35 protein-coding genes (1 of these 35 running past the window's edge) are annotated in these 42,240 nt (G+C 64.2%); 18 read left to right on the top strand and 17 right to left on the bottom strand.

Translation table 11 applies throughout. From position 1 onward, the window contains the following. Window positions 1-170: 170 nt before the first annotated feature. Window positions 171-1,727, bottom strand: coding sequence for a phospholipase D family protein (locus ACIQYU_RS24565; protein ID WP_207837562.1), 1,557 nt, complete (start codon window positions 1,725-1,727; stop codon window positions 171-173). Window positions 1,728-1,787: 60 nt separating this feature from the next. After that, the gene (locus ACIQYU_RS24560) at window positions 1,788-3,218 is read right to left on the bottom strand and encodes a PLP-dependent aminotransferase family protein (protein WP_207837560.1); all 1,431 of its coding nucleotides are present in this window, start codon (window positions 3,216-3,218) and stop codon (window positions 1,788-1,790) included. 178 nt (window positions 3,219-3,396) lie between these two features. Between ACIQYU_RS24560 and ACIQYU_RS24555 the strand changes: the two genes are divergently transcribed. After that, window positions 3,397-3,627 (top strand): DUF1127 domain-containing protein, encoded by a 231-nt coding sequence (locus tag ACIQYU_RS24555; protein ID WP_063912221.1) that lies wholly within the window; start codon window positions 3,397-3,399, stop codon window positions 3,625-3,627. Between the two features lie 144 nt (window positions 3,628-3,771). On the opposite strand, the gene ACIQYU_RS24550 is transcribed toward ACIQYU_RS24555, so the two are convergent. Then, window positions 3,772-5,064 carry an NAD(P)/FAD-dependent oxidoreductase gene (locus ACIQYU_RS24550; protein ID WP_402802545.1) on the bottom strand — a complete coding sequence of 431 codons (1,293 nt, stop codon included), beginning with the start codon at window positions 5,062-5,064 and terminating at the stop codon, window positions 3,772-3,774. Window positions 5,065-5,274: 210 nt separating this feature from the next. Between ACIQYU_RS24550 and ACIQYU_RS24545 the strand changes: the two genes are divergently transcribed. Beyond that, a complete protein-coding gene (locus ACIQYU_RS24545) occupies window positions 5,275-5,628 on the top strand; it encodes a YkgJ family cysteine cluster protein (RefSeq protein WP_186684038.1) in 354 nt (117 codons plus the stop codon). A gap of 2 nt (window positions 5,629-5,630) precedes the next feature. Here the strand turns inward: ACIQYU_RS24545 and dadR are convergent, their stop codons facing one another. Continuing rightward, a complete protein-coding gene (gene dadR, locus ACIQYU_RS24540) occupies window positions 5,631-6,119 on the bottom strand; it encodes a transcriptional regulator DadR (protein ID WP_003258963.1) in 489 nt (162 codons plus the stop codon). A 156-nt stretch (window positions 6,120-6,275) separates the two neighbouring features. On the opposite strand from dadR, the gene dadA reads away from it, so the two are divergent. The 5 genes from dadA (at window position 6,276) to ACIQYU_RS24515 (ending at window position 12,061) form a co-directional block, all read left to right on the top strand. Then, window positions 6,276-7,580, top strand: a complete 1,305-nt coding sequence (gene dadA, locus ACIQYU_RS24535; protein WP_063912219.1) for a D-amino acid dehydrogenase — start codon at window positions 6,276-6,278, stop codon at window positions 7,578-7,580. A gap of 147 nt (window positions 7,581-7,727) precedes the next feature. Continuing rightward, entirely contained in the window at window positions 7,728-8,801 is a 1,074-nt protein-coding gene (gene alr, locus ACIQYU_RS24530; protein WP_063912218.1) for an alanine racemase, read from the top strand. Between the two features lie 109 nt (window positions 8,802-8,910). After that, entirely contained in the window at window positions 8,911-9,459 is a 549-nt protein-coding gene (locus ACIQYU_RS24525; RefSeq protein ID WP_013974777.1) for a cupin domain-containing protein, read from the top strand. A gap of 154 nt (window positions 9,460-9,613) precedes the next feature. Continuing rightward, window positions 9,614-10,018, top strand: coding sequence for a cytochrome c5 family protein (locus ACIQYU_RS24520; protein WP_038408395.1), 405 nt, complete (start codon window positions 9,614-9,616; stop codon window positions 10,016-10,018). A gap of 180 nt (window positions 10,019-10,198) precedes the next feature. Next, window positions 10,199-12,061, top strand: coding sequence for an acetyl-CoA hydrolase/transferase C-terminal domain-containing protein (locus ACIQYU_RS24515; protein WP_402802540.1), 1,863 nt, complete (start codon window positions 10,199-10,201; stop codon window positions 12,059-12,061). 110 nt (window positions 12,062-12,171) lie between these two features. Here the strand turns inward: ACIQYU_RS24515 and ACIQYU_RS24510 are convergent, their stop codons facing one another. Beyond that, a complete protein-coding gene (locus ACIQYU_RS24510) occupies window positions 12,172-12,744 on the bottom strand; it encodes a xanthine phosphoribosyltransferase (RefSeq protein WP_402802538.1) in 573 nt (190 codons plus the stop codon). A gap of 65 nt (window positions 12,745-12,809) precedes the next feature. Further along, window positions 12,810-14,819, bottom strand: coding sequence for a DNA helicase Rep (gene rep / locus ACIQYU_RS24505; RefSeq protein WP_063912216.1), 2,010 nt, complete (start codon window positions 14,817-14,819; stop codon window positions 12,810-12,812). 254 nt (window positions 14,820-15,073) lie between these two features. Here rep and ACIQYU_RS24500 point away from each other — a divergent pair, with 254 nt between their 5' ends. Further along, on the top strand, window positions 15,074-16,741 hold the full coding sequence (locus tag ACIQYU_RS24500; RefSeq protein WP_063912215.1) for a bifunctional diguanylate cyclase/phosphodiesterase: 1,668 nt from the start codon (window positions 15,074-15,076) through the stop codon (window positions 16,739-16,741). Window positions 16,742-16,841: 100 nt separating this feature from the next. On the opposite strand, the gene ACIQYU_RS24495 is transcribed toward ACIQYU_RS24500, so the two are convergent. Next, complete coding sequence (locus tag ACIQYU_RS24495) at window positions 16,842-18,230, bottom strand: NorM family multidrug efflux MATE transporter (protein ID WP_063912214.1); 1,389 nt, start codon at window positions 18,228-18,230, stop codon at window positions 16,842-16,844. 156 nt (window positions 18,231-18,386) lie between these two features. On the opposite strand from ACIQYU_RS24495, the gene ACIQYU_RS24490 reads away from it, so the two are divergent. Then, complete coding sequence (locus ACIQYU_RS24490) at window positions 18,387-19,313, top strand: LysR substrate-binding domain-containing protein (RefSeq protein WP_063912213.1); 927 nt, start codon at window positions 18,387-18,389, stop codon at window positions 19,311-19,313. Between the two features lie 94 nt (window positions 19,314-19,407). On the opposite strand, the gene ACIQYU_RS24485 is transcribed toward ACIQYU_RS24490, so the two are convergent. Further along, a complete protein-coding gene (locus tag ACIQYU_RS24485; protein WP_207837552.1) occupies window positions 19,408-20,802 on the bottom strand; it encodes a VOC family protein in 1,395 nt (464 codons plus the stop codon). Window positions 20,803-20,986: 184 nt separating this feature from the next. Beyond that, window positions 20,987-21,877, bottom strand: coding sequence for a LysR family transcriptional regulator (locus ACIQYU_RS24480; protein WP_063912211.1), 891 nt, complete (start codon window positions 21,875-21,877; stop codon window positions 20,987-20,989). A 136-nt stretch (window positions 21,878-22,013) separates the two neighbouring features. Here ACIQYU_RS24480 and ACIQYU_RS24475 point away from each other — a divergent pair, with 136 nt between their 5' ends. Next, window positions 22,014-23,504: an aldehyde dehydrogenase family protein gene (locus ACIQYU_RS24475; RefSeq protein ID WP_003253547.1), complete on the top strand. Its 1,491-nt coding sequence runs from the start codon at window positions 22,014-22,016 to the stop codon at window positions 23,502-23,504. 167 nt (window positions 23,505-23,671) lie between these two features. Next, window positions 23,672-24,958 (top strand): FAD-binding oxidoreductase, encoded by a 1,287-nt coding sequence (locus ACIQYU_RS24470; protein ID WP_207837551.1) that lies wholly within the window; start codon window positions 23,672-23,674, stop codon window positions 24,956-24,958. A 108-nt stretch (window positions 24,959-25,066) separates the two neighbouring features. On the opposite strand, the gene ACIQYU_RS24465 is transcribed toward ACIQYU_RS24470, so the two are convergent. Further along, window positions 25,067-26,494 (bottom strand): mechanosensitive ion channel family protein, encoded by a 1,428-nt coding sequence (locus tag ACIQYU_RS24465; protein ID WP_207837549.1) that lies wholly within the window; start codon window positions 26,492-26,494, stop codon window positions 25,067-25,069. Window positions 26,495-26,814: 320 nt separating this feature from the next. Between ACIQYU_RS24465 and ycaC (ACIQYU_RS24460) the strand changes: the two genes are divergently transcribed. The 4 genes from ycaC (ACIQYU_RS24460) (at window position 26,815) to ACIQYU_RS24445 (ending at window position 31,193) form a co-directional block, all read left to right on the top strand. After that, the gene (ycaC, locus tag ACIQYU_RS24460) at window positions 26,815-27,444 is read left to right on the top strand and encodes an isochorismate family cysteine hydrolase YcaC (RefSeq protein ID WP_085691498.1); all 630 of its coding nucleotides are present in this window, start codon (window positions 26,815-26,817) and stop codon (window positions 27,442-27,444) included. A gap of 114 nt (window positions 27,445-27,558) precedes the next feature. Then, window positions 27,559-28,125 carry an antibiotic biosynthesis monooxygenase gene (locus ACIQYU_RS24455; protein WP_082888279.1) on the top strand — a complete coding sequence of 189 codons (567 nt, stop codon included), beginning with the start codon at window positions 27,559-27,561 and terminating at the stop codon, window positions 28,123-28,125. Window positions 28,126-28,164: 39 nt separating this feature from the next. Further along, on the top strand, window positions 28,165-28,983 hold the full coding sequence (locus tag ACIQYU_RS24450) for an alpha/beta fold hydrolase (protein WP_063912206.1): 819 nt from the start codon (window positions 28,165-28,167) through the stop codon (window positions 28,981-28,983). Window positions 28,984-29,351: 368 nt separating this feature from the next. After that, window positions 29,352-31,193 carry an amidohydrolase gene (locus tag ACIQYU_RS24445; protein WP_170931059.1) on the top strand — a complete coding sequence of 614 codons (1,842 nt, stop codon included), beginning with the start codon at window positions 29,352-29,354 and terminating at the stop codon, window positions 31,191-31,193. A gap of 164 nt (window positions 31,194-31,357) precedes the next feature. Here ACIQYU_RS24445 and ACIQYU_RS24440 read toward each other — a convergent pair whose 3' ends face one another. The 3 genes from ACIQYU_RS24440 to ACIQYU_RS24430 all read right to left on the bottom strand — a co-directional run bounded on the left by ACIQYU_RS24440 (window position 31,358) and on the right by ACIQYU_RS24430 (window position 35,316). Then, window positions 31,358-32,956, bottom strand: coding sequence for an MFS transporter (locus ACIQYU_RS24440; protein WP_207837545.1), 1,599 nt, complete (start codon window positions 32,954-32,956; stop codon window positions 31,358-31,360). Between the two features lies 1 nt (window position 32,957). Beyond that, on the bottom strand, window positions 32,958-34,220 hold the full coding sequence (locus tag ACIQYU_RS24435; RefSeq protein WP_402802530.1) for an OprD family porin: 1,263 nt from the start codon (window positions 34,218-34,220) through the stop codon (window positions 32,958-32,960). 184 nt (window positions 34,221-34,404) lie between these two features. Further along, the gene (locus tag ACIQYU_RS24430) at window positions 34,405-35,316 is read right to left on the bottom strand and encodes a LysR substrate-binding domain-containing protein (protein ID WP_233687596.1); all 912 of its coding nucleotides are present in this window, start codon (window positions 35,314-35,316) and stop codon (window positions 34,405-34,407) included. A 280-nt stretch (window positions 35,317-35,596) separates the two neighbouring features. Here ACIQYU_RS24430 and ycaC (ACIQYU_RS24425) point away from each other — a divergent pair, with 280 nt between their 5' ends. Further along, on the top strand, window positions 35,597-36,226 hold the full coding sequence (ycaC, locus tag ACIQYU_RS24425) for an isochorismate family cysteine hydrolase YcaC (protein WP_013974760.1): 630 nt from the start codon (window positions 35,597-35,599) through the stop codon (window positions 36,224-36,226). 351 nt (window positions 36,227-36,577) lie between these two features. On the opposite strand, the gene ACIQYU_RS24420 is transcribed toward ycaC (ACIQYU_RS24425), so the two are convergent. The 3 genes from ACIQYU_RS24420 to ACIQYU_RS24410 all read right to left on the bottom strand — a co-directional run bounded on the left by ACIQYU_RS24420 (window position 36,578) and on the right by ACIQYU_RS24410 (window position 40,325). Continuing rightward, complete coding sequence (locus ACIQYU_RS24420) at window positions 36,578-36,871, bottom strand: hypothetical protein (RefSeq protein WP_015272306.1); 294 nt, start codon at window positions 36,869-36,871, stop codon at window positions 36,578-36,580. A 511-nt stretch (window positions 36,872-37,382) separates the two neighbouring features. Beyond that, on the bottom strand, window positions 37,383-39,170 hold the full coding sequence (locus ACIQYU_RS24415) for a monovalent cation:proton antiporter-2 (CPA2) family protein (RefSeq protein ID WP_402802525.1): 1,788 nt from the start codon (window positions 39,168-39,170) through the stop codon (window positions 37,383-37,385). A gap of 180 nt (window positions 39,171-39,350) precedes the next feature. Then, window positions 39,351-40,325, bottom strand: a complete 975-nt coding sequence (locus tag ACIQYU_RS24410; RefSeq protein WP_207837537.1) for a GlxA family transcriptional regulator — start codon at window positions 40,323-40,325, stop codon at window positions 39,351-39,353. Window positions 40,326-40,505: 180 nt separating this feature from the next. On the opposite strand from ACIQYU_RS24410, the gene ACIQYU_RS24405 reads away from it, so the two are divergent. Beyond that, the gene (locus ACIQYU_RS24405; RefSeq protein ID WP_207837534.1) at window positions 40,506-40,868 is read left to right on the top strand and encodes an AraC family transcriptional regulator; all 363 of its coding nucleotides are present in this window, start codon (window positions 40,506-40,508) and stop codon (window positions 40,866-40,868) included. Between the two features lie 73 nt (window positions 40,869-40,941). Continuing rightward, window positions 40,942-41,568 (top strand): isochorismate family cysteine hydrolase YcaC, encoded by a 627-nt coding sequence (gene ycaC, locus ACIQYU_RS24400; protein WP_004375560.1) that lies wholly within the window; start codon window positions 40,942-40,944, stop codon window positions 41,566-41,568. Between the two features lie 117 nt (window positions 41,569-41,685). Here ycaC (ACIQYU_RS24400) and ACIQYU_RS24395 read toward each other — a convergent pair whose 3' ends face one another. After that, window positions 41,686-42,240, bottom strand: the 3' end of a protein-coding gene (locus ACIQYU_RS24395) for an AAA family ATPase (protein ID WP_402802522.1). The gene runs 4,494 nt beyond the window's last position; the window shows 555 of its 5,049 coding nt (coding positions 4,495-5,049); the start codon falls outside the window, past its right edge; its stop codon occupies window positions 41,686-41,688.

The following is a 42,240-nucleotide window of genomic DNA, read 5'->3' as shown; positions in this document are numbered from 1 at the left end:
GATGGGGCTGGCCGGCCTGAGTCCCGTGGCATACAGGAATCAGGCCGCAGCAGCCTAATCAAAGATTGTCCAACAAATGGGGCGCACCTCATTTGATCGGCGTACGCTGCACCTTTGTGGGAGCGGCCTTGTGTCGCGAAAGGGGTGCAGAGCGCCCCCAGCAATCGCCGCTACAACATCTTCTCCAGGCCAACCGCCTTGCTGATCCAGGCATTGAACCGTCGCCACATCCCACCCGGTTCGGATGTCAGCATGCGCCGCCTGCCGTTTTCCTCGGTCACCCACACTATCTGGTTACCCACCAGCGTCGGCTGGTAGCTCAATGCCGGGGCCATGCCCTGTACCGCCAGCGCGCGGGTGTACTCGGCCAGTTCCGGGCTGTCCACCAGCACCCCGACCTCGGTATTCCACAACACCGAACGCGGGTCGAAGTTGAACGAGCCGATGAAGGTCTTGCGCCGGTCGAACACGATCGCCTTGCTGTGCAGGCTCGAGTCCGAGCTGCCATGGAAGCTCACCCGGTGCCGGGCGCTGGGGTCGCCGGGCTGGCGGCGCAGCTCGTACAACTGCACGCCGTGCTCCAGCAGCGCCCGCCGATACGGCGCATAGCCGCCATGCACGGCCGGCACGTCGGTGGCTTCCAGCGAGTTGGTCAGCAGCTTGATCGAGATGCCCGCGTCGGCACTGTGGGTCAGGTACAGCAGGCCGGATTCGCCGGGCACGAAGTACGCCGATACCAGGATCAGCTCGTGTTGCACCTTGCTCAAGTCAGGGGCCAGTTGCTGGGTCAGCAGCAGTTGCGGGTCTGGTTCGTCATCGGCCAGCACTTTACTCGGCGCATCCCACAGCGCCTGGGCATGGGCCCAGATCAGCTCGTTGCGCCACACATCCAGGCGCGGCTGCGACTGGTAGGCCATCAAGCGGTCATACAGGGCTTTGCGCTGGGTCCTGGCCTCGGCCAGCGACACTTCCAGGCGGTGGCGGCTGGCGCGCAGGTCACCGGCATCCGGGTCATGCCAGAGGAAGTCGGTAATCGGCCGGCTCAGGGCGCTGTTCCAGTATTGATCGAAACCGTGGCCGAGCTGTTCGGCCACCGGGCCGACGCCCAGCAAGTCGATGTCGGTGAAGTTGAGGTTGGGCTCGGCATCGAAATACTCATCGCCCAGGTTGCGCCCGCCGACGATGGCCATGCTGTTGTCCACCAGGAACAGCTTGTTGTGCATGCGCCGGTGCTGGCGCGACAGGTTGAACAGGCGGCCCACGGCGCGCGTCACGCCGGTGCTGCGGCCCAGGTGCAGCGGGTTGAATACGCGGATCTGGATGTTCGGGTGGGCATCGAGGGTGCCCATGATGACGTCCAGGCCGTCGCTGGTGGTGTCGTCGAGCAGGATGCGCACACGCACGCCACGGTCGGCGGCGCGCAGCAGTTCATGCACCAGGGCGCGGGTGCTGAGGCCATCGTGGACGATGTAGTACTGCAGGTCGATGCTCGCCTGGGCGTTGCGGATCAGTTCGGCGCGGGCGCGGAATGCCTCGTTGCTGTTGGGCAGCAGGCGAAAGCCCGAGCGGCCGCCGTAGGGCGCGGCCTGGCGCAGTACCGAGCGGCCGAAGGCTGAGTCGTTGGCGGGCAGCGCCTGGCTGGTTTCGCGGGGCGTGCCGACGCTGGCACAGCCGGCAAGGCCGAGCAGCAGCACCAGCAGCAGAGGCAGGGCTCGCTGGAGTCTCAAGGGTGGATCGTCCTGTGCAGCTAAGGCTTAAGGGGTTGGACCGTGGTGGGCGGCGCAAAGTTACGTGCCGGCGCTTTCTTCATCCAGTAGACGAAGGGCGGTTTCACCAACCTTGCGCACGGCGGCTTCGATCTGCGGTGTCGGCCGCGCGGCGAAGTTCATGCGCAGGCAGTGGCGGAACTTGCCCGAGGCCGAGAAGATGCTGCCCACGGCAACCTGCACGTCCTGCTCCAGTAAAGCCCGGTTCAGGCGCAGCGTATCGAAATTTTCCGGTAGTTCTACCCAAAGCATGAAGCCGCCCTGGGGCCGGCTGATCCGGGTGCCCGCCGGGAAATAGCGGGTCACCCAGTCACTCATCAGGTCGCGGCTACGCTGGTACTGGCTGCGCATGCGCCGCACGTGGGGCTGGTAGTGCCCGCCGGCGATGAAGTCGGCAATGGCCAACTGCGGCTGGCTGGCCGTGCTGCCGGTGCTGATGTACTTCATGTGCAGCACCCGCTCCAGATAACGCCCGGGCGCCACCCAGCCTATCCGCAGGCCGGGGGCGAGGGTCTTGGAGAATGAGCTGCAGAGCAGCACGCGGCCATCGTCGTCGAACGACTTGAGGGTGCGCGGGCGCGGGTAGGTGTAGGCCAGGTCGCCGTAGACATCATCTTCCAGGATGGCCACGTCGTAGCGCTGGGCCAGGCTCAGCAGGGCCTTCTTGCGGGCCTCGGGCATGATATAGCCGAGCGGGTTGTTGCAGCTGGGGGTGATCTGGATGAGCTTGATCGGCCACTGCTCCAAGGCCAGTTCCAACGCCTCCAGGCTGATACCGGTGACCGGGTCGGTGGGGATTTCCAGGGCTTTCATGCCCAGGCCTTTGAGAGTCTGCATGGCGCCGTGGAAGCTGGGGGAGTCGACCGCGACGATATCGCCCGGCTCGCACACCGCGCGGATGCTGCATGACAGCGCCTCATGGCAGCCGGTGGTTATCACCAGGTCCGCCGGGCCCAGGCGGCAGCCGGAGTCGAGCATCAGCCGGGCCACCTGTTCGCGCAGGGCCAGGTTGCCGTGGATGTTGTCGTAGTACAGGCCGGGCATGTCCTGCCGCCGGCTCAGCTGGGCGAGGCTGCGCAGCAGTGGCTTGAGGGTGGGGCTGTCGATGTCGGGCATGCCGCGGCCGAGCTGGATCACGCCCTGGCGTGGGGTGCTGCGCACCAGTTCCAGCACCTGCTCCCATTGCGAAATGTCCACTGGGCGCTGGGCCGGGCGGCTGACGGCGGGCAGGGCCGGCAGGTGGCGGTGGTCGTTGACGAAGTAGCCGGATTTGGGCCGGGGCGAGACCATGCCGCTGTCTTCCAGCATGCGGTAGGCCTGCTGCACGGTGCTCAGGCTGACCCCGTGCTCCACGCTCAGAGCGCGTACCGACGGCAGGCGCTGGCCGGGACGGTACAGGCCCTGTTCGATACGGGCGCCAAGCAGTTCGGCGAGGTTCAGGTAAAGGGTCACGGCATACTCCTGCGTTGCTTTGGCATAGCGACCGGTACAGTTGCGGTGAAAATACAGCATTCAGTCGGCCGACGGCCAATTCTGTATGGGAATAATAAGGCTGTATTGGATCTGTATTGCCGGTGCTGCCGACGCGCATGCTTTCTCCACGGTATCGACTGAACGAGAGGATGCGGTGATGGGTGGCATGAGCGATGTGCGCTTGCAACTGTTGGCCAAGGAGCTGGAAGCCGGGCAGCAAGCCAAGGTGTTCAACGCGCCGGAAGGGTTGGGGCGTTGGGGGCTGATGCTGCATCGCTGGCATACCCGCAGGGCGCTGCTGCAGTTGACCGATGACGAGTTGCGCGATGTCGGGCTGAGCTGGGAGCAGGCCCTGACCGAGGGGCGTAAGCCCTTCTGGAAGGACTGATGCGATCTTTGTGGGAGCGGCCTTGTGTCGCGAAAGGGCCGCACAGCGGCCCCAGGATATTTGCATCACTGCATGAATTGCCGGGGCTGCTTCGCAGCCCTTTCGCGACACAAGGCCGCTCCCACAAGGGGCAGTGTGCAGCTTTCAGACCAGCTCTTTCAGGCGATGCCACAGCATCCCCAACACCAGCAGCGGTGAGCGCAGGTGCTTGCCGCCGGGGAAGGTGATGTGCGGCACCTTGGCAAACAGGTCGAACCGCCCGCTTTCCTGGCCGCTGATGGCCTCGCCCAGCAGGCGTGCGGCCAGGTGGGTGGCGTTGAGCCCATGGCCGGAGTAGGCCTGGGCGTAATACACGTTCGGCTGGCTGGCCAGGCGGCCAACCTGCGGCAGGCGGTTGGCGCCGATGCCGATCATGCCGCCCCACTGGTAGTCGATGCGCACATCGGCCAGTTGCGGGAACACCTTGAGCATTTTCGGCCGCATGTAGGCGGCGATGTCCTTCGGATCGCGGCCTGAATAGTGGCAGGCACCGCCGAACAGCAAGCGGTTGTCGGCGGATAGCCGGTAATAGTCCAGTGCCACCCGCTGGTCACACACTGCCATGTTCTGCGGTAGCAGCGAGCGAGCGCGCTCTTCGCCCAGCGGCTCGGTGGCGATGATGTAGCTGCCCGCCGGCAATACCTTGCCGCCCAGCTCGCGGTTCAGGTTGTTGTGGTAGGCGTTGCAGCACAGCACCAGGGTCTTGGCGCGCACCCGGCCCTGGGCGGTGTGCACCTGCACCTGCGGGCCGTAGTCGATGCGGGTGACCTCGGACTGCTCGAACAGCTTCACGCCCAGGCGGCTGGCCACGGCCGCTTCGCCCAGGGCCAGGTTGAGCGGGTGCAGGTGGCCGGAGCCCATGTCGACCAGCCCGCCCACGTAGCAGTCAGCGCCGACCACGCTGTGGATATCGTCCTTGCCCACCAGGCGCAATTCATGGGCGTAGCCCAGGCTGCGCAGTTCTTCGGCGTCTTCGGCAAAGCCCAGCAGCTCGGCGGGTTTGTTGGCCAGGTCGCAGTAACCCCAGGTCAGGTCACAGGCAATGGCATGCTTTTCGACCCGCTCGCGGACGATCTGCACGGCTTCCAGGCCCATCAGCTTCATGCTGCGCACGCCTTCCTCGCCGATCACCGGGAGGAATTGTTCCAGACCGTGGCCGACGCCACGGATCAGCTGCCCACCATTGCGCCCGCTGGCGCCCCAACCGAGCTTGCGGGCTTCCAGCAGGATGACCGAGAAGCCGCGTTCGGCCAGTTCGATGGCCGTGTTCAGGCCCGAGTAGCCGCCGCCGACGATACACACGTCGGCGCTGTGCTCGCCTTGCAGGAAGGAATGGTCAGGGTGTGGCGCGCTGCTGGCGGCGTAATAGGAGGCGGCGTGCTGCGCGCTGTGGATCATTGGGCAGGTCCTGAGGCTGGTGGGCTGAGGGGAGGAGGATAAGCCGGGGTAGGGTGGTGGGCAACAAGACGAGGGCTGCGCACTCGTTCGCGGGTAAACCCGCTCCCACAGGGACAGCGCAATGCCTGGTGCATCCACAATCCTGTGGGAGCGGGTTTACCCGCGAATGGGCCTATAATCGAACTTATCTATTTAGCTTTGTACCCAGCCATGTCCTGCAACCGCCACAAGATCCACTTCCTGCGCGAACTCATCCCTTCATTCGAGTGCGAACCCGGCTGCCACGATTGCTGCGGCCCGGTCACCACGTCGGCGGAAGAAATGGCCCGCCTGCCGCGCAAGTCCCAGGCCGAGCAGGATGCCGCCCTGGAGCGCCTGGACTGTGTGCACCTGGGCCCCAACGGCTGCACCGTGTACGAGGAGCGGCCAATGATCTGCCGCCTGTTCGGCACCACGCCGCGGCTGGCGTGCCCGCGCGGTCGTGGCCCTGAACAGATGATCGACCCCGCCGCCGAGCAGTTGGTCCACCAGTTCATTGCCACCACCCGCCAGGTGCTGGTCTAGCATCAGTCCGGGATCGGCAGGCAAAGGCTCTCCTTCACCTCTTCCATCACGATGTAGCTCTTCGATTCGCGCACATGCGGCAGCTTCAGCAGGATGTCGCCGAGCAGCTTGCGATACGAGGCCATCTCGGAAATACGCGCTTTCACCAGGTAGTCGAAGTCACCTGAAACCAGGTGGCATTCCAGTACGTGGGGCAGCTTCAGCACCGCACGGCGGAACTCTTCGAAGGTGTCGCCGGACTTGTAGTCCAGGCTGATTTCCACGAACACCAGCAGGCTGCCCTTGAGGTGCTGCGGGTTCAGGCGGGCGTTGTAGCCCATGATGATGCCCTCGCGCTCCAGGCGGCGGACGCGCTCGGTGCAAGGGGTAGTGGAAAGCCCGACTTTCTCGCCCAGTTCGGTGAAGGAAATACGCCCGTCGTTCTGCAGGATACGCAGGATGTTACGGTCGATCTTGTCCAGTTCACGCTTGCTCTGGTGCTGGGTTCTCATAGGGGATGCCCCTCCGTGAAAGGCGATTTTGCCGAGAATTCTCGCCAATAATAGGCTTTTATATAGTGAATTGCACTGCCCTCAAATTCCTATACTGCGCGCATTCATGCCATTTCAATAAAAGTCTGCGGCGCGCCGCGTGCGAGGGATAAAACGATGCGAGTTCTGGTACTTGGTAGCGGTGTGATCGGAACCGCCAGTGCCTACTATCTGGCCCGGCAAGGTTTCGAAGTAACGGTGGTCGATCGCCAGCCGGCGGTGGCCATGGAAACCAGCTTTGCCAACGCCGGCCAGATCTCGCCCGGCTATGCCTCGCCCTGGGCCGCCCCTGGCGTGCCGCTGAAGGCCATCAAGTGGCTGCTGGAGCGCCACGCGCCCCTGGCCATCAAGCTCACCGGCGACGTTGACCAGTACCTGTGGATGGCACAGATGCTGCGCAACTGCACCGCCAGCCGTTACGCGGTGAACAAGGAGCGCATGGTGCGCCTGTCCGAGTACAGCCGTGACTGCCTCGACGAGCTGCGCGCCGAAACCGGTATTGCCTACGAAAACCGCAGCCTGGGAACTACCCAGCTGTTCCGTACCCAAGCCCAGGTAGATGCCGCGGCCAAGGACATTGCCGTGCTGGAACAGTCCGGCGTGCCTTACGAGCTGCTCGACCGCGACGGCATTGCCCGCGTCGAACCGGCCCTGGCTGGCGTCAAGGACATCCTGGCCGGCGCCCTGCGCCTGCCCAACGACCAGACTGGCGACTGCCAGCTGTTCACCACCAAGCTGGCCGAAATGGCCGTGAAGCTGGGCGTGGAGTTCCGCTTCGGCCAGGACATCCAGCGCCTGGACTTCGCGGGTGACCGCATCAATGGTGTGTGGATCGACGGCAAGCTGGAAACCGCCGACCGTTACGTGCTGGCGCTGGGCAGCTACTCGCCGCAGATGCTCAAGCCGCTGGGCATCAAGGCCCCGGTGTACCCGCTGAAGGGGTACTCGCTGACCGTGCCGATCACCAACGGCGACATGGCCCCGACCTCGACCATTCTCGACGAGACCTACAAGGTAGCGATCACCCGTTTCGACAACCGCATCCGCGTCGGCGGCATGGCTGAAATCGCCGGTTTTGACCTGTCGCTGAACCCGCGTCGGCGCGAAACGCTGGAGATGATCGTCAACGATCTTTATCCTCGCGGCGGTGACCTGAGCCAAGCAAGCTTCTGGACCGGCCTGCGCCCGGCGACCCCGGACGGTACCCCGATCGTCGGTGCCACGGCGTTCCGCAACCTGTTCCTGAACACCGGTCACGGCACTTTGGGCTGGACCATGGCGTGTGGCTCCGGTCGCCTGCTGGCCGACCTGATTGCGCGCAAGAAGCCGCAGATCAGTGCCGAAGGCCTGGACATTTCCCGTTATGGCAACAGCCCGGAAGTGGCCAAGCACGGGCAGACTGCGCCGGCTCACCAGCAGTAAGTCTGCCTGTACCGGCCTCTTCGCGGCTAAAGCCGCTCCCACAGGGATCGTATGTTCCCGGACATTGTGTGGTCCCCTGTGGGAGCGGCTTCAGCCGCGAAAGACCCAAAACCGATTTCAACCCGAACCACCATAAGGCATGCCGCCATGCGTCCCGCCCGCGCCCTGATCGACCTCCAGGCCCTGCGCCACAACTACCGTCTGGCCCGTGAACTGACCGGTGCCAAAGCCCTCGCCGTGATCAAGGCTGACGCCTACGGCCACGGTGCCGTGCGCTGTGCCCTGGCCCTGGAGGCCGAAGCCGACGGCTTTGCCGTGGCCTGCATCGAAGAAGCGCTGGAGCTGCGTGCCGCCGGTATCAAGGCCCCGGTACTGCTACTCGAAGGTTTCTTCGAAGCCAGCGAACTGGCCCTGATTGCCGAGCACGACCTGTGGTGCGTGGTGCACTCGCTGTGGCAGCTGGAAGCAATCGAAAAGACCCAGGTGCACAAGCCGCTCACCGTCTGGCTCAAGCTCGACAGCGGCATGCACCGTGTCGGCCTGCACCCCAAGGACTACCACGAGGCCTACCAGCGCCTGCTGGCCAGCGGCAAGGTCGTGCGCATCGTGCTGATGAGCCACTTCGCCCGCGCCGACGAGCTGGATGCCGACGCCACCGCCCAGCAGATCGCCGTGTTCGAAGCCGCCCGCCAAGGCCTGGCCGCCGAGTGCAGCCTGCGCAACTCGCCAGGCGTGCTGGGCTGGCCGCAGGCCCCCAGCGACTGGGTGCGCCCGGGCCTGATGCTGTACGGTGCCACACCGTTCGAAGTGGCCCAGGCCGAGGCCGAACGCCTGCAGCCGGTGATGACCCTGCAATCGCGGGTGATCAGCGTGCGCGAACTGCCCGCCGGCGAACCGGTGGGCTATGGCGCCAAGTTCGTCAGCCCACGGCCAACTCGCGTTGGCGTGGTCGCCATGGGCTATGCCGATGGCTACCCGCGGCAGGCGCCCAACGGTACTCCGGTGCTGGTCGCCGGCAAGCGCACCCAACTGATCGGCCGGGTGTCGATGGACATGCTCAGCATCGACCTGACCGATGTGCCGGAAGCCACCGTCGGCAGCCCGGTCGAACTGTGGGGCAAGCATGTGCTGGCCAGCGAAGTGGCCGCGCACGCGGGTACCATTCCCTACCAGATTTTCTGCAACCTCAAGCGGGTACCGCGGGACTACATCGGCGAATGACACGCTGAAGCGGACAGGTTGAAGGGCGGTGTGTTGTAAATACTGAACGGCGTTGCCATGATATCGTTCACATCCACCCCCTTTTCCACCGTTTCAGGAGGCTCCAGCTTTGGACGTCGGCGAACGACTGCAAGCCATCCGCAAGCTCAAGGGCCTGTCCCAGCGTGAACTCGCCAAGCGTGCCGGCGTGACCAACAGCACCATCTCGATGATCGAGAAGAACAGCGTGAGCCCGTCGATCAGCTCGCTGCGCAAGGTGCTGAGCGGCATTCCCATGTCCATGGTCGAGTTCTTCTCGGTCGAGCTGGAACCTGAAAGCCCCACGCAGATCGTCTACAAAGCCCATGAGCTGATCGACATCTCCGACGGTGCGGTGACCATGAAGCTGGTCGGCAAGTCGCACCCCAATCGTGCCATCGCCTTTCTCACCGAGGTGTATCCACCGGGTGCCGACACGGGGGCCGAAATGCTGACCCACGACGGCGAAGAAACCGGCATCCTGCTTGAAGGCCGCCTGGAGCTGGTGGTCGGCAACGAGATCTTCATCCTTGAAGAGGGCGACAGCTACTACTTCGAAAGCACCCGCCCGCACCGCTTTCGCAACCCGTTCGACCGGCCGGCGCGGTTGATCAGTGCGGCGACGCCTTCAAACTTTTGATCCAGCGCAGTGCATTGATTCGGCAATACCCCTTTCCCGTGTAGGGTCGTTTCACGGCCTCTGGGTTCCCGCTATACTTTTCAACGCTCGCCGATCCGTGGCCGCGAGCGTGATTAGCCACCATGAGGGTGTTCGCGTGAACCAAATCAAGAAGATGCTGGCCGTACCAGCAGCCGTATTCGCCCTCTGGGCAATGAGCGCAACCGCTGCGACCAATGATGACATCGCCAAGCGCCTGGAGCCGGTTGGCCAGGTGTGCGTCCAGGGCCAGGAGTGCAAGGGCATGGAAGTGGCCGCTGCCGCAGGTGGCGGTGGTGCCAAGACGCCGGACGAGATCATCGCCAAGCACTGCAATGCCTGCCATGGCTCCGGCCTGCTCGGCGCGCCGAAGATTGGCGATACCGCAGCGTGGAAGGAACGCGCCGACCACCAGGGCGGCCTGGATGGCATCCTGGCCAAGGCCATTACCGGCATCAACGCCATGCCGCCGAAAGGCACCTGCGCGGATTGCTCGGATGACGACCTGAAAGGGGCGATCAAGAAGATGTCCGGGCTGTGAGAGACAGCTGAATTGCATGAGGCCCGCCATTGATGGCGGGCTTTGTTTTTTGTGGTGCCTGTGCCGGCCCTTTCGCGGCTAAAGCCGCTCCCACAGGTACAGCACAAGACTCGCACAGGCAACCAACCCACCAAAGCCCATGTCCAACCCCTGAACCCATGGATGTCTCAGGAGGCCCCGATGCACCTCTGCTCCATCGACCAGGCCGTCGAGCAAGTCCTGTCGCGCCTGCCAGCCCACATCCACATGGGCCTGCCGCTGGGCCTGGGCAAGCCCAATGCCTTCGTCAACGCCCTCTATGCCCGCGTACGCGAGCTTCCCGAGCGGCAACTGACCATCTACACCGCCCTGTCCCTCGGCCGCCCATCACTGGGCGATGGCCTGCAGCGGCGCTTTCTGGAGCCCTTCGTCGAGCGCGTTTTCGCCGATTACGAAGAACTCACCTACCTCGCCGACCTGCGCAACGACAGCCTGCCGCCGAACATCCGCGTGGAACAGTTCTTCATGCAGCCCGGCAGCCTGCTGCACAGCGTGTCGGCCCAGCAGGGCTACATCAGCAGCAACTACAGCCACGCCGCGCGCGACATCAACGCCAAGGGCCTGAACCTGGTCGCGCAGCTGGTGGCCGCCACCCCCGAGAGGCCCGTGCACCTGAGCCTGGCCTGCAACCCTGACATCACCCTCGACCTGCTGCCGATGATCGCCAAGCGTCGCGCCGCCGGCGAAACCATCCTCATGCTCGGTCAGGTGCATGCCGAACTGCCTTACATGCCGGGTGACGCCGAGCTACCCATCGATGCGTTCGACCTGCTGATCGATACAGCCGAGCAACGCCGCCTGTTCTCCACGCCGAACATGCCGGTCAACACCCAGGACCATTGCATCGGCCTGCACGCCAGCAGCCTGGTACACGATGGCGGCACCCTGCAGATAGGCATTGGCGCCATGGGTGACGCGCTAACTGCTGCACTGCTGGCGCGCCAGGGCGACAACGCCGGCTATCGTGCCGTGCTCGACGCGCTGGATATCGGCCCGTGGCAAGCGCTGATCGAACGGGAAGGAGGCCTGGATACCTTCGCCCAGGGCCTGTACGGCTGCAGCGAAATGTTCGTCAACGGCCTGCTGGCGTTGGCCGATGCCGGCCTGTTGCGGCGCCCGGCGGATGAGCAGGGGGCAGCAGTGCTGCATGGCGGCTTCTTCCTCGGCCCCCAGGCGTTCTACCAGCGCTTGCGCGACATGCCGCTGGAACAGCGTGCGCGGTTTGCCATGACGCGTATCAGCTTCATCAACGAGTTGTACGGGCAGGAGCAGCTCAAGCGTCGCCAACGCCACGATGCGCGCTTCATCAACACCGTATTCGGCATGACCCTGCTCGGCGCCGGGGTGGCCGACCAGCTGGAGGATGGCCGGGTACTCAGTGGCGTGGGCGGGCAGTACAACTTCGTCGCCCAAGGCCATGCGCTGGAGGGCGGGCGTTCGATCCTGCTGCTGCGCAGCTGGCGTGAGGCGGGCGGGGAGGTAACTTCGAACCTGTTCTGGAACTATGGCCATTGCACCATCCCCCGGCACCTGCGCGATATCGTGGTGACCGAGTACGGCATCGCCGACCTGCGTGGGCAGACCGACAGTGAGGTGATTGCGCGGTTGCTGGCGGTATGCGATTCGCGGTTCCAGCAGGGGCTGATCGAGCAGGCCAAGGACGCCGGCAAGCTGGCCAGGGATTTTCAACTGGAGGCGCGCTTTACCGACAACACGCCGCAGCGGCTGGAGGCGATCAGGGCGCGGCACTTGCGGTTGTTCCCGGAGTATCCGCTGGGCACGGACTTTACGGCTGAAGAACGGGATTTGCTGCGGGCGCTGAACTGGCTGAAGAGCAAGTTCAAGCTGAGCGAGGTGCTGGAGCTGGGCAAGGCAGCGCTGGATGCGCCGGGGCCGGAGGGCTATGCGAGGCACCTTGCGCGGATGCAGCTGGACCAGCCGCAGGGGCTGAAGGAAGAGCTTTACCAGCGGTTGCTGCTGGCGGGCTTACAGGCTGCAAAATAAGCGCTCGGACATACTGTCCCCTGTGGGAGCGGGTTTACCCGCGAATGCGATGGCGCATCCCAAATCGCCTTCGCGGGTAAACCCGCTCCCACAGAGATCGCGTAGCGGCCTTATTCGATGAAGGACACCACACCACCTTCCAGCGACTTCACCCGGGCCAGCGATGCAACGCGGTAGCCCTGGCTGTCCAGCTCGGCACGGCCGCCCTGGAACGACTTCTCGATCACGATACCCAGGCCGGCCACGGTAGCGCCGGCTTGCTTGATGATCGAGATCAGCGCCTGCGACGCCTTGCCGTTGGCCAGGAAGTCGTCGATCACCAGTACGCGGTCGCTGCTGTTGAGGTGACGTGGCGAGATGGCCACGGTGTTCTCGGTCTGCTTGGTGAAGGAGTATACCGAGGCGGTCAGCAGGTTCTCGGTCAGGGTCAGCGACTGGTGCTTGCGGGCGAAGATCACCGGCACGCCCAGCTTCAGGCCAGTCATCACCGCCGGGGCAATGCCCGAGGCTTCGATGGTGACGATCTTGGTCACGCCCGCGTCCGCGAACAGGCGGGCGAACTCGTCACCGATCAGCTGCATCAGCGCAGGGTCGATCTGGTGATTGAGAAACGCGTCGACTTTGAGAACCTGATCGGAAAGCACGATGCCTTCGTCGCGAATCTTCTGATGCAGTGCTTCCACTGTGGTATTCCTCGATGTAACAAAGGTGGCCGCAAATGGCGGCAAATTTAAAGAGTAATGGTTGATCAGCGTTTGAGCATTGCCCGGATATCGGCCAGGGCGTTGTTGCCCCGTGCGGCCTTTACCTCGACCGGCGCATCGTCCAGGCCTTCCCAGGCCAGGTCTTCCGGTGGCAGTTCATCGAGGAACCGGCTGGGCGTGCAGTCGATGATTTCTCCGTACTGCTTGCGCTTGGCGGCGAAGGTGAAGGCCAGGGTCTGGCGCGCGCGGGTGATGCCCACGTAGGCCAGGCGGCGTTCCTCTTCGATGGTGTCGGCCTCGATGCTGGAGCGGTGCGGGAGAATTTCCTCTTCCATGCCCATGATGAACACGTAGGGGAACTCCAGGCCCTTGGAGGCATGCAGGGTCATCATCTGCACACCTTCGGCGTTCTCTTCCTCTTCCTGCTGGCGCTCGAGCATGTCGCGCAGCACCAGCTTGCCGATGGCGTCCTCGATGGTCATGTCACCCTCTTCGTCCTTTTCGAGGGTGTTCTTCAGCGCTTCGACCAGGAACCAGACGTTGCTGATGCGAAACTCCGCAGCCTTGTCGCTGGCGGTCTGCTGGCGGATCCAGTTCTCGTAGTCGATATCGCGGATCATCTCGTGCAGCGCGGCAATCGGGTCTTCCAGGGCGACCTTGTGGCGCACCCCGTCCAGCCAGTGCTTGAAGCGCTGCAAACGCTCGGTGTAGCGGGCGTCCAGGTGCTCACCGAGGCCCAGTTCCTCGCTGGCGGCGTACATCGAAATCTTGCGCTCGGTGGCGTAGTTGCCGAGCTTTTCCAGGGTGGTGGAGCCGATTTCCCGACGTGGCACGTTGATAACCCGCAGGTAGGCGTTGTCATCGTCCGGGTTTACCAGCAGGCGCAGGTAGGCCATCAGGTCCTTGACCTCCTGGCGGCCGAAGAAGCTGTTGCCGCCCGACAGGCGATACGGCACCTGGTGGTGCTGCAGCTTCAGTTCGATCAGCTTGGCCTGGTAGTTGCCGCGGTAGAGGATGGCAAAGTCGCTGTACGGGCGGTTGGTGCGCAGGTGCAGGGTGAGGATTTCCATGGCCACGCGTTCGGCCTCGGCTTCCTCGTTCTTGCAGCGGATGACGCGGATCTCGTCGCCCACGCCCATCTCGCTCCACAGCTGCTTCTCGAACGCGTGCGGGTTGTTGGCGATCAGCACGTTGGCGCAGCGCAGGATGCGGCTGGTGGAGCGGTAGTTCTGCTCCAGCATCACCACTTTCAGGGAGGGGTAGTCCTCCTTGAGCAGCATCAGGTTTTCCGGCCGGGCGCCACGCCAGGCGTAGATCGACTGGTCGTCGTCACCCACCACGGTGAACTGGTTGCGCATGCCGATCAGCATCTTCACCAGCAGGTACTGGCTGGCGTTGGTGTCCTGGTATTCGTCCACCAGCAGGTAGCGCACGCGGTTCTGCCAGCGTTCCAGCACATCGGGGTGCTCCTGGAACAGCTTGACCGGCAGCAGGATCAGGTCGTCGAAATCCACCGCGTTGAACGCCTTGAGCGTGCGCTGGTAGTGGGTGTAGACGATGGCGGCGGTCTGCTCGCGCGGGTTGCGCGCCTTCTCCAGGGCCTCTGCGGGCAGGATCAGGTCGTTCTTCCAGGCACCGATCATGTTCTTGATCTCGTCGATGCCGTCGTCGCCGGAGTATTCCTTCTGCATGATGTCCGACAGCAACGCCTTGATGTCGGACTCGTCGAAGATCGAGAAGCCCGGCTTGTAGCCCAGGCGCTCGTGCTCCCTGCGGATGATGTTCAGGCCCAGGTTGTGGAAGGTGCACACCGTCAGGCCACGGCCTTCCCCCGGACGCAGCAGGGTGCCGACCCGTTCCTTCATCTCGCGTGCGGCCTTGTTGGTAAAGGTCATCGCCACGATGTACTGGGCACGGATGCCGCAGTTCTGGATGAGGTGGGCAATCTTGCGCGTGATCACGCTGGTCTTGCCCGAGCCTGCACCGGCGAGCACCAAAAGAGGGCCGCCGACATAGTCACGGGCTTCTTGCTGCCGGGGATTGAGTCGGGACATGCTAGAAACCGGGGGTCGCCAGAAAATAGCCGCGCATTCTAACAGGCATGGGGCGGTTGTGGCGCGACCGTCTGACGTCTGAGTCAAATATGTAAACGGGATTTGCCGGCTGGCGCAGTTTCGCGCAGGATGCACGACAAAATACGTCGGGATGCTACGCCCGTAAAAACATGTATTAAAGTGAAAATCATTTCCATTAATGCAGTAGCATACCTGGCAGTTTCCGTTGCACCGTGAAGCCCTAAGGAGCCCGCTTGTCCACGCCTGTCGAACCATTGCGTTTGCTGCTGTTGGCCGATGAGCCGGAATGGGCCGCGCTGCTACGCGCGTGCATGCCTGCCCTGGGTGGCAGCGCCGTGCTGCTGACGGCGCCAAACTGGGAGGCGGTCGACAGCCTGTTCAACCAGGACCGCCAGGCTGTCGTGCTGGCAACCCCGGCCCTGCAACCGGCGCCCGGGCGCTGCGAGTTGCCGACCATCCTGCTGCTCGACCATGAGCCCCAGGTAGCGCCCAGCGCCGTCAGTGACTGGCTGGTGCATGACCAGCTCAATGCCGACACCTTGCGCCGCTCGCTGCGCCATGTGCGCGAGCGCGGTGTGCTGGTGGCCACCTTGCAGCGTCTGGCCGAGCAGGACCCGCTGACCGGTATCGCCAACCGCCAGGGTTTCCAGGCCTTGCTGACCGCGCGCCTGGCCGAGAACGACGGCCGCGGCCTTGCCCTCGGCCATCTGGACCTGGACAACTTCCGCCATGTCAACGATGCCCTCGGCCACCAGAGCGGCGACCGCCTGATCCTGCAGGTGGTGGCACGCCTGAAGCAGCAACTGGAGGCGGGCGACCAGCTGGCGCGGCTGGGCAGCGACGAGTTTGCCCTGCTGATCGACACCCGGCGCGACCCCAACCGTGCCGAATGGATTGCCGAGCGGATTGTCGAGGCGTTGGCCGAGCCCTACTGGATCGACGGTGAAAGCCTGCTGCTGGGCTGCAGCCTGGGCCTGGCCCATGCCCGCGCCCAGGGTGGCGCCGACCCGCTGATGTGGCACGCGCACATCGCCATGCGCCAGGCCAAGGGCAGCCAGGGTTGCACCTTCCATGTGTTCAACGAACGCATCAACCGCAATGCCCGTAGCCTGGCCGACCTGGAAAGCGAACTGCGCCGCGCCCTGCGCCGTGACGAGCTGGAGCTGCATTACCAGCCGCGGTTGAACCTGGCCGACGGGCGTATCGTCGGCCTCGAGGCGCTGGTGCGCTGGCGGCATGCCGAGCGCGGCCTGTTGCCGCCCAGCGAGTTCGTGCCGCTGGCCGAGCAGAGCGGCCTGATCGTGCCGCTGGGCTACTGGGTGATTTCCCGCGCCCTGCATGACATGCAGGCGCTGTGCGAGCGCGGCCTGGAGCCGCTGCACATGGCGGTCAACCTGAGCTTCCGCCAGTTCCAGGACAGCCAGCTGCTGGCGACCTTGAGCCGCCTGATTCTCGAGCATGGCGTGGATGCCCGCTGGCTGGAGTTCGAGCTGACCGAAACGGCGGTGATGCGCCGCAACGAGCTGGTGCGCCAGACCATGGACGCCCTGGGGCGCCTGGGCGTGCGCTTCTCGCTCGATGATTTCGGTACCGGGTTTTCTTCGTTCGTGCACCTGAACAGCCTGCCGATCACCTTGCTCAAGGTGGACCGCAGCTTTGTCGCGGAAATGGAAATGCGCGAGGAGAACCGCAAGCTGGTACACGCCATGATCAACCTGGCGCACAACCTCAACCTCGAAGTGGTGGCCGAAGGGGTGGAGAGTGAAGAGCAAATGGCGTTGTTGCGCGGGTTTGGCTGTGACCAGGTTCAAGGCTTCCTGGTCAGCAAGCCGCTGCCGGTGGGGGAGTTGATGGAGTTCTTGCTGCAGGCGACCGGCTGCCAGTTGGGCGCAGCCCTTTAGGGCCCTTTCGCGGGTGAACCCGCTCCCACAGGCTTTGCACAGGATTCAGACCCTGCGCAGTCCCTGTGGGAGCGGGTTTACCCGCGAAGAGGCCCGCAAGTCAGGCCGAAGCCGTAGCCGCGCCACCCATCCCGGCCTTACCCAAAAGCCGCTTCATGCGCCACTCAAAGCCAAAGGTCAGCGCCACCGCCGCACACGCCAACCCCAACGCCAGCCCCCACCACACTCCGACCGCACCACCGCCCAGGTTGAAGGTGAACAGCCAGGCACTCGGCGCCCCCACCAGCCAGTAGCACACCAGCCCGATCAGGAAGGTGGTCTTGGCATCCTTCAGCCCACGGATCGAGCCCATCGCAATCGTCTGCATGCCATCGAACAGCTCGAACCATGCCGCCACCATCAGCAACTGCACCGCCAGCTGGAAGATCGCCGCAAATGCCGGGTCGTCACGGTCGATGAACAGCCCCACCAGCGTATCGGGCAGCAGCCAGAACAGCGCGGCGAAGGCAAACATGATCATCGCCCCGAAGCCGATGCCCACCCGCCCGGCGCTGCGCGCTGCCAGCAGGTTGCCGGCGCCGTAGTACAGCCCCACGCGCATGGTCACCGCATACGACAACCCGGTCGGCACCATGAACGCCGTGGAGACGATCTGCAGGGCGATCTGGTGCGCCGCCAGCTCGGTACTGCCCAGCACGCCCATGCACAGCGCAGCGAAGGCGAACAGGCCGACTTCAACCATGTAGGTGCCGCCAATCGGCAGGCCCAGCCGCCACAGCTCGCGCAGGGCCGGCAACGACGGGCGCGACAGGCCCTTGCGCAGCGGGTAGGCGGCATAGGCCGGGTGCCAGCGGATATACAGCGCCAGGGCAATGGCCATGCCCATCGACACCACCGCGGTGACCAGGCCGATGCCCATCAGGCCCAGCTTGGGCAGGCCGAACATGCCTTCGATCAACGCTACGTTGAACAGGTAGTTAAGCACCGTGCCGACCAGGCTGATGACCATCACCGGGGTCGAGCGGCCCAGCGCGCTGGTGAAACCGCGCAAGGCCATGAAGGTCAGGTAGCCGGGCAGGGCCAGTGGCAGCAGGGTGAGGAATTCGGCGGCCGAAGCAACGTTCTCGGGCTTTTGCCCGAACAGCAGCAGTACCGGCTCCAGGTTCCACAGCACCAGCGCAGCGAACAGCGCCAGGCCCCAGGCCAGCCACAGGCCGCCCTGTGCCAGGCGGGTGGCACCGTCGATGTCGTTGGCGCCCTTGCGAATCGCCACCAGGGTGCCGACCGCCGCGATCACGCCCAGGCAGAAGATCGACACGAACGAGTAGCTCGCCGCGCCCAGGCCGCCGCCAGCCAGGGCTTGCGGGCTGATGCGGGCCATCATCAAGGTATCGGTCAGCACCATCAGCATGTGCGCCAACTGCGAGGCGATCAGCGGCCCGGCCAGGCGCAGCAAAGCCTTGAGTTCTGTGGTGGGCGCGACATGCATGGGGGCAGTCCTTTTCCTGGGGTGATCAACGAAGGGCGATTCTGAGGCTTTGGTCAACTTTGCACAAAAGGATAAAAGCGATCATTGGCATGAGTCTGACTCATGCATATATGCTTTCCGGTGATTCGCTCCACAGCCCCTTATGGCAGGTACCTCATGTCCCGTCAGCTCCCCCCGCTGTATGCCCTGCGCGCATTCGAAGCCGCCGCGCGGCTAAGCTCCTTCACCCGTGCCGGCGAAGAGCTGTCGATCACCCAGAGCGCGGTCAGCCGGCATATCCGCACGCTGGAGGAGCACTTTGCCTGCCGCCTGTTCGTGCGCAGCGGCCGCAGCCTGCAACTGACCGAAGCGGCGCGGGTGCTGCTGCCCGGTGTGCGCGAAGGCTTTGCCGCGCTGGAGCGGGCTTGCGATACCTTGCGCGGTGAAGATGACATCCTGCGCATGAAGGCCCCCTCGACCCTGACCATGCGCTGGTTGCTGGCGCGTCTGAGCCGCTTTCGCCATTTGCAGCCTGGCAATGAAGTGCAGCTGACCAGCGCGTGGATGGATGTCGACCATGTGGACTTCAACCAGGAACCGTTCGATTGCGCGGTATTGCTCAGCGACGGCGTGTTCCCGCCGGACTGGGAAGTGCGCAAGCTGTTCCCGGAGTTGCTGATCCCCGTGGGTGCGCCAGACCTGCTCGACGAGGAACCCTGGGACGAGCGCCGGCTGGCCTGCATCGAGTTGCTGCACCCCACGGTGGACAAGCGCGACTGGCGGGAGTGGCTGGAGCGCATGGGGCTGAGTGACAAGGTTTCGCTCAAGGGCGGGCAGGTGTTCGACACCCTGGAGCTGGGCATGATTGCCGCGGCGCGTGGCTATGGCATTTCCATGGGCGATTTGCTGATGGTGGCCGAGGATGTGGCACAGGGGCGCTTGAGCCTGCCGTGGCCGACGGCGGTGCCCAGCGGGATGGATTATTACCTGGTGTGGCCGCGCACTCGGCCAGGGGGCGAGCGGTTGCGGCGTTTGAGCGCGTTTCTGGAAGAGGAGGTGGCGGCGATGGATTTGCCGGATGTGCAGATTCTGCCGCCCCTCTGATCGCTTGTACCGGCCTCTTCGCGGGTAAACCCGCTCCCACAGGTCAAGCGTAGGCCTGTGGGAGCGGGTTTACCCGCGAAGAGGCCGCAATGCCTTACATCGAGCCCAGATTCAGAGCCTGTGCACACGCCTGCAGCGACCGGCGCTCACTCTGTGCATACAACGCCAGTTCATCCTGTACCTGCAGCCCCAGCGCCTCTTCGAACGCGTCGCGGTTGGCGTTGCTGCCGTACTCGGCCTGCGCATCGTCACCCAGGTTGGACTGGAAGATCCCCGCCGCGCTCACCGGCAGGAAGTCCTCGTACACCAGCGCCTCGAAGTGCACATGGCCAGCCTCGATCAGCCCCTCCAGTGTGGTCGGGCGGTCATCCTGGTCGCGCGCGGCCAGGCCTTTTTCGGTGGCGAAGTAGCGGAAGTAGGCCAGGCCCTGTTCACGCATCTGCGCCAGGTCATCCGGGAATTCGGCAAAGGTGTCCTTCAACAACGCCATGTAGCGTTCGGCATTGGCCTCGGCCGGGGCGCCACCCAGGGCGGCGCGGGTGGCGTCGAGCAGCTTGTCGTACAGCTGGCGACCTTTCGGCGTCAGTGCCGCGCCGCGTTGCTCGATTTCGCCGAAGCGCGCGGTATGGCTGCCTTCGCTGCCCTGCTGGTCGCTGAACGCAACCTTTTCCTGCAGGGCCTTGAAGCTGGTCTGGCGCAGCAGGATCGGGTGACGGCGGGTGGGCGGACCTTCGACCACGGCCTTCGGCGGGATGCCTTTGGCCGGCATGCCGAGCTGGATTGCATCGATGTCCAGGGTGCGCGGGGTCAGGTGGTTGATGTGCGGGCCCTTGAAGGCCACCACATCGGCGATCAGGCGGTGCTGGTCATGCAACTGCTGGTACTGCTCGGCAGTGACGGTAGCGTCATGGTGCCAGCGGAAGGTGTGCAGCGCTTCCTGCACGAACGCCTCGGCATCGACGGCGTTCAGGCCGCCATCGCGCTCGCACTGGGCGATCAGTTCGAGGGCGCGGGCGGTGAAGATCTGGCGCTTGGCCAGGATGCTTTCGGCCAACTGGCGCAGCTGCGGGTTGTCGATCAGTTCCAGGCGCAGCAGCGAGGTGAATACGCGGAACGGGCTGACGTGCAGCGACTGCTCGTGCACCGCGCGGAAGGCGGTGGAATGCACCGGCACGCCGGCGGAGCTGAGGTCGTAGTAGCCGACCGGCTGCATGCCCATGACCGCGAACAGCCGGGCGATGGTGGCCAGCTCTGCGGCGGTGCCGACGCGGATGGCACCATGGCGCTCCTGGTCCAGCCGCTCGATTTCGCCGGTCCAGCGCAGGGCCTCGGCAACCTCGGGTTGCTGGGCCATGACTTGCTGGTTGATTTCGCTCACCAGCTCCAGCAGCGTGCCGTACAGGGGCACTTCCTGTTTGTACATGAGCGACATGGCGGCAGAGAACTGCGCGCGGATGCTGTCGGGGCTGACGAAATCGTTGGCGGGCATCGCTAGCTTCCTGGTTGGGTTCGGACGCTTACATGAAAGCTGGGAATGCACTTGGCTCACAAGCGAAAAAAAGTGAGTGTGTCATTCCTTTTTTGATCGACCTCAAGGGCCCTTTCGCGGGTACCTCACAGGGCTCAGGCCTTGCGCGATAGCTGTGGGAGCGGGTTCACCCGCGAAGAGGCCATCAAGCCTGAAGCTGCTCGCGAATCCACTCCACCAATGCCCTTACCTTGGGCACCTCCGCCGCATGCTCGGCATACGCCAGGTAATGCGCCCCGGCACTGCGCATCGCATGGTTCCAAGGTACCACCAAACTCCCCTCGGCCAACTCCTTCGCCGCCAGGTAGCGCGGCACCAACGCCACCCCGCACCCGGCCTGCGCCGCGCTCAAGGCCATATAGAACGTATCGAAGCGCGGCCCGTGGTAGGCGCTGACGCTCTGCAAGCCCAATTCCAGGAACCACTCGTGCCAGGCCTCGGGCCGCGAGGTGCTCTGTAGCAGCACCAGTTCGGCCAGCTCCCCGGCATCGTTCAGTTCACGCCCGGCCAGCAGCTCCGGTGCACATACCGGCACCACCTCTTCACGGAACAGTTCCACGCAGGTGGCCCCCGGCCAGGTGCCCTGGCCATAGAAGAACACCACGTCCGCCGAGCCCTGCAGCAGGGCGAACGGCTCCATCTCGTTGCGGATGTCCAGGTGGATGTTGCCGTGGCGCTTGCCAAAGCCCTTGAGGTGCGGGATCAACCAGCGCACGCCAAAACTCGGTTGAGTGGCTACCTTCAGTATCTCGGTCTGCTCGCCGTAGGTGAGCACGTAGCGGCTGGACATGTCGACCTGGGTGAGGATCTTGTTGACCTCGGCCAGGTACAGGCTGCCCGCCGGCGTCAGCTGCAGGCGGCGGCGGATACGCAGGAACAGGTGGTGGCGCAACATGTCTTCAAGCTGCGCCACCTGCTTGCTGACCGCACTCTGGGTCAGGTGCAGCTCTTCGGCGGCTCGGGTAAAGCTCAAATGGCGGGCTGCAGCTTCAAAGCACTGCAGGGCGGTCATGGAGGGCACCAGGCGTTTGGACATAGCGGTCTCTGCGGCTCAAATCATTACCTGACGGAATGATATGCGGAATAAAGGTCGTTTGTTGTACCTATGTGATCGGATTAATACTGATCCACATCATTTTTCCACCCCATCACCCGATGTAGGAGAAGCACAAATGGTTGCTGGATTGCTCGAGCGCCTTGGCGTTGCCGCCGAGGCTTACACCCAGGGCGACTACCCTGTTCACACGCCGATCGACGGCAGCCAGATCGCCTCGGTGAAACTGCTCGGCAAGGCCGAGACCATCGCCCGCATCGATCAGGCCCAGAGCGCCTTCGAAGCCTGGCGCAGCGTGCCGGCCCCGCGCCGTGGCGAGCTGGTGCGCCTGTTCGGCGAAGTGCTGCGTGAGCACAAGGCCGACCTCGGCGAGCTGGTATCGATCGAAGCCGGCAAGATCACCCAGGAAGGCCTGGGCGAAGTGCAGGAAATGATCGACATCTGCGACTTCGCCGTTGGCCTGTCGCGCCAGCTGTACGGCCTGACCATCGCTTCCGAGCGCCCTGGCCACCACATGCGTGAAACCTGGCACCCGCTGGGCGTGGTCGGCGTGATCAGCGCCTTCAACTTCCCGGTCGCCGTCTGGGCCTGGAACACCGCCCTGGCCCTGGTCGCCGGTAACTCCGTGGTGTGGAAGCCGTCCGAGAAGACCCCGCTGACCGCCCTGGCCTGCCAGGCGCTGTTCGAAAAAGCCCTGAAAGCCTTCGGCGATGCCCCGGCTGGCCTGGCACAACTGGTGATCGGCGGCCGTGAAGCTGGCGAAGCGATGGTCGACGACCCGCGCGTGCCACTGGTCAGCGCCACCGGTAGCACCCGCATGGGGCGCGAAGTCGGCCCACGTGTGGCTGCCCGCTTCGGTCGCAGCATCCTCGAGCTGGGCGGCAACAACGCCATGATCCTGGCCCCGAGCGCCGACCTCGACCTGGCCGTGCGCGGCATCCTGTTCTCTGCAGTCGGCACCGCCGGCCAGCGTTGCACCACCCTGCGCCGCCTGATCGTGCACCGCTCGATCAAGGACGAAGTGGTTGCCCGCGTCAAAGCCGCCTACGGCAAGGTGCGCATCGGCGACCCACGCAAGGACAACCTGGTGGGCCCACTGATCGACAAGCAGTCGTTCGACGCCATGCAGGGCGCGCTGGCCAAGGCCCGCGACGAAGGTGGCCAGGTGTTTGGTGGCGAGCGTCAGCTGGCCGACCAGTACCCGAACGCCTACTACGTGTCGCCTGCCATTGCCGAAATGCCGGCGCAGAGCGACGTGGTGCGCCACGAAACCTTCGCCCCGATCCTGTACGTGCTGGCCTACGACGACTTCGAAGAGGCCCTGCGCCTGAACAACGAAGTGCCACAAGGCCTGTCGTCGTGCATCTTCACCACCGACATCCGTGAAGCCGAACGCTTCCAGAGCGCCTCGGGCAGCGACTGCGGCATCGCCAACGTCAACATCGGTACCAGCGGCGCCGAGATCGGCGGTGCGTTCGGTGGCGAGAAGGAGACTGGCGGTGGCCGTGAGTCCGGTTCGGATGCCTGGAAAGGCTACATGCGTCGCCAGACCAACACCGTGAACTACTCGCGCGAGCTGCCGCTGGCGCAGGGTATCGTGTTCGACTGATCGGCTGATGCTGCATGGCCGGGGGCCTGGCCCCCGGTTCGCGGGTAAACCCGCTCCCACAGGTACAACACAGTTTTCGAAACCTGTGATGCACCTGTGGGAGCGGGTTTACCCGCGAATGGGTCGCACAACGGCCCCAAACAAGAACAAATTGCTGGAGCCGGGCCATGTCCGAACTGCGTCAAGAATGCTTGTGGGAATTCGTCAGCAAACCGACCGTCGCCGCCCAGGCCCTGGCCGGTGAGCACAAGGCCGATGTCTGCGTGATCGGTGGCGGCATTACCGGCCTGTCGGCGGCCATCCACCTGCTCGAACAGGGCAAGTCGGTGATCCTGCTGGAGGCCTGGAAGATCGGGCACGGTGGCTCCGGGCGCAACGTCGGCCTGGTCAACGCCGGCACCTGGATCCGCCCCGACGATGTCGAGGCCACTCTCGGCCAGCAGCAGGGCAGCCGCCTGAACAAGGTCCTCGGTGAAGCGCCGGCTGAAGTGTTCGCCATGATCGAACGCCTTGGCATCGATTGCCAGGCCCAGCACAAAGGCACGCTGCACATGGCGCACAACGCCACCGGTATCGCCGACCTCGAGGCTCGCCACGAACAATGGCGTCGCCGTGGTGCCGACGTGGAGCTGTTGACCGGCGCCCAGTGCCAGGAATACTGCGGCACCGACAAGATTTCCGCCGCGCTGCTCGACCGCCGCGCCGGCACCATCAACCCCATGGGCTACACCCAAGGCCTGGCCGCAGCGGTGGCGCGCCTGGGCGGCAAGCTGTTCCAGCAGTCTTCGGTCGAAGGCCTGGAGCGTGACGGCGATGCCTGGCGGGTGAAGACCGCACGCGGTTCGGTGCGCGCCGAGAAGGTGGTGATTTCCACCGGCGCCTACACCGAAGGCGACTGGAGCAACCTGCAGAAGCAGTTCTTCCGTGGCTATTACTACCAGGTGGCGTCCAAGCCGTTGCAGGGCGCTGCAGCCGACAAGGTGCTGCCCCATGGCCAAGGCTCGTGGGACACCCGCACCGTGCTCAGCAGCATCCGTCGCGACGACCAGGGCCGCCTGCTGCTCGGCAGCCTGGGCCGGGTCGACAACAAGCCGGCGTGGTTCGTGCGCAGCTGGGCCGACCGGATCCAGAGCCACTACTACCCCGAGTTGGGCAAGGTCGAGTGGGAAATGCACTGGACCGGCTGCATCGACTTCACCCCCGACCACCTGATGCGGCTGTTCGAGCCGGCGCCGGGGCTGGTGGCGGTGACCGGGTACAACGGGCGGGGTAATACCACCGGGACCGTGATTGGCCGGGCGTTTGCCGAGTTCTTGCTGAAGGGGGAGGCGAGCAGCCTGCCGATTCCGTTCTCGCCAATGAAGGGCGTGAGTGCGCCCTCGCTGCGGACGGCGTTCTATGAGTCCGGGTTCTCGCTGTACCACGCGGGGCAATGTTTGAGAGTTGTGTTGTAAGTACTGGCCTCTTCGCGGGTAAACCCGCTCCTACAGGTACTGCGCAGCGTTCTGAGTGTGCGCGGTCTCTGTGGGAGCGGGTTTACCCGCGAAGGGGCCAGCACAGGCTTACTTGTGCAACCAGCTGAGGAAGCCGCCTTTCTTGATCGAAACCGGTTTTTGCAGCAACAACGACTCCCGGTTCTGACGCCGGAACCGCTGCAACTTGCTCAATGCCGTCTGCACATCGCCGCGTTGCACCAGGCAGCTCTTCACCTGTTCCTTGTCGATCCGATACAGCACGCAACCGGTCAGCGTGCGGAACTCGGCCAGCGAGTCCTCCTCGTCGACGATCCCCTCGATCCCCAGCACCTCGCCTGGCCCCATGCGCCCGGCCTCGACCAGTTTGTCGCCATCGCGGATCGACGCCGAAACCACCCCGCTGCCAATCACCAGCAAATGATCGGAATGCTCGCCCACGCCCAGAATCACCTGGTCCGCCAGGTATTCCACGGTCGTCATGCGCTGGCTCAGCGCATCGCGCTCTTCACTGCTCAGCGAGCGGAACACCCGCACCTCGTCCAGCACCTCGCGCTGGCGGCTGCGGGGAGGCATGGCCAGGTCGGCGTTCCACATCACCCCGCTGGCCTCCAGGTGCCGGTGGGCCAGGTCGAACAACTGGTTGCGCGCGTCGCCTTTGGCGCCCGCATCGGCCACGTAACCGCTGGCTTCGTACTCCACGGACTCCAGCGTCGAGGCTTTCACCGTCACCTTTGGTTTTGGTGTTGCAAGAATGGCACTCACGCCTTGCAAGGCCTTTTCCAGCGCATCGAACACCCGCTTGGGCCGCACCTTGGCCGGCACCACCACGCTGATCGACACCCCGTGCACATCGGCCGGGCGGCTGTGGTTGAGCAGCCGGGCCTTGGCCGCCACCGAGTTGGGGATTACCGCCAGGCTGCCGGTGCTGGTGAGCAGGCGGGTGGCGCGCCAGTCGATTTCCAGCACCTTGCCGTCGGTGCCGTCGATGGAGATCGAGTCGCCAATCTGATACGGCCGCGTGGTGTTCAGGATGATGCCACTGAATACGTCGGCCAGTGTGCTCTGCAGCGCCAGGCCGATGACGATGGCCATTACCCCCGACGTGGCCAGCAGGCCCTTCACCGGCAATTGCAATACATAGCCTGCGGCAGCGACCACGGCAGCCAGGAAGATCAGCGCGCCCAGCACATCCTGCAGCAAACGCCCTCCGTGGCTGCCACGGGCACCCAGCAACAGGCCGAACACCACCGTCACCGTGCGCGCACCGAACAGCCACCAGCCTATCGCCAGTACCGTGGCAATCAGGTTGCGCGAGACATCATCGGGCCAGGGTGGCGGTTGCAGCGGGCTCATGCCGGCGGCCACCAGCACCGAGCTGAACAGCAGGAACAGCACCAGCCGCGCGCCTATGCGCCAGGCCCGCTGCTGTAGAGGTATCAGTTGCCAGAGCACAAGGTCGAGCAGGATCAGGGCAGTGCCGAGCAGCAACGGGTATGACTGGATGAACGCCAGCATGGTGGTCTCGGGTAAGGGGAGGGCTGTGGGTAGTAATAGAGCAGGTTGGCCGGGCAGGCAATGGGGCCTGTGCCGGCCTCTTCGCGGCTAAAGCCGCTCCCACAGGTACTGCGCACGATTCAAATCCAGCGCAATCCCTGTGGGAGCGGCTTTAGCCGCGAAAGGGCCGGTACAGCCCACACAAAACCATCGTTCATAAAACAGAACGCTAGAGCCAAAAACTGCTATCTACCGCCAAAAAGGTCATGGTTTTAATCTTCTCCCATCAACGCGAAACACCCCACTTACTGAAAAAATCAAAACCCTTGGGAGCAACGACCATGACCAACTTCAAATACAACCGCCTGAACAAAGACGACGCCGCTGTCCTGCTGGTCGACCACCAGGCTGGCCTGCTGTCCCTGGTCCGTGACATCGAGCCGGACGCGTTCAAGAACAACGTGCTGGCCCTGGCCGACCTGGCCAAGTTCTTCAACCTGCCGACCATCCTCACCACCAGCTTCGAGCAAGGCCCCAACGGCCCGCTGGTACCAGAGCTGAAAGCCCTGTTCCCGGACGCCCCGTACATCGCCCGCCCAGGCCAGATCAACGCCTGGGACAACGAAGACTTCGTCAAGGCGGTGAAGGCCACCGGCAAGAAGCAACTGATCATCGCCGGCGTGGTGACTGAAGTGTGCGTAGCCTTCCCGGCGCTGTCGGCCCTGGAGGAAGAGTTCGAAGTGTTCGTGGTCACTGATGCCTCCGGCACCTTCAACGCGATGACCCGCGACGCCGCCCACGACCGCATGAGCCAGGCCGGCGCACAACTGATGACCTGGTTCGGCGTGGCCTGTGAGCTGCACCGCGACTGGCGCAACGACATCGAAGGGCTGGCCGCGCTGTGCTCCAACCACATCCCGGACTACCGCAACCTGATCACCAGCTACAACGCTTTCAACGCCAACAAGTAAGCCTGATGCGCGGGCACCGCAAACCGGTGCCCGCCAAGGCAGCACACCTGTCCAATCCTGCGCCCGTCCGCCGTTGCACAGTGGATGCGGGCAAGCTCATCCCAAGGAACGCCGATGAACACCGCACCCCAAGACAACCGCAACGTGGTGACCCTGGTCATCCAGCACAAGGTTCGCGCCGCGTCGCTGGCGGCCTACGAAGCATGGCTCAAGCGCACGGTCAGCACCGCGCGCCGCCAGCCGGGGCACCTGGACGTCAACGTCATCCGCCCTGACGACGGCGGGCTGCATTTCACCACCGTGGTGCGCTTCGCCGATGCCAGCCTGCTGCAGGCCTGGGTCAACTCGGCCGAGCGCCAGACACTGGTAAGCGAAGTACTGCCGCTGCTCGAGGGTGGTGACCACACCCAGGTGCACGACGACCCGGAATTCTGGTTCACCCCGCCGAGCACCAACGCAGCGCAACCGCCGCGCTGGAAGCAGGCGCTGCTGACCTATCTGGTGATCTGCCCGATGACCATGATCATTCCACACCTGCTGGCGCCGCTGTTTGCACGCTTCCCGCAGTTGGGGGGCGCGATCACCAGCAACCTGATCGTCAACCTGTTCGTCATCCTGCCCGTGGTGTTCTACATCATGCCTTGGGTAACCCGCCGCTGCGCCAACTGGCTGCGCGGCTGAGCCAGGCCTTTACCTCGACATTTTCAAGGAGATACCGACATGAGCACGTTCGTTACCCGCGATGGCACTTCGATCTACTTCAAGGACTGGGGCAGCGGCAAGCCTGTGCTGTTCAGCCACGGCTGGCCACTGGATGCCGACATGTGGGATTCGCAGATGGAATACCTGGCCAGCCGCGGCTACCGCGCCATCGCCTTCGACCGCCGTGGTTTCGGCCGTTCGAGCCAGCCGTGGAGCGGCTACGACTACGACACCTTCGCCGATGACATCGCCCAGCTGATCGAACACCTCGACCTGCGCGACGTGACCTTGGTGGGCTTCTCGATGGGTGGCGGTGACGTCAGCCGCTACATCGCCCGCCACGGCAGCGAGCGGGTGGCCGGGCTGGTGCTGCTGGGCGCGGTAACGCCGGTGTTCGGCAAGCGTGACGACAACCCTGAAGGTGTCGACCTGTCGGTGTTCGAGGGTATCCGCGCCGGCCTGCGTGCCGACCGCGCGCAGTTCATCGCCGATTTTGCGGCGCCGTTCTATGGCATCAACCATGGGCAGCAGGTGTCCCAGGGGGTGCAGACCCAGACCCTGAACATCGCGCTGATGGCGTCGATCAAGGGCACTTTGGATTGCGTGACCGCCTTCTCCGAAACCGACTTCCGTCCGGACATGGCCAAGGTCGATGTGCCGACTCTGGTGATCCACGGTGATGACGACCAGATCGTGCCGTTGGAGAGCACCGGCAAGCGGGCGGCGGAGCTGATTCGCGGGGCTGAGCTGAAGGTGTATGCGGGGGCGCCGCACGGGTTTGCGGTGACTCATGCACAGCAGCTGAATGAGGACTTGCTGGCATTCCTCCAGAAGTAATGGTGGGAGGCATTCGCGGGTAAACCCGCTCCCACAGGGGATACCACAGTCATACAGGCCTGTGGTGTCCCTGTGGGAGCGGGTTCACCCGCGAAGAGGCCAGCCCAGGCAGCACAAATGCCGAACGGGGCTAACCTTCAACCACCCACCGCACATCCATCCAAGCCTTGCCCCTACACCAACCGGCATGCTCTGCAGTTGCGCCTGCCGCCGCCGCACCCAGAGACGGAGAACCCATGTCCCAGGACCGCAACGACAAGACCCGTCGCCAGTTCCTCGCCACCAGCACCGTGCTCGGTGCCGCCGGCGCGCTCTGGTCCGCATTGCCTTTTACCGGTTCCGCTTACGCATCCACCCAAGGAGGTTCCATGACCGCCGATCTGATCCTGTTCAACGGCAAACTGCACACCGTTGATCGTGAAAAGCCCACCGCGACCGCCGTCGCCATCAAGGATGGCCGTTTCATCGCCGTGGGCAACGACGCCGAGGCCATGGCCCACAAGGGCGCCACCACGCAGATCATCGACCTCAAGCAGCGCACGGTCATCCCTGGCCTGAACGACTCGCACCTGCACCTGATCCGGGGTGGCCTGAACTACAACCTGGAGCTGCGCTGGGAGGGCGTGCCTTCGGTGGCCGATGCCCTGCGCATGCTCAAGGACCAGGCTGCACGTACGCCCACCCCGCAGTGGGTGCGCGTGGTCGGTGGCTGGAACGAGTTCCAGTTCGCCGAAAAACGCATGCCGACCCTGGAAGAAATCAACCAGGCCGCGCCGGACACCCCGGTATTCCTGCTGCACCTGTATGACCGTGCATTGCTCAACCGCGCCGCACTCAAGGCTGTCGGCTACACCAAGGACACTCCCAACCCGCCGGGCGGCGAGATCCAGCGCGACAAGTTCGGCAACCCGACCGGCATGCTCATCGCCCGCCCCAACGCGATGATCCTCTACGCCACCCTGGCCAAAGGGCCGAAACTGCCGCTGGAATACCAGGTCAACTCCACCCGCCAGTTCATGCGCGAGCTCAACCGCCTGGGCCTGACCAGTGCCATCGATGCCGGCGGCGGCTACCAGAACTACCCGGACGACTATCAGGTGATCCAGGAGCTGGCCGACAACAACCAGCTGACCGTGCGCATTGCCTACAACCTGTTCACCCAGAAGCCCAAGGAAGAGCTGGACGACTTCCGCAAGTGGACCTCCAGCGTGAAGCTGCACAGTGGTACCGACTTCCTGCGCCACAACGGCGCCGGCGAAATGCTGGTGTTCTCTGCCGCCGACTTCGAGGACTTCCTCGAACCGCGTCCGGACCTGCCGCAGACCATGGAGCAAGAGCTGGAGCCGGTGGTGCGTCATCTGGTCGAGCAGCGCTGGCCGTTCCGCCTGCACGCCACCTACAACGAATCGATCACGCGCATGCTCGACGTGTTCGAGAAGGTCAACCGCGACATCCCGTTCAATGGCCTGCCGTGGTTCTTCGACCACGCCGAAACCATCACCCCGCAGAACATCGAGCGCGTGCGTGCGCTTGGCGGCGGTATCGCCATCCAGGACCGCATGGCCTTCCAGGGTGAGTACTTCGTCGACCGCTACGGCGCCAAGGCGGCCGAGCAGACCCCGCCGATCAAGCGCATGCTGGAGATGGGCGTGCCGGTCGGCGCCGGTACCGACGCCACCCGCGTGTCCAGCTACAACCCGTGGACCTCGCTGTACTGGTTGGTCAGCGGCAAGACCGTCGGTGGCATGGAGCTGTACCCGGAAGGTCTCAGCCGTGACACTGCGCTGCAACTGTTCACCCAGGGCAGCGCCTGGTTCTCCAGCGAGCAGGGCAAGAAGGGCCAGATCAAGGTGGGCCAGCTGGCCGACCTGGCGGCGCTGTCGCTGGACTTCTTCAGTGTCGATGAAGAGGCGATCAAAGGTATCGAGTCGGTACTTACCGTGGTCGATGGCAAGGTAGTGTATGGCGCGGCGGAATTCGACAAGCTCGGCCCGCCCCAGGTGCCGGTGCTGCCGGAGTGGTCGCCGGTGACCAAGGTGCCGGGCCACTGGCGCGTGGGCACGCCGTCGCTGGCAGCCGCCGTGCACCAGTGCAGCGGGCCATGCGGGGTACATGCGCACAGCCATGAAAAGGCACGGCATTCGAGCGTGCCGGTGAATGACTACCAGGGCTTCTGGGGTGCGCTGGGTTGCTCGTGCTTCGCGTTCTAAGCTGAGCTGATGAAAAGGGGGCCAGTTATTGGCCCCCTTTTTTGTTCCTTCTGTGCTGGCCTCTTCGCGGGCTCGCCCGCTCCCACAGGTACACCACAGCCCTCAGGCTCTGTGCGATCCCTGTGGGAGCGGGCGAGCCCGCGAAGAGGCCGGAAAAACCAACATCAATGGTGAGCCTTGTGCTCCCCACCCGCCAGCAGATGCCGGATCTTCACCTCAACCCCATCGGTCTGCAGCATCCGCACCCGCGCCTCGATCTTCAGTTCACCCCGGGTTACCCGGTGGTGATGCCGCAAATGCTCCAGCCACGACTCCTCGAAGAAAAACTCCAGCCACACCGCCGGGTCCGCACTGTCGCGCATCAACCCCCACGACAACGCGCCATTGCGCTTGCGCATCGCCTCCAGCTCTCGCGCTGCCTGCTGGAACGCCTCGGCCTTGGCCGGGTCAACGTGGTACTCCACGGTGACCATCACCGGCCCGCTTTCCTTGTCCATGTCGTCGCTCAGCAGCGGCACCGGCCAATGCAGTGACGGCGTCAGCTCCTCGGCTGCGGTTTCCGGCAGCGTCACCTTGCAGGTCAGCAGCGTGCCCAGCGCCAGGCCACCTGCAGCCAGCAGCAGGCTCGAGGTGATCGTTGCATGGCTGGCCAGCGTGCCCCACAGCAACCCGCCGCAGGCCATGGCACCAAAGAAGATCAGGATGTACACCGACAACGCCCGCGCCCGCACCCAGGCCGGCACCGAGGTCTGCGCCGCCACCTGCAGGTTGGACAGCACGGCAATCCACGCCGCGCCGCTGAGCAGCATTGCCGGCAGTAGCACGTAGAAGTTGCGCACCAGCGCCAGGGCCAGCAGGAACAGGGCATACAGCAGGCTGGCAAGCAGCACCAGGCGGTCGCGGCTGATGCGTTCGCGCAGGCGTGGCAGCAAGGTGGCGCCGGCCACCGCACCGATGCCGATGGCCGCCAGCAGCACGCCGAAATCGGCAGCGGTGCCGTGCATCTCGCCACGCACGATCAACGGCAGCAGCGAGGTGCCGGCGCTGGCACAGAAAAAGAACGCCAAGGCGCGCAACATCACCGCCTGCAAGGGTTTGGCACTGCGCGCGAAACGCAGCCCGGTGCGCATGGCGCCGACGAAACGCTCGGCTGGCAGCAGCGGCTCCTTCACCTCGCGCTTCCACAGGAACAGCACCAGGATCACCCCGGCGAACGAGATGGCATTCAGAGCGAAGGTCAGCCATGGGCCAACCATGCTCACCACCACGCCCGCCAGGGCCGGGCCAATGGCGCGCGACACGTTGATACCGACACTGGAAAGCGCCACCGCATTGGCCAGGTCGTCCTTGCCCACCAGTTCCGGTGTCAGCGCGCTCCAGGCCGGCATCATCAGTGCCGTGCCGATGCCCAGCGCCAGGGTCAGCACCAGCAGCAGGGTGACGTTCATCAGCCCGAGCAGGGTCAGGGCCGCCAGCGCCACTGCCACCGCGGACATCCACAGTTGCACCAGCAACAGGTAGCGGCGCTTGTCGACGATATCCGCAGCCGCACCGGCCGGCAGGGCAAGGAAGAACATCGGTAGCGAGCCGGCTACCTGGATCAGGGCCACATGCAACGGGCTGGCCGACAGCGTGGTCATCAGCCAGCCGGCGCCCACCTCGTGCATCCATGTGCCGATGTTGGAGGCGATGGTGGCAATCCACAGCATGCGGAAGGTGGTGTTGCGCAATGGGCTCCAGGCGCCTGAAGGGGACGTGCTCATGTCAGAAGCTGCCTTTGAGGGGGTATTCGATGATCAGGTAGATCCGGTCGATATCATCGCCGGCCTGGGCCTGGTTGGCGCGGTGGCTGACGTGGGAAAACGCCAGGCTCAGGTCCTTGGCGGTGCCCGACTGCACCACGTATTTCAGGTCGATGTCGCGCTCCCAGTGCTTGCCGCCGTCGCCGTACTGGCCCACATAGGCGCCGCCCGCCGGGGCATGGCTGCCGTCGATGCCACGGCCGCTGACGTAGCGGCCCATCAGGCTCAGGCCGGGGGCGCCGAGGGTGGCGAAGTTGAGGTCGTAGCGCAGTTGCCACGAGCGCTCGCCGGGGCCGTTGAAGTCGGCGTACTTGATCGAGTTGGCCAGGTAGATGGAGTCGCCGCCGACGAAGTCGAACGGGGTGTCGCCCTCGACCTTCTGGTAGGCCAGGCTCAGCGCCTGGGCGCCGAAGCTGTACCTGGCCAGCAGGCTGTAGGCGAGGGTATCGATTGCCCCGGCACTGGCATTGCCGGTGTCGCGCGTCTTGTACAGGTTGCCGTCCAGGCGCCAGTTGCCCTCGGCCAGGTTCAGGTTGAGGTAGGCCTGGCGCCAGGTATCCTCCAGCTGGCCAGCGTACAGCGCGCCACCGAATGGCCCGTCGGGAGCGAACGCGGCACCGGCCAGGCTGATGGCACGCTTGTCGGTGGTGGCGCCGTAGCCGCTGAAATCATCATGGCTGGAGCTGTTGTCCTGGTTGTTGAAGGCAGTGAAGCGCCCGGCCTGCAGGCGCCAGTCGGGCAGGTCGGTGTTGTCCAGGAACCAGCCGGTGGCGTACTCCGGGTGCAGGCGTTTGTCGCTGGTGTCGAACACCGGGGTTTCCACGGTCATTTCGCCGTAGCGTAGTTGGGTGTTGCCCAGGCGCAGCTTGAGTGCGGCGCCGGCGCTTGAGTAGTCGGACTCGGAGCGGCCATCGCTGTCGCGCGGCAGCAGACCAGTGCCGGCATGGCCGCGGCCGCCGTCGAGCTTGAGGCCGAGAAAACCGTGGGCATCGATACCGGCACCGAGCGTGCCCTCGGTGAAGCCGGAGCGGATCTCGCCAATGAAACCCTGGGCCCATTCCTGGCGGTAGTTCTGGCCGCTACCGGACGGTGAGCGGAAGTCGCTGTGCAGGAAATAATTGCGGCTGAGCAGTGACCAGCCGGGTTCGTCAGCCTGGCTGAGCGCCGGGTACAGGGCGAGGGTGGCGAGCAGGGCGCGGCCTGGTCCGTGGGTGGCGCGGATCATGGGGGCTCCAGGGGGGATGATCCGGGATTGTGGATGAAGGATAGGCAAGGGGGCTTGTATGTGTGTGCTCTGGCTGGTTTGCCTGTTCCGGCCTCTTCGCGGGTACTGCACAAGCCTTGGAGCTAGTGGTGACCCTGTGGGAGCGGGTTTACCCGCGAAGAGGCCGGCACAGGCGGCAACCGGCTCAAGCCATGTCGCTGATCGCAAACTCCTCGGCCAGATGATCGATCAGCGCCCGCACCGACGGCAGCAAGCCCCGCCGCGACGGGAAGATTGCGTGCACGATGCCGCAACGCGGGTGCCAGTCCGGCAACAACTCCACCAGCCGTCCTGCCGCCAGGTCCTCACGCACCGCCACCCGCGGCAGGTGCGCAATACCCACCCCCGCCACCACGAAATGGCGCAGGGCAAACAGGTCGTCCGTCACCATGCGCGGTGTATGCGGGATGACGATGCTGCGGCTGCTGTCCTCACCCTGGAACAGCTCCCACTGGTATTCGCGCTGGGCACTGCCCCAATGCACGCTGGGCAGCGTGCCCAGCAGCTGCGGGTCGAAGCCCTCGGGCAACTGCTCCAGGTATTGCGGCTGGCCGACCAGGCACTGGGTACTGTTGCTCAGTACCTTCATCACCATGTCGGTGTTCTCCAGCGGCGGAAAGCGCACCCGCAGGGCGATGTCGAAACCCTCGTGCAGCAGGTCGACGCGGCGGTTGGTGCTCTCGATGAACAGCTCCACCTGCGGGTACTTGAGCATGTAGCGGGTCAGCATCGGCCCGACCCAGGAATTGAGCAGGGTAGTCGGGCAACTGATACGCACCAGGCCGCGCGGCTCGCTGCGGTTGCGCTCGATGATCTCTGCCGCACCCTCGGCTTCCACGCGCATGGCCAGGCAGCGGTTGTAGTAGGCCTGGCCGATCTCGGTGAGCGAGCAGTGACGACTGGTGCGATGCAGCAGACGCACGCCCAGGCGGTCTTCGAGGTCGGCGATGCGCCGGCTGAGCTTCGATTTGGGCATGTCCAGCGCCCGGCCAGCCGGGGCGAAGCCACCGTGCTCGACTACCTGGGTGAAGTAGTAGAGGGAGTTGAGGTCTTCCAATGATCGGTCTCCAGGTACTTGGTTGCCTGTGCCGGCCCTTTCGCGGCTAAAGCCGCTCCCACAGGTACTGCACAGGGCTCAAGCCCGGCGCCATCCCTGTGGGAGCGGCTTTAGCCGCGAAGAGGCCGGCACAGCCCCTGCAAATCTATCGTTCATAAATCAGAACGCTAAAGCCAAATTCTGCTATCTACCGCCACAAAGGTGATGATTTTAATCTGTGCCCATCAACGCGAAACACCCCCGAATGCTGAAAAATTCATAACCCTCACGAGCACAGACCATGAGCAAATTCACCTACAACCGCCTGAACAAAGACGATGCCGCTGTCCTGCTGGTCGACCACCAGGCTGGCCTGCTGTCCCTGGTCCGTGACATCGAGCCGGACAAGTTCAAGAACAACGTGCTGGCCCTGGCCGACCTGGCCAAGTTCTTCAACCTGCCGACCATCCTCACCACCAGCTTCGAGCAAGGCCCCAACGGCCCGCTGGTACCAGAGCTGAAAGCCCTGTTCCCGGACGCCCCGTACATCGCCCGCCCAGGCCAGATCAACGCCTGGGACAACGAAGACTTCGTCAAGGCGGTGAAGGCCACTGGCAAGAAGCAGCTGATCATTGCCGGTGTAGTGACTGAGGTCTGTGTAGCGTTCCCGGCACTGTCGGCCCTGGAAGAAGAGTTCGAAGTGTTCGTGGTGACCGATGCTTCCGGCACCTTCAACGAAATGACCCGCGATGCTGCCCATGACCGCATGAGCCGCGCTGGCGCGCAAATGATGACCTGGTTCGGCGTGGCCTGTGAGTTGCACCGCGACTGGCGCAACGACATCGAAGGGCTGGCGGCGCTGTGCTCCAACCACATTCCGGATTATCGCAACCTGATTACCAGCTACAACGCGCTGACTGCGGGTAAGTAACAGCCCGTTAGTTGAATGCAAAAAGGCCGGCTTCCTCTGCAGGAAACCGGCCTTTTTGTTGCACTTTGTTCCAGCCGTTGACCTGTATGGAGGGCGTTGTTAGCGTTTCACCCGAGTGCGAAGCCAGTTGTCATTCAGCGGCAGTAACTGGATCAGGAACCCCACCGATGGCTGAATCATCAGTGTAGGGTGAGACCTCCACACCCCGGCTTGAGGGTGTGTATATGAATATCAAGCATCAGATGGGGCCACTGGAAACAGTGGCCCTTTTCCGTGACTGGTACTGACATTCCCTTCAACACACCCCCTGTGGGAGCGGGTTCACCCGCGAAGAGGCCAGCAAAGACAACATCAATTCATGGGCTGCGACTCAATCCCATCCAGCAATGCCTCAACCAATCCTTCTGCCATTTCGAGCGCATTCAGGTTGCTCCAGAACAGGCTCTTGCCGGTTTCATCCAGGTGTTCCAGGGCTTTGTAGCCACAGTCGTAGGCGCCGCGCAGGTACTGGGCGACATGCACCAGGGCGTCGTGGGCAGAGACGCCCGGGTTTACTGTGAACAAAGGTGGATGGCCGGCATCGCAGCGGCTGAAAGCGCGCTCTTTGGTGTCGGGAAGAGGTGGATTGGGGACAATCTTTTTCATTGCAGTAAGCTCTCTAGGTTGTACTGCAACCATCCGTTTCCACGCGAAGGGTGGCAGTTGTACGCGGGGTGGAAAACCGGTGAGAGGCAACCCGGTAGGCCATACGGCCTCCCGCGCACAACTGCCATTGACGACAGAACCTCAAACCGAGACGGGTTTCCACACCCGATCACTGAACCGACAGCGACCCGGCAAGCCTAGAGAGCAGGCTTTCCCCGAACAATCAGACGGGCGTCGACACGGTGCGTAGGATAATTCGTCAGATGGTGTGGCTGAGTAGGAAATGGCTCGCAACGAAGTAGGATGCTGCTGATATTTTTGTGCACTGGGTCCGCTGCGCGGCCCTTCGCGGGCACGCCCGCTCCCACAGGAACAGCGCAAGCCTGGCAAGCGGTGCAGTACGTGTGGGAGCGGGCGTGCCCGCGAAGGGCCGCGCAGCGGACCCAGACAATCTCAAGCCAAAAATACAAAAGAGGGCCTGAGCCCTCTTCCTGAATCGATGCGCCAACCCTCAATCCGCATCCGAATCAAACAACCGCTCCAACTCCGCCCGGGCCTCCTTGGCCGTCTGCATCACCTTGGCCCGGTCATCACGCACCTGCCCCTGGGCGACCAGCACTTCTTCGTCATGCTGGGTAAACCGCGCAATACGGTCCGCCGCCTGCGCGTCGCTCAACCCCAACCCCACCAATGCACGGCGGGTCATCTCCAGGCTGGAGTAGAACGTCTCGCGAATCGGCTCGGCGCCGACATCCGCCAACTTGTGCACATGCTGGCGGTTACGTGCGCGGGCCAGCACTTTCAGGTGTGGGTACAGGCGTTTCACCCGTTCCGCGGTGTGAATGGCAGCTTCCGGGTCATCGATGGTGATGATGAAGTATTCCGCCTCGCCCACCTTGGCCGCATGCAGCACTTCCGGGCGCAGCGGGTCGCCGTAGAACACGGGGACCTGTTCGAACATACGGGTCATCTCGATGGTGTCCACCGAGGTTTCCAGGGCAATGAACGGAATCTTCTGTGCCCGCAGGATGCGTGCGACGATCTGGCCCATGCGGCCCATGCCGACGATCACCACCCGAGGCGTGTCAGTCTGGATCTGCTTGTAATGCTCCGGCACTTCACGCACCGGTTGCGGGCGCTTGAGGGCGTGGGCGCAGCCCATCATCAGCAGCGGGGTAATGGCCATCGACAGGGTGATGGTCATCAGCAGCAGGTCGTAGGTCTGGGTGTCGAACAGGCCCTGGTCCTTGCCCAGCTTGAACACCACGAAGGCGAATTCGCCACCGGCAGCCAGCACCATGCCCAGGCGCAGTGCGCTGGCACTGTTCAAGCCACCGGCCAGGCGCCCGACGCCGATCAGCAGTACCAGCTTCACGGCCACCAGCAGCAGGGTCAGGCCCAGCAGCACCAAAGGCATTTCCAGCAGCAGGCGCAGGTTGGCGCCCATGCCGACGCTGATGAAGAACAGCCCCAGCAGCAGGCCCTTGAACGGTTCGATCTGCGATTCCAGCTCGTGGCGGTATTCCGAGTCGGCCAGCAGCAGGCCGGCAAGGAAAGCACCCAGGGCCATGGAAATGCCGGCTTCCTCCATCAGCCAGGCGGTGCCAATCACCACCAGCAGCGCGGTGGCAGTGGACACTTCCGGCAAACCGGTGCGGGCCACGGTGCGGAACACCGGGCGCAGCAGATAGCGGCCACCGACGATGACCACGGCGATGCTGGCGAACACCTTCAGGCCGTGTTGCAGGCTGTCGCCGTGGCTGGTGTCCGGGCCGCTGGCGGCCAGTAGCGGAACCAGGGCGATCAGCGGGATTGCGGCGATGTCCTGGAACAACAGGATGGCGAACGCCAGACGGCCATGGGGCGCGTTGAGCTGCTTGCTTTCGGCCAGGCTCTGCAGGCCGAGGGCGGTGGACGACAGCGCCAGGCCGAGGCCGAGCACGACGGCCGCCGGCAACGACTGGCCGAAGCCGAACAGGGCGATGGCACCGATCACCGCGCCGGTCAGCAAAACCTGGGCGGTGCCGACGCCGAACACGGACTTGCGCATCAGCCACAAGCGCTTGGGCGACAGCTCCAGGCCAATGATGAACAGCAGCAGGACCACGCCCAGCTCGGAAATGTGCGCCACGCTTTCGGTGTCGCGGATCAGGCCCAGCGCCTGCGGGCCGATGATCACACCGGCAAGCAGGTAGCCGAGCACGGCCCCCAGTTGCAGGCGCTTGGCCAGGGGGACGGCGAGGACAGCGGCAAGCAGGAAGATCACCGCGGTTTGCAGAAGGCTGCCTTCGTGTGGCATGGGCTCGTACTCCATGAGCTGCCGGGGCAGCGTCAGATCAGTTTGGCGGACAATTCTGGTGAATGTGGGGGTGCCAGACAATCTGCTGCGAGGAAGACACATTGTCCTGAATCAGGTGACAGTCGTGCTGGCTCTTCGCGGGTTCACCCGCGAAGAGGCCGGCACAGGAAATCTGCATACTCAACTGCCACCAAACTGCGCCCGATACTGCGCCGGCGTCATGCCAATCCGCTCGCAGAACACCTTTCTCATGTGCCGGTCACTGCCAAACCCGCACTGCGCCGCCACCACCTTCAACGGAAGGTCGCTGCCTTCCAGCAGCTTGCGCGCCCTGTCGATCCGCGCATTCTGCACGTACTGCAGCGGCGTGATCCCCACCTCGCGCTGAAAGGTACGGGCAAAGTTGCGCCCGCTCATGGCCACCAGGTCGGCCATCTTCTGTACGGTGAAGGCTTGCTCGATATGGTCGACGATATACGCCTGCACCCGGGCAATCGGCGAATCGTCCCGCGGTATAGCCGCCAGCAGTGGCCCGTAAGGTGTTTGCCCGCCCTGGCGATGGCGGGCGACCAGCAACACCTTGGCCACTTCCAGGGCCAGCGCCTTGCCGTGATCCTCGGCCACCACCGCCAGTGCCAGGTCGATGCCAGCGGTGATGCCGCCCGAGGTAATCAGGCAGCGATCGATCACGTAGATCTGCTCGGTCTCGACCTTGGCCTCGGGGAACGCCTGTGTCAGGCGTTCCAGGTAGTTCCAGTGGGTGGTGCAGCGATAGCCATCCAGCAGCCCGGCCCTGCCCAGCAGGAATACCCCGGTGCAGATGGCGCCGAAGCGTCTGGCCCGGCGCACGGCCTGGGGCAGCCAGCGCTCGATGCCTGGCAGGGCGATGTCATAGGCCCCTGGGCCGCCTGGCACCAGCAACAGGTCGACGGCCTCCGGCAAGTCCTCCAGGCGCAGGTCGGCTACCACTTTCAGTCCGCATGAGCCGCGCACCGCCGTTTGCCCCTCGGCCAAGGTCAGCAACCGGTATTGCCGCTCGGCAGGCAAGAACCGGTTGGCGATGGCGAAGGCATCCATGGGGCCGGTGACATCCAGCAACAGCACATCATTGAACAGCACCATGGCCACGGTGCGGTGGGCGGATTTTTCCTGCATGGCTCTTTTGCCTTGAATGCCGGCCGCCATTAGCGGCCTGAAGCTGAATACGAAACGCATCTTAAGGTATCGGCAAAACGGCCAGGGCCAGCAGTGCACAATTCACAACTATTCAGGTTTGGCTCAGGACTTTGTCATGTGCCGGGGGCGAGACTTTCTGCATTGAACAGGAGAGTCGCCATGCACCCCGGGAAGCCCCAAGCGCCGCAGCAAACCGTCGGCGCACTGACGCCTGCGCGGTTGCGCCGGGCCAAGGAACTGATGCTGCACAGCTCGTTGTCAATCATCGAAATCGCCGGGGTATGCAACCTCACCCGTAGTCACTTCTCCCGTGCGTTCAAGGTCAACACTGGCCTATCGCCCCAGGCCTGGCGCCTGCTGGCGCGCATGGAAAAGGCCAAGCGCCTGCTTGCCACCGAGGCGCCGATCACCCACGTGAGCCTGGAATGCGGCTTCTGCGATCAGGCCCATTTCACCCGTGCCTTCAGCCGCCTGGTCGGCCAGCCGCCCAAGGCCTGGCGTCAGGCGCAGGTCCACCCTTAAGCCGAACCTATCCGCCGGTATAGCCCCTTGTAGACAGTGCCGGCCCGTTTTCCCAACCCAAGGAGTCACCCCGATGAGCCAACCCGATTACAAGCGCCTGAACAAAGACGACGCAGTGGTGCTGCTGGTCGACCACCAGACCGGCCTGATCTCGCTGGTGCAGGACTTCTCGCCCAACGAGTTCAAGAACAACGTGCTGGCCCTGGGCGATCTGGCCAAGTTCTTCGGCCTGCCGACCATCCTCACCACCAGCTTCGAGCAAGGCCCGAACGGCCCGCTGGTGCCCGAGCTGAAAGAGATGTTCCCGGATGCGCCCTACATTGCCCGCCCTGGCCAGATCAACGCCTGGGACAACGAAGACTTCGTCAAGGCGATCAAGGCCACTGGCCGCAAGCAGCTGATCATCGCCGGCGTGGTGACCGATGTGTGCGTGGCGTTCCCGACCCTGTCGGCGCTGGCAGAAGGTTTTGAAGTGTTCGTGGTGACCGATGCTTCGGGCACCTTCAACGAAACCGTGCAGCAGGCGGCCTGGGTGCGCATGACCCAGGCGGGTGCACAGATGATGAACTGGTTCTCGGTGGCCTGTGAGCTGCACCGCGACTGGCGCAACGACATCGAAGGGCTGGGTAACCTGCTGTCGCAGCGCATTCCCAACTACCGCAACCTGATGAACAGCTATGCGGCCTTGAGCGCCCGTTGATGTGAACCTGTACCGGCCTCTTCGCGGGCACGCCCGCTCCCACAGGAACCGTGCAGTTTTCAGGCTGTGCACTCTCCCTGTGGGAGCGGGTTAACCCGCGAAAGGGCCGGTACAGGCTCAGGAAGGATTCACAGGCAGCGTAAAGCGAATCCGGCACCCGCCCAGCTCCGACACCAGCGCCTGCAACTCCCCTCCATGGGCCTGCACCACCGAGCTGCAGATTGCCAAACCCATCCCCATGCCGCCGATCTTGGTGGTATGAAACGCATCGAACACCCGCTCACGCTCATCCGCAGCTATCCCCGGCCCGTTGTCGTCCACGCAGACCTCCACATCATCCCCGACCACCGCCAACGCAATGCGCAGCACCCCATCGCTGCGATACCCCGCCAGCGCCTCCAGGCCATTGGTAATCAGGTTGAACACCAACTGCTGCAACTGCACCGGGTCGGCCATCACGCTCACCCCTGCCTGCAACCGCGTCTGCACGTCCACCGTGCCCTTGGCGGCATCGGCCGAGGTCAGGCGCACCACTTCGCGGATCAGTTCGTCCAGCTTCACCGCCTTGAGTTGCATTGGTGACTGCTTGGCCAGTGAGCGCAGCGCACGCACGATGTTGGCGGCCCGTTCGCTGTCGTTGCGGATGTCCTCCAGACCGGCAATCGCCTCTTC

It is taken from the genome of Pseudomonas sp. NPDC096925, assembly GCF_044762545.1.
Taxonomy (GTDB): Bacteria; Pseudomonadota; Gammaproteobacteria; order Pseudomonadales; family Pseudomonadaceae; genus Aquipseudomonas.
This window is presented reverse-complemented; position numbering and strand designations above follow the sequence as displayed.

What these genes read in the sequence shown, in the direction of transcription:
- ACIQYU_RS24555 (WP_063912221.1), top strand. Translation starts at nt 3,397, where the DNA reads ATGGGTGGCATGAGCGATGTGCGCTTGCAACTGTTGGCCAAGGAGCTG.
- ACIQYU_RS24550 (WP_402802545.1), bottom strand. Translation starts at nt 5,064, where the DNA reads ATGATCCACAGCGCGCAGCACGCCGCCTCCTATTACGCCGCCAGCAGC.
- ACIQYU_RS24545 (WP_186684038.1), top strand. Translation starts at nt 5,275, where the DNA reads ATGTCCTGCAACCGCCACAAGATCCACTTCCTGCGCGAACTCATCCCT.
- dadR (WP_003258963.1), bottom strand. Translation starts at nt 6,119, where the DNA reads ATGAGAACCCAGCACCAGAGCAAGCGTGAACTGGACAAGATCGACCGT.
- dadA (WP_063912219.1), top strand. Translation starts at nt 6,276, where the DNA reads ATGCGAGTTCTGGTACTTGGTAGCGGTGTGATCGGAACCGCCAGTGCC.
- alr (WP_063912218.1), top strand. Translation starts at nt 7,728, where the DNA reads ATGCGTCCCGCCCGCGCCCTGATCGACCTCCAGGCCCTGCGCCACAAC.
- ACIQYU_RS24520 (WP_038408395.1), top strand. Translation starts at nt 9,614, where the DNA reads ATGCTGGCCGTACCAGCAGCCGTATTCGCCCTCTGGGCAATGAGCGCA.
- ACIQYU_RS24515 (WP_402802540.1), top strand. Translation starts at nt 10,199, where the DNA reads ATGCACCTCTGCTCCATCGACCAGGCCGTCGAGCAAGTCCTGTCGCGC.
- rep (WP_063912216.1), bottom strand. Translation starts at nt 14,819, where the DNA reads ATGTCCCGACTCAATCCCCGGCAGCAAGAAGCCCGTGACTATGTCGGC.
- ACIQYU_RS24495 (WP_063912214.1), bottom strand. Translation starts at nt 18,230, where the DNA reads ATGCATGTCGCGCCCACCACAGAACTCAAGGCTTTGCTGCGCCTGGCC.
- ACIQYU_RS24490 (WP_063912213.1), top strand. Translation starts at nt 18,387, where the DNA reads ATGTCCCGTCAGCTCCCCCCGCTGTATGCCCTGCGCGCATTCGAAGCC.
- ACIQYU_RS24485 (WP_207837552.1), bottom strand. Translation starts at nt 20,802, where the DNA reads ATGCCCGCCAACGATTTCGTCAGCCCCGACAGCATCCGCGCGCAGTTC.
- ACIQYU_RS24480 (WP_063912211.1), bottom strand. Translation starts at nt 21,877, where the DNA reads ATGTCCAAACGCCTGGTGCCCTCCATGACCGCCCTGCAGTGCTTTGAA.
- ACIQYU_RS24475 (WP_003253547.1), top strand. Translation starts at nt 22,014, where the DNA reads ATGGTTGCTGGATTGCTCGAGCGCCTTGGCGTTGCCGCCGAGGCTTAC.
- ACIQYU_RS24470 (WP_207837551.1), top strand. Translation starts at nt 23,672, where the DNA reads ATGTCCGAACTGCGTCAAGAATGCTTGTGGGAATTCGTCAGCAAACCG.
- ACIQYU_RS24465 (WP_207837549.1), bottom strand. Translation starts at nt 26,494, where the DNA reads ATGCTGGCGTTCATCCAGTCATACCCGTTGCTGCTCGGCACTGCCCTG.
- ycaC (WP_085691498.1), top strand. Translation starts at nt 26,815, where the DNA reads ATGACCAACTTCAAATACAACCGCCTGAACAAAGACGACGCCGCTGTC.
- ACIQYU_RS24455 (WP_082888279.1), top strand. Translation starts at nt 27,559, where the DNA reads ATGAACACCGCACCCCAAGACAACCGCAACGTGGTGACCCTGGTCATC.
- ACIQYU_RS24450 (WP_063912206.1), top strand. Translation starts at nt 28,165, where the DNA reads ATGAGCACGTTCGTTACCCGCGATGGCACTTCGATCTACTTCAAGGAC.
- ACIQYU_RS24445 (WP_170931059.1), top strand. Translation starts at nt 29,352, where the DNA reads ATGACCGCCGATCTGATCCTGTTCAACGGCAAACTGCACACCGTTGAT.
- ACIQYU_RS24440 (WP_207837545.1), bottom strand. Translation starts at nt 32,956, where the DNA reads ATGAGCACGTCCCCTTCAGGCGCCTGGAGCCCATTGCGCAACACCACC.
- ACIQYU_RS24435 (WP_402802530.1), bottom strand. Translation starts at nt 34,220, where the DNA reads ATGATCCGCGCCACCCACGGACCAGGCCGCGCCCTGCTCGCCACCCTC.
- ycaC (WP_013974760.1), top strand. Translation starts at nt 35,597, where the DNA reads ATGAGCAAATTCACCTACAACCGCCTGAACAAAGACGATGCCGCTGTC.
- ACIQYU_RS24420 (WP_015272306.1), bottom strand. Translation starts at nt 36,871, where the DNA reads ATGAAAAAGATTGTCCCCAATCCACCTCTTCCCGACACCAAAGAGCGC.
- ACIQYU_RS24415 (WP_402802525.1), bottom strand. Translation starts at nt 39,170, where the DNA reads ATGCCACACGAAGGCAGCCTTCTGCAAACCGCGGTGATCTTCCTGCTT.
- ACIQYU_RS24410 (WP_207837537.1), bottom strand. Translation starts at nt 40,325, where the DNA reads ATGCAGGAAAAATCCGCCCACCGCACCGTGGCCATGGTGCTGTTCAAT.
- ACIQYU_RS24405 (WP_207837534.1), top strand. Translation starts at nt 40,506, where the DNA reads ATGCACCCCGGGAAGCCCCAAGCGCCGCAGCAAACCGTCGGCGCACTG.
- ycaC (WP_004375560.1), top strand. Translation starts at nt 40,942, where the DNA reads ATGAGCCAACCCGATTACAAGCGCCTGAACAAAGACGACGCAGTGGTG.